The organism is Streptomyces sp. NPDC034086, from assembly GCF_055575515.1.
The window spans coordinates 349,821-399,617 of the sequence record NZ_JBVISM010000005.1 but is presented as its reverse complement, the minus strand read 5'-3'; the positions used below and the strand labels follow the sequence as shown (position 1 = coordinate 399,617).

Below are 49,797 nucleotides of genomic sequence, written 5' to 3'. Positions count from 1 at the left end.
CCGAATGTGATCTGCCTCCTGTGGGGCGCCTCACCGCCCCACCCCCCGAACCTCACCCCCCGCATCCACCCGCACCCCCTGCGATGCGTGACCCGGGTCACTTCCTGGCTCGGATCGGCGGTGTACGGGGCCCGGTCAGCCGTTCGGCCGCGTGGCGGCAGCCCCGCCGGAGGGGCGGGCCAGAGCGCTGACGACGGTCGCGGCGGCGCGTGCGACGAGCGCGTCGTCGTAAGCGGCGTCGGGGGTGGAGCGGCTGGAGAGGACGGCGATGACCACGGGGGCGGCCCCGGGCGGCCAGGCGACGGCGATGTCGTTGCGGGTTCCGTAGCGCCCTGCGCCGGTCTTGTCGCCGACCTCCCAGGTGGCGGGGACACCGGCGCGGATGAGTGCGCCGCCGGTGGTGTTGCGCTTGAGCCAATCGGTCAGCAGGGCCTTCCTCCCGGCGTCGAGGACGTCGCCGAGCACGTAGGCGCGCAGGTCGGCGGCGAGGGCACGGGGAGTGCTGGTGTCACGGACGTCACCCGGCACGGCTTCGTTGAGGTCGGTCTCGTAGCGGTCGGCCCGGGTGGTGGTGTCGCCCAGGGCGGCGAGTGCCGACTGGAGGCCCTCCGGTCCGCCGAGCTCGTCGAACAGGAGGTTGGCGGCGGTGTTGTCGCTGTAGCGGACGGCCGCGTCACACAGGGCGCGCAGGGACATCCCGGTGTCGACGTGCTGTTCGGTCACGGGTGAGTGGGCCACCAGGTCGGTGCGGCCGTAGCGGACGACGGCCTCGAGTTCTTCGAGGGTGCTCCGCTGGAGCACGGCGGCCGCCGAGAGCGCTTTGTGGGTCGAGCAGTAGGCGAACCGCTCGTCGGGCCGGTGCCGGACGGTCCGTCCGCTGCCGGTGTCGACCGCGTAGACCCCGAGGCGGGCGTCGAACTCCCGCTCCAGGGCGGCGAAGGCGCGGCCTGCGGGATCTCCGGCGGAGGCGGCGGGCGCCACCGCGCCGGGCGCGTCCGCGGCCCTGGCGGCCTGGGCAGCGCCGAGGAGCGGGGCGGCGGCGAGGGCGGCCATGGCGGTGAGTGAGGTACGGCGGGAAACGGCCACCACTGATCCTGTTCGTCGCTTTTGGAACGGCTCGTTCCCAGAGGCTACTTGCTCCACCCCGGCGACCGCCCGCACCGACCGCCCGCACCGGGCGGCCTCACCGGCCGACCCCTCCGGCCGATCGCGCCGCCCGCGCGCGATCCGGCGAGTCCCCGCCAGGTGGCATTCACGGCGCGCGGAGGCGGGGCCCGCGCATTCCGATATCCCGCCACCGCCTGACGTGAAAACGGCTCGCCCGGCTCCCGACCGGGCACCCATCCTTGACGGAGCGGGCCCTGGACGGCGCGGTATTCGTTCCGGGTCGCCTCTCCGTTCACCCCCGTCCTTTCTCCGGGGCAGCACCCCGGTCGCGATGCGTAAAAGGGGAACTCCTGTCATGCGCCGAATGATTTCGTCAGCCAGCGTCGGCCTCTCCCTCACCCTCGCCCTCGCCGTGGCCCCCGTGGCAGCGGCCAGCGAGAGCCAGCCCGCGGCATACACCTGCAACTCGGGCAATTTCTGCATCTACAGTGACTGGAACGGCGGCGGCGAACGCTGCGAGTGGTCCGACTCCCAGAGGGCGAACACGGCGGACAACTGCGGCTTCATCCAGCGCGGAATCAACGTCCGTTCCGTCTGGAACGGAAAGAACAACCGGGTCCAGTACTACACCCAGACCAATTACAACGCCCGCGTGGGTTCCACGTCGGCCGGTACCGGCGGAAATCTGATGGGCACTTATCAGATCCGCTCCTTCAAGAAGCAGTAGGAAGACCGGACCGCTCCGGGCCGCGGCCGTTCCGGAGGATTTTCCGTGCCGCCCGGGCCGTCCCGGGCTGCACGGGCGGCGAGTGCCGGCACACTGGCGGACATGAGGATCGCCATCATGACGGCGGGGTCCCGCGGGGACGTCGCACCGTACACGGGTCTGGGCGCGGGCCTGGTCCGGGCAGGGCACGAGGTCACCCTGGTGACCCACGGCGGGTTCGAGCCGCTGCTGGCCGGGTCGGGGGTGCGCTTCCGGCCCCTTCCGGGGGACCCCAGGGCCGAGTTGCACTCGACGCGCGGCCGGGGGCTGCACCGCAGCCGGACCGGGGCGGCGAAGCTGCTGCGGGCGGTCGCACTCGCGCGGAGCATCGCCCCGGAAATGACGCAGCCGCTGGTGCGCGCGGCGCGCGACGCGGACGTGGTTCTGGCCGCGGGGTCCATCGCGCCCCTCGCCTGCGCCATCGCCGAGGGCTGCTCCCGGCCCAGCATGGGGCTCTTCCTGCAACCGCTGCACGGCACCCGCCACTTCCCTCCGCCGATGCTGGGCACGCGGTCCCTGGGGCCGCTGGGCAACCGGATCGGCGGGCACGCGGTCACCGCGGCCGTGGACCACGTCTACACCCGGGCCGCGCGGACCCTGGCCACCGAGCACGGCCTGCCCCCGGTCCGGCTGTCCGGCGCCCGCCGCGTCCGTGAACGCCAGGGCTGGCCGGTGCTGCACGGCTTCAGCGAGCTGGTGGTTCCACGCCCCCGCGACTGGCGGCCGGGCCTCGACGTCTGCGGCTACTGGTGGCCCCACGACGCCGCGCGCCGGCTCCCGCCGGAACTGGAGGACTTCCTCGCCTCCGGCCCCGCCCCGGTCTACGTCGGCCTCGGAAGCGCCACCGCACCCGACCCGCGGCGCCTGAGCGCCCTCGTCGTCTCCGCCCTGCGCGCGGCAGGGCTGCGGGGCGTGATCCAGCACGGCTGGGCCGGACTGTCCGCCGCCGGGGACGACATGATCACCATCGGGGACGTACCGCACTCGCTGCTCTTCCCCCGGATGGCCGCCGTCGTCCACCACGCCGGGGCCGGCACCACCGGCGCGGCCCTGCGCGCCGGGGTGCCCTGCGTGCCCGTCCCGGTCCAGTTCGACGCCGCCTTCTGGGCATCGCGTCTCGTGCGGCTGGGCACCGCCCCCGGGGTGGTGCCGTTGCGCCGCCTCGACCCCGCCGACCTCGGCTCCGCGGTCCGGGAGGCCGTGACCGACCCCCGCTACCGCGACCGTGCCGGGCACATCGCCCGCCGGCTGGCGCAGGAGGACGGCGTCGCCCCCGTGGCCGCCGCTCTGGAACGGCTGGCGGCCGGCTGAGGGGGCGTCACCCGCCGGGAGCGGTCCCCCGGCGGCTCGTCGTCACCGGCTGAGCAGGGCGTCCAGCAGCCCGTCGAGGTGGGCGCTCTCCTCCTCGGCCCGCACCACCGCGTACGTCCGGCGCAGGAAGGCGGCCACGGCGTCGGCGTCCGCGAGGAGCACCGCCCGGTCCTGGCCGGCCTCGCCGGCTCCGTGCAGTTCGATGCGGAGCACCCGCCCGTCGGCGCCGTCCAGGGGCCGGAAGAGCACGTCCCCCTCGCCCACCGGCCGGCCGAGGCCGTCCGCGAGCATCTGCCGCTCGAAGTGCCAGCACGCCAGCCGCGTACCGGCGTGCAGGATGACCGCGCGCACGGCGAGCGGGTCCGTCGGGGCGTACGTGAGGCGCAGTTGCAGCGGCACGCCGGCGACGGTGGTCAGGCGGGCGCTGATCAGGGCGGACAGGCGGGACGTCACAGAAGGCCTCCACGGGAACGGGCACCGGACGGCGGGTGCGCGACGCGCGTGTACCCGGCGCGGACCGGACCACACCCCTCCGTCCGGGTGAAGGCCGCAGCGACGCGGAAGCGTCAGAACGCGTAGAGCGCGTTGCCGTTCAGGGTCGCGGACATCACGCACGCGTTGGGGAAGGTGTGCTTCCACGTGAGGCGGCCGCCGTGCCAGACCCCGTCCGCCGTGACGGTGACGGGGTCGTAGTTCCTCCGGCACGCGCGGTGCGGATCCGGGGCGGACAGCACGCGGTCGAGCCGGCCGCCGGTGGCGTTCAGGGCGTCGCAGGCGGCCCTGGGCGCGGGGTGCGTGCCCTCGGCGGTGTAGGCGCAGCTGAGTACGGCCGCCCGCAGGACGGTGCCCGTGGCGGGGTCGTCCCCCTGGGTGAGGGCGAGGACCACGGCGGAGGGGGCGTGCGGGCTCGCGGGCTGGGCCTCCGCCACGCCCGTGGTGCCGGCGAGGCAGAGGAGGGCGGCGGCGGAGACGGCTGCTGAACGGTGACGCACGACAATACTCACTTTCGATTCGAAGGGTGAAGGTGGCACTACGGCTGTCATGTAGCGCCCGGCTCGGGTCGACCCTCTCAGCTGTGAAGGGCCGACGCACATCGACGATCGAGTTACGGACAGATCGTCCGACTATCGGATGAGAGGCGGGAGTTGGGGCGGCTTTCGCCTGGTGACCGCGGGTCCGCTCCGCGCGGGGACGCCGGGCCCTGCCCCGCGGGGCGCGCTCCGCGCGGCGGCACCTCCTGGTGGCGGCCCCGACCGGTCCGCCGCGGGGCCGTCCAGGGTGACCGGATCGCGGCGGCGGCCGGGCGGGGCCACGGGGCGCAGGGCGGCCGGGCGCCAAGTGACGCATGCGTACCGCACGTCCGGCTGGTGACAAACGCGACTGTCGCCGGGTCCTGGCGGCGTGCCACCTTTGCTCACGTCACCGACCGAGGGAGCAGGTGTGAACAAGGGGCACGCGGCCTTCTGCGACGCCGACCGCTGGTTCTACGACGCCCCGTACCGGCGGGGCGGCGAGAGCTTCCCGCAGGCCCTCGCCCCCGTACCGGAGGGGTGGACCTCGCACCGCAGCGGTGACTGGCTCGCCCTGCGCCCCGTCGGGGTCCGGCTGCCCTCCCAGGGCTGGAAGATCCACGTCTCGGCCGGCCTCGACAACGCGGAGGCCGTCCTCGGCAAGGTGCACGCCTACTGCGTGGAGCGGCGCACCGCCTTCAAGTTCGTGCCGAGCCGGTACCTGCTGCACCTGCGCAACGCCAAGTACGCGGACCGCGCGGCGAGCGGCAAGTTCCTGACCGTCTACCCGGCCGACGCGGACGCCTGCCGGCGCACCGCCGAGGACCTGGACGCGCTGCTGGCCGGCGAGCCCGGCCCGTACATCCTCAGCGACCTGCGCTGGAACGAGGGCCCGGTCCACCTGCGCTACGGCAGTTTCACCCTGCGGCACTGCTACGACGGCGACGGCGAGCTGGTCCCGGCCGTCGAGACGCCCGACGGACGCCTGGTGCCGGACGCCCGCGGCCCGGTCTTCCAGCCGCCCGCCTGGGTCGAACTGCCCGATTTCCTGCGGCCCCACCTGGACCGGCGCTCGGCCGTCACCCTCGAGGGCATCCCCTACACCATCGAGGGGGCCCTGCACTTCTCCAACGGCGGCGGTGTCTACGCGGGCCGCGACACCCGCACCGGCGAGCCGGTCGTCCTCAAGGAGGGCCGTCCCCTCGCCGGGCTCGCCGCCGACGAGGCGGACGCCGTCACCCGGCTGCACCGGGAGCGCCGGGCTCTGGAACGGCTGGACGGGCTGGACTGCGTGCCCGCCGTCCGCGGCACCTTCACCGTCGGGGACCACCACTTCCTGGCGCTCCAGTACCTCGACGGGAAGCCCCTCAACACCTACTTCGCGCGCCGTCACCCCCTGATCGAGGCCGATCCCCCGCCCGAGGAGCTCGCCGCCTACACGGAGTGGGCGCTGAGGATCCACGCACGGGTGACGGAAGCCGTCGAGGCCGTCCACTCCCGCGGCATCGTCTTCAACGACCTCCACCTCTTCAACATCATGGTCGCCGAGGACCCCGTCACGGGTGAACCGTCCGTCGCCCTGCTCGACTTCGAGGCCGCCGCCCACGTCGACGAGGGCCTGCGCCAGACGGTCGCCAACCCGGCCTTCGTGGCGCCGCCGGACCGGCGCGGCTTCGCCGTCGACCGCTACGCGCTGGCCTGTCTGCGCCTCGCCCTGTTCCTGCCGCTGACCAGCCTGCTCGTCATGGACCGGGCGAAGGCGGCCCACCTCGCGGACATCGCCGCGGCGCAGTTCCCCGTGCCCCGGTCCTTCCTCGACGAGGCGGTGCGCGAGATCCTCGCCGGACCCGAGGCCGAAGCCGAGTCCGGGTTCTCGGGGTCCGGGTCCTCCGGGTCGGGGTCCGACGACGCCGCCGCACGGGTGCCCGCCCCGGACCGGCCGTACCTCCCGGCCGAGCCGGGTGACTGGCCGGCCGCCCGCGCCTCCATGACGGCCGCCCTGCACGCCACCGCCACGCCCGACCGGGAGGACAGGCTCTTCCCCGGCGATCCGGCCCAGTTCGCCACCGCCACCGGCGGCGCGACGTTCGGCCACGGCGCCGCCGGCGTGCTGTACGCGCTCGCCGAAACGGGCGCCGAGCCCTGGCCCGAAGCGGAGGAATGGCTGCTCGCCCGCACGAAGGAGCCGCCCTCCGGCACCCCGCTCGGTTTCTACGACGGCCTCGCCGGACTGGCCTGGACCCACCACCGGCTCGGGCACCGTGACCGCGCCCTCGCCCTGGTGGGCCGCCTCCTGGACGAGCCGTGGCCCTCCACGGGCCCCGACCTGCACGGAGGCCTCGCCGGGATCGGGCTCGCCCTGGACTCCCTCGGCACGGCCACCGGCGAGGGCGCGCTGCACAGCGCCGCCCTGCGCTGCGCCGAGCTGGCCTTCGAGGCGGCACCCGGACTGAAGCGCACGGGGCTGCTCCACGGGCACAGCGGGATCGCCCTGCTCCACCTGCGCCTCTACGAGCGCACGGGGGACCCGGAGCTGCTCCTGCGTGCGGCACGGTTCCTCCACCGGGACCTGGACCACTGCGTGACCAGCGCCTTCGGGACCCTCCAGGTGGACGAGGGCTGGCGCACCATGCCCTACTTGGGCGCGGGCAGCGTCGGTATCGGCATGGTGCTCGACGACTGGCTGGAACACGCCTCCGACGAGCGTTTCGAGGAGGCCCGGACCCAGATCGTCCAGGCGGCCCAGGCGACCTTCTACGCCCAGCCCGGCCTCTTCCGGGGCGCCGCCGGCATGATCCTGCACCTGTCCCGGACCACCACCCCGGGCCCCGGGACCCGAGCCCGTGACATCGCCCGGCAGATCGAGGCGCTGGCCCGCCACGCACTGCCGTACCAGGGACGACTCGCCTTCCCCGGCGAGCAGTTGATGCGCCTGTCCATGGACCTGTCCACCGGCACCGCCGGGGCGCTGCTCGCCCTGGGCAGCGCCGCCACGGGCGGGCGGGCGCACCTGCCGTTCCTCCCGCCGCCGCGTACCGCGGCGGCCCCAGAGCCGGTCCCCCACCGGGGGGCCGTGACCGGTCAGAACATCCCAGCGAAGGAAAGGAATCAGCCATGACCCTTCTCGATCTGCAGTCGATGGAGACCCCCAAGGAAGAGAACACCGAGGCCGCGCACCTCACCGGGGGCGGCAGCCGCGCCAGCCTGCTCCTGTGCGGCGACAGCAGCCTGAGCGTCACCACCTGTAACTGATAGGGACGCTTTCCGGGCCCGGGCGGAACCTCGCCCGGGCCCGCACCTCATCCCCGGGCAGCCCCGTCCCGGGCCCGCGGGCATCCGAGGAGCCGCCGCCCATGACCCCGACCGACGACCCCGGCGAGGCGGCCGCCGCCCGTACGGCCGACCGCGCATTGAAGGCGGCCGCACGGCACAGTGCCGGCCGCACCGCCGCCGTGTTCGGCTGCTCGTTCGCCGCCGCCTGCGCCGCCCTCGCCGAACCCGCCGTCCTCGGCCACTGCCTCGACCTGCTCCTGCGCGGCGACCCCTCCGGCACCCGGTGGGCCCTGTACTGTGCGGCACTGACCGCGGCCGAGGTCCTCCTGGACGCGGCGACGGCATGGCTCACCGGCGGCGTCGACGCCCGCTCCGCCGCCTGGCTGCGGCGACGGGGGCTCGCCGCCCTGCTCCGCACCGCGCCGCACCACGCGGCCGGGCACGCCCCCGGCGAGACCGCGGCCCGGCTCACGGCGCACGCCACCGCCGCCGCGACCGTTCCCGCGGCGGTCGCCACCGCCGCGACGGCCGTACTGCTCCCGCTCGGCGGGCTCGTCGCCCTGTTCCTCGTCGACGTCTGGACCGCCGTCGCCTTCCTGGCCGGAGTGCCCCTGCTGGTCCTGCTGCTGAGGGCCTTCACCCGCGCCTCGGGAGCCAGCGTCAGCCGGTACCAGCGGGTACAGCTCGCCATGGCGGGGCGGCTCGCCGAGGCCCTGGCCGGCGCGCGCACCATCGCCGCCGCCGGCACCGGGGAACGGGAAGCCGCGCGCGTCCTCGCCCAGCTGCCCGAACTGGGCCGTGAGGGACGGCGTACGTGGCGGATCTACGGCGCGACCGTCGCCCGTACCAGTGCCCTGATGCCGCTCCTGCTGTACGTCGTGCTCGGCGTCGGCGGCTTCCGGCTCGCGGCGGGGGCGCTCGGCGTCGGCGGCCTGCTGGCCGCCGTGCGGTACGCGGGCCTCGCGGCCGGCGCGGGAGCCGTCACGGGCCGGCTGGCCGCGGTGGTGCGGGGGAGGGCCGCCGCCCGCCGGACCGCGGCGCTCCTCGGCCTGCCGCCCCTCGCCGCGGGGGACCGCCGACACGCCGCCGACGGCCCCGGCACCCTGGAACTGCGCGGGGTCCGCGTCGAGCGTGCGGGCACGGTCGTCCTGCACGACGTCGACCTGCGGATCCCGGGCGGCGCCACCACGGCGGTCGTGGGCCGCACCGGCTCCGGCAAGACCGTGCTGGCCGCCGTCGCCGGACGCCTCACCGCCTGTGACGCGGGGCAGGTACTGCTGGACGGCACCCCGCTGGAGGAACTCACCACCGGAGCACTGCGGCGGGAGGTCGGCCACGCCTTCGACCGGCCCGCCCTGTTCGGGGAGAGCGTCGGCGCGGCCATCGCCTTCGGAGCGCCGCCGCGGCCCGGGCCCGACGCCGTGCGCGCCGCGGCCCGGGCGGCCGGAGCCGACCCGTTCGTACGCCGCCTGCCCGAGGGCTACCGCACCCCGCTCGCCGACGCCCCGATGTCCGGCGGCGAACTGCAACGCCTGGGCCTGGCGCGGGCGTTCTGCCACGCGGGCCGGCTGCTCGTCCTGGACGACGCCACCTCCAGCCTGGACACCGTCACCGCCCGCGCGGTGGAACACGCGCTGGTCACCGAGGTGCGGGCCGCCACCCGCCTCGTCATCACCCACCGCGTCTCGACGGCGGCCCGGGCCGACCTCGTCGTATGGCTGGAGGAGGGCCGGGTCCGCGCGACCGGGACGCACGCGGAGCTCTGGCGGGACCCCGCCTACCGCTCGGTGTTCGCCACCGGCAGGGAATCCGCCCCCGCGGGGCGTCCGGACGGCGAGCGGACCGCCCGTCACGGGGCGGTCCGGTGAGCGGGCGGGGCGCCTGGCGGCGGGTCGGCGCGGAGGGGCGCCGCTTCCTGCGCGGGCGGACCCGGACGCTCGGTGCCCTCGCCCTGTGGTCCCTGCTGGAGTCCGCGCACACCTTCCTCGGCGGCTACGCGGTGGCCCGCGCCCTCGACGACGGCTTCCTCGCCGGCCGGCCCGGCACCGGAACCGGCTGGCTCGCCCTGGCCGGGGCCGGGGCCCTCCTCGGCGGGCTGGCCCTGCGGGGCGTGTTCGGGGGGCTCGCGGACCTCGTCGAACCGCTGCGCGACGGTCTGGTCCGCCGGGCCGTGCGCCAGGGCCTGGAACGCGCGGTCGCCGACCCCGCGCGGGCCGAGCGCTCCGGGGCCGTCTCGCGGCTCACCCAGCAGACCGAGATGGCGCGCGACTCCTTCGCGGGGCTGGTCCTCGTCGCCCGCTCCTTCGTCTTCACCGCGCTCGGCGCCCTGGCCGGGATGGCCGCTCTGGCGCCGGTCCTGCTCGTGTTCGTCCTGCCGCCCCTGCTCCTGGGGACGGCGGGCTTCCTGCTCACACTGCGCCCCATGGCAGGGGTGCAGCGCCGGGCCCTCGACACCGACGAGGCCCTGGCGGGGCGGGCCGGCGAGCTCGCCGCGGGCCTGCGGGACGTGGTGGCTTGCGGAGGGGAGGCCGAGGCCGGGGGCCGCCTGGAGTGCCTGATCGCCGAACAGGAGCTGCTGAGCCGGCTGCTGGCGCGGTGGGCCGCCCTGCGTACGGTGATGCTCGGGGTGGCGGGCCGGCTGCCGGTCGTCGCGCTGCTCCTGGGCGCACCGTGGCTGCTCGCGCACGGGCTGAGCGCGGGCGCCCTGGCCGCCGCGCTCACCTACCTGGTCCAGTCCCTGCTGCCCGCGCTGGACGCCCTCATGGGCGCCCTCGGCTCCGCGGGCACCAGGCTGCTGGTGGTGCTGGAGCGCTTCTGTCCCCCGGGAACGGACACGGCGCGGTACGCGGAGCCGCAGCCGGCGGGCGCCGCGCAAACGCGGGATCCCGGGCCGTGGCGGCCGGAGCCCGGGCCGGGACCGGCGGCGGCGTCCGGGGCCGCGTCCGGGGGCGCGTCCGGGACCGCGTCCGGGGCCGCCCCGCTCGCGGCAGAGCTGCGTCAGGTGCGCTTCGCGTACGGTCCGCACGCCCAGCCGGTGATCGACGGCCTCGACCTGACCCTGCGCGAGGGGGAGCACCTCGCCGTGGTCGGTCCCAGCGGCATCGGCAAGTCCACGCTCACCGCGCTGCTGGCCGGGCTCCTCGTGCCCGGCCGGGGCACCGTACTGCTCGCGGGCGCCCCGGCCGGCCGCGGACCCGCCCGGGGTCCCGATCCCCGGCGGACCCTGCTGCCCCAGCAGGCGTACGTCTTCACGGGCTCCGTCCGCGAGAACCTGACCCACCTGTGCCCCGGGCCGGTGTCCGGGGCACGGCTGGAGCGGGCGGTGGCCGCCCTCGGCGTGGACGGCCTCGTGGACCGGCTGGGCGGCCCGGACGCTCCCGTGGACCCGGCCGGGCTGTCCCAGGGCGAGCGGCAGCAGCTGGCCCTCGCGGCCGCCTACCTCTCCCCCGCACCGCTGCTGCTGCTGGACGAGGCCACGTGCCATCTCGATCCGCGGGCGGAGGAGCACGCGGAGCGGGCGCTCGCCGAACGCCCCGGCACCCTCGTCGTGGTGGCCCACCGCATCTCGTCCGCGGCGCGGGCCGACCGGGTCCTCGTACTGGACGGCACCCGTGCGGTCTGCGGGACGCATGCGGACCTCCCGGCCAGGTCGCCCCTGTACCGGGAACTCGTGGGGGTGTGGAACGGGCGGACGTGAGCGGGGGGCCGGCGGTCACAGGGAGGGTTCGGGCCCTCAGACCCAGCCGGCCTGCCGGGAGATCCGGATGGCGTCCACCCGGTTGCGGGCTCCCGTCTTGCGGGTGACCGCGGCCATGTAGTTGCGCACGGTCCCGCTGGCGAGGTGCAGGGCCTGCGCGATCTCCGCGATGGAATCGCCCTCCGCCGCCCGGGCCAGCACGCTCAGTTCGCGGGGGCTCAGCGGCGCGGGGCCGGCGTCCAGGAGGGCGGTGGCCAGGGAGGCGTCGACGAACCGCTCCCCCGCCGCGACCTTGCGGATGGCCCGGACCAGCCGGCCCGGTGATCCGTCCTTGTCCACGTACCCGCGGGCCGCGGCCCGGACCCCGCGCTGGAGCGATCCGGGCGCTCCGGACGTGGCGAGCACCAGCAGGGACCCGGGCGGACCGGCGAGCGGGCGGGCGGCCCTCCCCTGGGCCCCCAGCGTGGCGGACGCGCCGGGACAGTCGAGGTCGACGACGGTCACGTCCGGCCGTAAGGACTCCGCCTGGCGCGCCGCGGACCGCCAGCAGGCGGAGGTGACGTCGAAGCCGCCCTCCGATCTCAGCAGAGCGGCGAGCGCCGACCCGACGAGGCTGACGCTGTGCAGGACGAGGACCTTGGTCATCGGGGGCTTCTCCTCGGGTGGTGATCAACGGGCACCAAGCGGTTGCCCGGCAACCACGGAGTAGGAACGTCCGCGTCCGCGGCGTCGGGGGGCGCGTGGCCGAAGTCCGGCCCCCGGCGGACCGGCCGCGCGGGCCGCCGCACCCGGGACACGCTCGGCGAGTACGGTTCCCGCTCCGGAGGACGCGTGCCGGCGGAAGGAAGCGGTAGGGCTGATTCCGGGCGCATGCGGGTACGGAACGCCCCCGCCGCGGCGCCGGATGCCGCTCGAACAGACGGCCGTCGCCGCCGGCGGGAACGGCGACCGGGCCCGCCGCCCGCACCGCGCACCGCCGGTGGCGGCCGGGCCGGCGCCGCCGCGCCGACGAGACCGACGGGGCGGCCAACTCCGTTTCCGTACAAGTGGGTTGGCGTACTGCCCCGGCGGCTGCGGCGCGGTCGCGGTCCGCTAGGCTGACGCCTCAGACGATCATGGAAGGGGGGCCGGTCCGGCATGGCGGTGAACGGAGCAGGGGGACGGCTGGGACGGCTCCACGCCGGGGACCCTCAGGAGATCGCGGGATACCGGCTGCTCGGCCGCATCGGTGAGGGCGGCATGGGCACCGTCTACCTCTCCCGCACCCGCGGCGGGCAGCCCGTCGCGCTGAAGGTGGTCCGGCGCGAGTACGGCGGCGACACCGGCTTCCGCCGCCGCTTCGAGCAGGAGGTCCGGGCGGCCTCCCGGGTCCAGGGCTACCACGTCGTCCCGCTCGTCGATCACGACGTCACGGCCGAACAGCCCTGGCTGGCCACGGCGTTCGTTCCCGGCCTGTCCCTGCGGGAGGCCCTCGCCGCGTACGGCCCGCTGCCGCTGCCTGCCGTCCTGCAGCTCGTCGGCTGCACCGCGCGGGCCCTGACCGCGATCCACACCGCCGGCGTCGTGCACCGCGACCTCAAGCCCAGCAACGTCCTGCTGAGCGACGAGGGACCGTACGTCATCGACTTCGGCATCGCCCGCGCCGCGGACGGCCTCCAGCTCACCGCGTCCGGCGGCGTCGTCGGCACCCCGCAGTTCATGTCCCCGGAGCAGGCACTGGGCCGGCCCGCAGGACCGGCCGCCGACGTCTTCGCGCTCGGGCTGGTAGCCGCCGTCGCCGCCACCGGCCGCCACCCTTACGGGGACGGCGGCGCCCTCACCGTCGCCGCGCAGATCGCCAACACCGCCGCGCACCCGCCCCGCCTCGACCTGTACGACGAAGCGCTGCGCCCCCTGCTCGGCCGCTGCCTGTCCCCCGACCCGGCGGCCCGCGTCGGCCCGGAGGAACTGGCCCGGCTGTGCGAGGAGGCCTCGGGCCGTCCCCTGAACGATTTCACCGGCTGGCTGCCGGGCCCGCTGGGTGACGAGCTGACCGCCCGCAGGCGCGCCGCGGCCCTGGCACCGGAGCCCGAACCGACGGTCACCGACGGCGCGGTCCACGACCCGCCGTCCCGTGGGCCGCACGGCCCCGCCTTCGCCGCCGCCCCGACCGTGGCACCGCCGCCCCCGCGCCCGCCGCACGCGCCGGAGGGACCCGCCGCGACGCGGCGTACGCCGACCGGTGTCCTCGCCGCCGGCGCCGCCGTGGCCGTCGCCCTGGCGGTGGTCCTGACCTGGACGGTGGCCCGCTCCGGCAGCACCCCGGACGGCACGCGGCAAGGGGCCGACGGGAAGGGGCCGGACCGGCCGGCCGCCGTCACGGACCCGGGTCCGGCGCCCGCCGCCTCGGCCTCGGCCTCCGCTTCCGCTTCCGCCTCCGCCTCGGCCTCGGCCTCGGCCTCCGACGACGCCGGGTACACGGCCGTCTTCCGGGACCGCCCCCTCACCCTGCGTTCACCGGGCGGTGCCAACATCGTCCGGGCCGACCTCGACGTCCCCCAGGTCGTACAGGACACCCCCGGCCGGGAGATCATGCTGAGTGAGATCTCCGGCGGCAGGTGGGAGTTCTACACACCGATGGGCAAGAGCACCGGAAAGACCCCCCGGGAATGCCTGCGGGGCGCCCAGAGCGAGGTCCTGCCCACCGAGATCCGGGCCAAGGACCTGCCCACCGTCCTCCCCGTCGGGACCCTGATGTGCACGGTCACCAGCGACAAGAGGCTGGCCATGCTGGAGGTCACCGGCATCACCGGCGGCCAGGGCAACCTGCCCGACTACACCACCCGGCTCACCCTCTGGCAGAGGCGGTAGCCGCGGGAGGCCCGGCCGGCGGCCCCGCCGCCCCTCCCCCGTACGCCACCGGCGGCACGGGGCACCGGCCGCGGGTCACCATCCGCCGAGGGCCGGCGCGTCGGGCCCGCGCCGCCGCCAGGCCGCGTCGAGACGGGCGAGCCGGTCCGGGGCGGCGATGCCGCGCAGGAACGCCACCCTGCCGTCGCAGAGTTCGAACGCCACCACCCCCGCGACCCGGTCACCCACCACGGCGAGGACGGCCGGGGAACCGTTGAGCACCGCGAGGTGGAACACCACGGAGCCGCCCGCCAGCCGCCGCTTCGCCGCCGTGGGCCTGAACCCGGCCCGTACGTACGAGGCCACGCGCTCGCGCGTCGTGAACCGCAGCAGCCGCCTGGCCAGGCCGGCACCGTCCGAGACGACGGTCACGTCGGCGGTGAGCAGCTCCACCAGGCGGTCGGTGCGCCCCGAGGTGGCGGCGGCGAGGAACTCCTCGACGATCCGGCGCGCGGTCGCGGCGTCCGCCCCGTCACCGGTGCGGCGCTCGTCGGCGACCCGGCGCCGGGCCCGGTGGACGTACTGCTGGCTCGCGGACTCGGAGATGTCGAGGATCCCGGCGATCTCGGCGTGCGGATAGCAGAAGACCTCCCGCAGGACGTAGGCCGCCCGCTCGGCCGGCGAGAGGCGCTCCATCAGGGTCAGTACGGCCAGGGACACCGATTCGCGCTGCTCGAAGGTGTCGGCGGGCCCGAGCATCGGGTCGCCCTCGAGGAGCGGTTCGGGCAGCCAGTCCCCGGCGGCGCGTTCGTGGCGCGCCTGCGCCGAGCGGAGCCGGTCGAGGCAGATGCGGGTGACGACCGTGGTCAGCCACGCCTCCGGCACCGCGATGCGGTCCCGGTCCGCGGCCTGCCAGCGCAGGAACGCGTCCTGTACGGCGTCCTCCGCGTCGGCCGCCGAGCCCAGCAGGCGGTACGCGAGCGAGGCCAGCCGGCCCCGGCCGGCCTCGAACCGGTCGACGGCTGCGCGGTCCATGCGGCGCAGCCTACGCGGTGGCCCGCACGCCGGCCCCGTCAGGTGCGGCGGTCAGACGGCGCGGGCGCTTCGGCATGCCGAAGGCGGGGTGGCCGATGCTCCACGCGGCCCCCTTGAGCACACCCGACTTGAGCCGCGCGGCGGTCCGGCCGCCCAGGTACCAGGACATGGAGCGGGCATCCGCGTCGACCATCTGGAAGATGGCGTCCCGCCGCCCGAGGCTGATGTGGTTGCCGTAGTACCTCATCGCGCCGGCCGGGACCCCGCCGCCGGTCAGCCGGGCGATGATCGCGGCTGTCGCCCGCATGCCGGTCAGGCCGGCCGAGGCGCAGGACATCGGCAGCGGGCGCCCGTTCGCGCCGATCGCGTGGGCGCAGTCGCCCGCGGCGTAGACGTCCGGGTGCGAGACCGAGCGCATGGCGGCGTCCACGACGATCCGGCCGGTGCCGGTGACCTCCAGGCCGCTCGCGGCCGCGATGGGGTGCACCGCGAATCCCGCCGACCACACCGTCACCTCCGCCGGGAGGGACGCACCGCCCGCGGCGATCACCCGTCCGGACTCGACGGCTTCGATGCGGGTGTGCTCGTGCACGGTGACGCCGAGCCGGTCGAAGGCCCGGCGCAGGTGGCGGCGGGCCTTCGGGGAGAGCCACGCGCCCGGCTCGCCGCGGGCGGCGAGCGCGACCGACAGGTCGGGCCGGGACTCGGCGAGCTCGGTGGCGGTCTCGATGCCGGTCAGCCCCTCCCCGACGACGAGCACGGCGGCGCCCCCGCCCAGACCGGCCAGGCGCTCGCGCAGGCGCAGCGCCGAGGACCGTCCGGCCACGTCGAAGGCGTGCTCGGCGACACCGGGGACCCCGTGGTGGGCCCCGGCGCTGCCGAGCGCGTACAGCAGGGTGTCGTAGGCGAGTTCGCCGTCACCCTCCTCGCCGCTCACGGCGACGGTCCCGCGCTCCGCGTCGACCCCGGTGACGCGCGCCACGCACAGCCGTACCCCGGTGCCGGCGAAGACGTCGGCGAGCGCGCGGACCGCGAGGTCCTGGCCGGCCGCGAGCTGGTGCAGGCGCATCCGCTCGACGAAGTCCGGCTCGGCGTTGACGACGGTGATCTCGATGTCGGCGGAGGAGAGCCGACGGGCCAGGTTCCCGGCGGCAAAGGCGCCGGCGTATCCGGCGCCGAGGACGACGATGCGGTGCTTCATGGCGTGCTCCTGTCTCTGTGCGCGTGCCCCTTGGACGAGACGGGACCCCGATCCCTGACAGGAGGCGGCTGTGACGCCGCTCACACGACCGATACCGGCGGAACGCCCACTGCCGTCGGCCCGGGGGGCGTCCGTTGGGGCGGACGTCCCCTCGCCGATGCCGCTTGACCAGCCCGGCGCCCTGCCCGGCCGGGTCCTAGCAGTAGCCGTCCACCCTGGCGCCGGCTGGAGCGAGGTCGGGCCAGGGACGTCCCGCCCTGTCGGAGGCCGCGGACCGTAGGAGATCAAGAAGCGTGCACCCCGGGTAGCCCCGAAAACTCGCGTGATTGCCCCGGTAGTAGCAGCTCCAGTAGCTCACGACCCGCCGTTGGGTGCGCGCGAAGAAAGCAGGGTTGTCCACGATGAACTGCCCGTAGGCGCCGTGGCCGCGGGTGCCGGGCGTGGCGAGATCACCCTGCCAGTCGGCGGCTCGTCGTTGTAGCTGCGCCCGGGGATCAAAACCTGACGGCCCTCGACACCTGACGGCCCTCGACGGCGACCGAGAACGAGGCATGGGGCCGGAGCCCGGCAACGGGCATCACCGCCAGGACGGCCACGGCATCGCGAGCAAGCTGGGCCGGGAACGCCGTGATCGTACGGATGAACAACGCTGTCGGCGTGCCACAGGCGTTGGCTACTTCTGGTTCGAGGGAGGCTCTTCCCCGAGTTCGAGCCTGAGCTTGCACACCTTGAGGCCGGCTGCGCGTCCTCGCATGGCCTGTCCGGTGTCGTAGGTGATCAGGGTGACTGGGCTGCCCGCCAATGTCTGAGCTGCCACAGCTCTGTCGACGATTTCGTCATCAGTGATGGGAAGCCTTTGATGGCCGGGGGGATCGAAGAGACTCGACCGTCACGGGCCTCGCGGCGTCGGAATGCGGCCCGTGGGGTCTGTGACCTTGTCGTCTTGGGCCTTCAGGAGTCCCGGCTGTGATGGGGTCCTCGCTGAGGATGCGGTCCAGTACGGCGAGGGTGTAGCCGGCTCTGTATCGCACAAGCGGTTAGCTGGCTTGCGGCAGGCCGCCCTCCATCTCGAGGACGTAAGCGAAGCGCCAGTGGGACGTTAGAGGAGAGGGCGAGGATATCCACGTCGGGTGGCAGGGGGGTTGGTTCTTCCCGCTCCCCGACATGACCACGGCACTCGGCAAAGGAATATGGACATGCGCGGATTCAAGAGTGCCCTCGCGACAGTCGCGGCTTTGGCCGCTTTCGCGGGGGTGGGGGTCGCGGCGTCGCCGGCACAGGCGGCGACCTACTGCTCGACCAAGGGGCAGACGTACATCTGTGAGTACGGCGTCTCGACCATGAGATTCGCCAACGGGACGAAGGAGGAGTTCGTCGTCGGTGCCGATCACGCGGTGTGGACGAACTGGACCAGGTCCGACGGATCCTGGAACGGCTGGATGTCCATGGGCGGGTGGGTCCAGAGCCGCATCTACGCGACCCCTGAGCAGGAGAACAGCACTTCGCTCCTCTACATCATCGCCACCGGCTCGGACGGCAACGACTGGGCCCGTGTGCGCCACTCCAACGGCTACTGGACCAGCTGGCAGCCCCGCTGCTTCGCCATCCCGGAGGGCCATAACTGCGCGTAACCGGCGGGGCGAGCGGTACTCGCCCCGACCACCGCACGCGGTCCACGGGGTGTCACTGGCGGCGGACCGCACACCGGCGCGGCGCGTAGCACGGATCATCGAGGAGCCTTTCGAGGAATGCGGCGCGGAAGTGGCCTGGCAGGGTCGAAGCTGCGCATCTGGTCGCGGCCGGTGATCGGCTCGGCCGCCCGGCTCCCGCGGCCTGCAACGGCAACTTGGGGTGCCGGTCCGCAGAGCGGGAACAGCAGTGCCGGGGCCTGCAGGTGGCCGCGGTCCCACCTTCTGGCTCCGCGACTTGCCCCCGCCCTCCCCGCAGGCGGAATCGGCCGGGAGGCGGCCGGTGCCCGGCGTGGCGGCACTGCCCGGGGCCGCCCAGTCCGTGGGGCGGGAGGCGCAGCCTGGTTGTGCGCCGCATCCTCCCGCCCCACGGCGTCCTCGGCGGCCGGGGGCCCGAGGCGGCTGTGGGCGGGCGTAGATGGGGTGGCACCTGTTGCCCGAGCGACCCGTATGGAGCCGATGACGTGAGCTCCCGCACCGCCCCGAACCTGCCCGATGAGGGCCTGGCCATCGGCTTCCAGCCGTATTTGCCCGTGGAGATGCGCTGGGAAAGGGCGGTCGCGGACGGCCTTCCCCTCGACGTTTCCCACGCCTTCGGCATCTTCGACAGGACGCTGTGCGGAGTCCAGCAAGTCGGCATGTCGCCGTCTGATTACGGATGGCTGCCGCAGCTGGGGAATGCCTGTCGCGCTTGCCGGGAAGCGGGGGGTGTCATTGATGACCGCTGGCCGCAGGCTATGAGGGGCGAGGACGCGCGGGTCAGTGTGGCCCGGCGGCTATGAGTCCTTCCAGTTCGGAGTCGACTCTCGTGTGAGCCTGCGGCTCATCAGGTCGATCATCGCGAGGCGGATCATGGCTTCGGAGCGGTGCGGGTGGGTTTCGTAGTCGCGGGCGAGGCGGCGGTGATTCATAAGCCAGCCGAACGTCCGCTCGACGACCCAGCGCCGCGGGATGACCTTGAAGCCCTTCTGGCCCGGGTCGCGGCGGGTGACCTCGACGTCGATGCCCAGGGTGGCGCCGTGGTCGATGGCCTTGGTTCGATAACCGCTGTCGGCCCATGCCTTGGTGATTCTGGGGTGGGCCTTGGCGATGTGCGAGAGCAGATGGATACCGCCGGCGTTGTCGGAGACGCTGGCCGCGGTGACCCAGACCGCGATAAGAAGGCCGAGGGTGTCGACGCCGATATGGCGCTTGCGGCCCGCGATCTTCTTACCCGCGTCGATGCCCTGGCCAGTGGCCGGGACGTTGGCGGACGTCTTGATGCTCTGGGCGTCCAGGACGCATGCGCTCGGTTCGGCGTCCCGGCCTCCAGCCTCCCGGACAAGTCGGCGGAGCAGGCCGTTGAGCTGGTCGAACACGCCGTCCTTCTGCCAGGCGGCGAAGTATCCATAGACGGTTTCCCACGGAGCGAAGTCGTGGGGAAGGTAGCGCCAGGGGATCCCGGTCCGGTCCACATACAACACCGCGTCCATGATCCGGCGCAGGTCGTGCTCGGGCGGCCGCCCGATATCCAGGCCCTTCCCTCGCCGGTCGGCCCGCCAGGCCGACACAATGGGCTCGAGCAGTTCCCATCGGGCATTGGACAGGTCACTCGGGCGCTGTCGAGACATGTTTCGATAGTTCCGCCGAGCGACATCCCGCCGGAATGAGTGGGGGCGTCTTGGGATCAGACAGGAGCGAAAGGGAGGAAACGTGCCCGGTAATGGCGTCAGCCGCCCCTCACGTCACGGATAGCGACCCTGACCTCGGCAGTCCCAGCCCGGCCTGCTACCCAAAAGACCGCCAAACACCCTGGACGGGATAAAACGCTTTTTAAGACGTCGTTTCGCTGCCGCCACGTGCAGCCCGAGGTCGCCACGGAGATGATCGCGGCCAACGCTTCGCGGCCAGCCGCTCGACGCCGGCCACCACCCTGCGGACGTATGACCTCGTCGGCGGCACCACCCTCCGGAACAGTACCCGGCACCAGCCGCCCAGCCAGATCCGCCATGCACGGTTCAACGAACGATCACACCAGAAGAACGATGCTTGGCATGGGCCCGGTGACTGTCTGCCTGTTGATACTCGGGATCATCCTGTCCTGACGGCGTGTCACGATGCCCCCACGTTCACCGAGCGAGGAGCTTGAGACGATGCTGACGGAGACATCGGGCCGCACAGCCCAAGACCTGGCCGCCGAGCTGGAGGGCCTGCGCGGCCTGGACTGGGCATCGGTATGGGCGGGTCCGCCACAGGGCGGGTCGGTGCAGTGCCGCGAGTGGTGCGAACGCTACGGCTGGGAGGCGCAGACGGTCGAGCGCAACCTCGTCGTGCACAGTCGTGCCGGAGGCAGGTGGACCTTCGAGTCGAACGGCAACTGGGATCCGGTCTATCGCCTGACTCATTGGGCTTGGCACCTCAAGGCCGACGACGCGTCCGAGAATCCCGGACTTCTGACCCGCGCCGCCGACGAGTGGCCTGCGTTCGTCAAGGCAGCCGAGGGCGTGCTGGGGCCGGCGGCCTGGAACGGGCCCTGGGATGCGCCGGACTTCCCCGAACCGCCGGAGCCGGCGTTGTGGGAGGACCACGACTACCGCCTTGAGACCCGCACCCCTTACCGGATGGCGTATTGGAAGCCCATCGGCGAACACCCCGGCCAGGCACTGATCGTGCTGGTGCAGTCGGTTTCGTTCGCAGCGTGGACCGACACCACACCGGGCGGCTCACGGATCAGGCTGGCTGTGCACGCCCCTGAGGGCTCACGGAGGCACGTGTGAGGCCCGAGGCGCCCCCTACGCCTGCGGAAATATCCCGGGCCTTCGTCCTCCAACAGGCCCAGGCCGACGCGGAACCTGCAACCATGCAGGAGGGCGCCAGGCTGGCGCGCAAGATCTACCAGGACTATCTGGAAACGGTCGCACCCGACACGGACGGACCGTGCCTTCTGGCGTTCATCGCGCATCTTGCAGAGGAGCGCTCGGTCACCCATGCGGACCGGGGCCCCGACCGCGCGTTCTGGTCCTATGTTTCCGAGCTCGCTCGAGGGCACTGACAAGCCAGTGCCCAACCGCTTCCTGGCCAAGGCGTGCGGAGAGTCACGCAACCTCCAAGTGCTGGAGGACACTCCGGCGGGGCACCAGTTGAATTCGTACTGCCTCGGCAACGCGAACGTCCTGGCTGCCCTCACCCAGCACTTCGACTTCGACGAAGTCGAACTGGACACCGTCCATGGCGAGGCCTGGGACACCCTGTCGAAGCGGTACGCCAAAGAGACCGAAGGAATGGCGGTCGGCTTCGCCGCAGATATCACGAAGGGCTCGGTACTCGGCAGGATCGAGATTCCGGAACTGCTGGGGAACCCCAGCGTCGGCAAGGAGGGGATCAAGTTCGTGACACCGCTGCCCGTGAACGAGAACCTGCCCGCCGAGATGCATGCGTTCATGGCCAACGACCCCGTCCGTTGCCAACTACGCCTGGAGGACTACAACGACACCGGGAAGGCCCCTGAAGAATTCGCCATGAAGCTGCACGCCATCGGTGTCCCCGAGGACCAGAAGGAGGCGCACAAGCACATCGTGGACCGGTTGTCGACGGCCAACAGCTACAAGGAGCTGAACCCGGCGACCCCCGAGGCGAAGGGGCAGGGTGTGCGGACCAATCCCTTCCTTCCCGGCGTGAACCTGAGCCACGTCATCGTCCCCGCGCCCCGCAGCGCTCTCACCGGCCACGGAGCGATCGACGCGGTGGCCCCGCGCATCGCGCTGAAGCCCCCCGGGATCGAGCGCTGAGCGCCAGGTCTGCCACGATGCGGACGCGCGCATCCATGTACCGAGCAAGAGCACAGGAGGATGCTGGCCGAGACGACCTGCCGCACCGCCCAGGACCTCACCGCCGAGCTGGAGGGTCTTCTGCGGGCTGGACTGGGGCTCGAGTGTGGGCGGGGCCACCGCAGGGCGGTTGTCCGGAGTTCCGGGAATGTGGCTGCTTGTTCGTGATGCCCGCCTGCTCCGCCGTGCCCGTGGTCGTCACCGCTGCCGAGCGCCACCGGCCGAAGAAGACGCCTTACGGCCACAAGACCCCGCACCAGACCCGACAACGCGCCACCATCGAGCTGCCGGCCTCAGGCGGCCGGAATGCCCGGATCGCCGCCGGGACCGGCCTGCATGTGCACACCGCGCGCCGCCCGGCCCGGCGCAGGCCGGCGGTCAGACCGCTAGCGAGATGCGCGGCGGGCCGTGAGTTCGCCCTGTACGAAGGCGTCGGCCTCCGTCGTGTAGGGGCCTCCGTGGTCGAAGAGCGAGTCGGTGATCCGCTGCCATTCCGCCACCTCGGCGCGCGTCGCCCCGTCCGCCGCCGCGAGGTCGCCCGCCGCTTTCCTGGCCGCGTCCAGGGCCTCGGCGGCCCGGTGGTGCGTCATGCCCTCGGCGCGGCGCCGTACTCGGTCGCGGGCAGCGCGTTCCGCGGGTGTCGGCTCGTGCGGCTCGTCCGGCGGCGTGGGGTCGTCCTGGGTCATGGCGGGTACGCCTTTCCGTGAGTGGGTGCTGCCCGGCCCGCCCGCGAATACCCCGCGCCGGCCCCGCTCATGCCGGCATTCCGGGGGGAGAGTCCGCGGGCCCGCTCGGAGCGGGCCCGCGGACTCTCCGTCAGCCGGCGCCGGGCCGGGGTCGCGGGCAGCGGCGCTGCCCTCCCCCGCCCTCAGGACCGCGCCGCGCCGTGGGGGCCGTCGGGCCGCGCGTCTCCGGTTTCCCGTGCGCCCGGGGCGAGTTCGGCGATGATCCCGGTGCCCAGTGCGTACGCCGGCACGCCCGCCGTGATGAGCGCGGTCTCGGCGACCCCGATGAGGTCGGTGATGGCCGCCCCGGCGTGGAGCGCGCCCCGGGCGTGGATCCGGGCGGGGTGTTCCCGGCCGAGGGCCAGCAGCTGTCCGAAGTGGACGAGCTGCTGCACCCGGCTTCCCAGGGGGCTGTCCGTCAGCACGATGTGCCGCAGCGCCGCGATGGCCTCCTCGGTGGGGAGCCGCCCGAAGTCGCCGGCGAGGCGCAGCCGCTCCTGCACTCCCTCCGGGACGGCTCCCAGCGTGGAGCGGTAGCGGTCCCGTACCGCCTCCGTGCGGGAGGCGGGCGTGTCGTCCGTCATGACGCCCTCTTCGTGATCGCGGCACGTACGGCCTCCTGGGCGCCCGGGGGGAAGTCCACGGCTCCGCCGATCGCCGCTGCCGCGATCTCCGCCTCGGCGCTCTCCTCGATGGCCACCAGCAGGTGGGCGGTGGCCAGGGGGTCCGGTCCGAACACCAGCAGTCCGTGGTTGGCCAGCAGGACGGCGGCGGTCGTGGGGCGCCGCTCCAGGACGTCGGCGATGCCGCGCACCGACACGTCCGACCCCCGAGGGCCCCAGGGGACCACCGGCACCTCCTCCGCCTGGCCGAAGCGCAGCATGGGTTCGGTGCGGCAGGGCAACGGCCGGTTCGCCACCGCGAAGGCGGTCGCGGCGGGCGAGTGCGTGTGGATGATGGCGCCCACGTGGGGGCGTGCCGCATAGACGACGCTGTGCATGGCGATGATCTCGGCGCTGACGGACTGCAGTTCGCCCTCGAGGACCTTTCCGTCGAATCCGACGGTCGCCAGGTCCTCGGGCCGCACCCCGCGGACGAAGCCCGGGGTCAGCAGGAGGCGTTCGCCGTCGAGCCGCGCGCTGAGGTTGGCGTGCCCGGAGTGGGACATCACCCCCGCCGCGAACAGCCCCTCGGCGGCCTTCACCAGGGCGTGCGCCCGCTCGTGTGTTCCACGTGTTCCCGTCATGCGTGTCTCCCGGAATCTGCCGGCGGCGGCCGCTCGTCGGCCGCCGTCCACGTGGGAACCACTCTTCAACTTGAACTAAGGTTCAAGTCAAATGCCCGGGTGAGACCCGACGGGAGCCAGGAGGACCGGACGTGCGCATGACGATCGGCCAACTCGCCGAGATCACCGGAGTGCCCGCCTCGGCGATCCGGTACTGGGAGCGGCACGGCCTGCTCCCCCCTCCGGAACGCCAGAGCGGCCAACGGCGCTATCCACCGGAGGCGGCCGAGCGGATCACGGTGCTCCGCACGTGCCAGCAGGCCGGACTGACACTGGCGGAGATCCGGGAGTTCCAGCGTGAACAGCCGCGCAGGCAGGCGATGATCCGTGCCAAGATCACGGAGATCGAGCAGCGCATGGTCGATCTCGACCACGCCCACCAGCTCATGACGCACGCCGTGCAGTGCGGCGAGGAGGACATCGTCAGGTGTCCGAAGTTCCGCGAGCAGATGGCGGCGTGGCGGGCACCGGACCCGACGCCCTGACCCGTCCGGCCGCGCGCGGACCTCGTACGGGCCTCAGCGGCCGGTGAAACGGCCGGCCGCCTCACCGCGCAGGCGCCCGGGCGGCAGGCGGCGGCCGAAGGCGAGCAGGAGGAGGTCCTGGGCGGCCCCGTACACCGGGGTGCCGGTCCCGTACGACCAGTCCGTGTCCTCGGCGCTCAGCCGCACTCCGGTGAGGTCGACGCCGAAGAACCGCAGGCCGCTGGGCCTGATGTCGTCGAGCAGGATGCGCAGCCGGTCCCCGGGGACCCGCCGGTCGTGCCCCAGGGCGGTCGTGACGTCCAGCCCGTGGACCACGTCGTGCCCGAGGGCCGCGCGGAACCCGCCGACCGGCGGCGTCCAGGGGTGGTGGGCGTTGTCCCGGAGGAAGGCACTGAGCTCCGCGGCCGAGTGGGCGGCGGCGTCGCGGCGCGCGACGCGGTCGGTCATGCGGTGGAGGCCGCCCCGTGCCCTGACCAGTTCGCCCAGGATCGCCGGCAGGGAGAGCCGGAAGCCCATCGACATGTGGGCGACGACCTCACGGACCGTCCACCGCTCGCACAGGCTGGGCGCGTTCCACTCGGCGGCCCCCAGGCCGTCGAACAGGTCCGCCAGATCGCGGCGTTCCGCGGCTATGGCGGCCTTGACGCCCGCCTGCCGGTCCTTGGGTTCCGTCTCGCTCCGCATGGGGACAAGCCTGCTCGGGGTCGGCGCGCAGGGCCAATAGAGGGTTCTTCTGCCCTCCAGCACCAGCCGTTATGGACGTCGGCCGTTCCGGCGGGGACGGGCCGCCCCCGGGGCGGGGGCGCACGCGTACAGCCGGCGGCGGGACGGGACGGATCGGCCGATCGGATGACGGGCGCGTCGGCCGGGCGGGTGGCCGGGAAGGGACGGCGGGGCGACCGTCCGCCGGGGCGGCCGGGCCCACGATGGAGACATGAACCCGCACGACCGATCACTCCTCGATGCCGCCAAGGCCGGTGACGCCGACGCGGTGCGCGCCGCCCTCCTGGCCGGCGCCGCTCCGGAGGCCCGGGACGAGGACCTGCGCACACCGCTGCTGCTCGCCGTACTCGGCGGCCACGTCCGCGTGGCCGAGGTCCTGGTGGCCGCCGGAGCCGACCCCGACGCACCCGACTCCCGCGCGGACAGCCCCTGGCTGGTGACCGGGGTCACCGGCAGCGTCCGCATGATGCGGGTCCTCCTCGCGGCGGGGCCCGACCTGACGCGCCCCAACCGGTTCGGCGGGATCTCCCTCATCGCGGCCGCCGAACGGGGCCACGTCGGATACGTCCGGGCCGTGCTGGCGGAGACGGACATCGACGTCGACCACGTCAACCGGCTCGGCTGGACCGCGCTGCTGGAGGCGGTCATCCTCGGCGACGGCGGCCCCCGCCACGAGGAGGTCGTCCGGCTGCTGCTCGCCGCCGGAGCGGACCCGTGGCTCGCCGACTCCGAGGGCGTGACCGCGTACGAGCACGCGGTGCGGCGCGGCTTCGACGGGCCGGCCCGGATCCTGGGCGCGGCACAGAACGGGTCCGGCGCCGGCGGCCGGCCCGGCCGGAGCCCGCGATGAGCCGCCGGGCCCGCACCCGGTCGGTGCTCGTCGTCGTGCCGGCCCTCCTCGCGCTGCTGGGCGGGTGCGTCACGGCCGGCGCCGGGGGCGGGGCGGCCGCGGCGCCCGCGACGGGCGGAACCCCGCTGCCCGCCGGCCGCCCCACCCCCGAGGGGACCCTCCTCGTCGCCGACTTCGGTGCCGACACCGTCACCTTCGTCGATCCGGAGCGCGGCCCGGTCGGTTCCGTCACCGTCGGCACCGCCCCGTACGGACTGGCCGTCGGTCCGGACGGCACCGCCTGGGTCGCCACCGCCGAGGGCGTCGCCGTGGTCGACACCCGCACCCGCGCCCGGGTGACCCGGATCCCGTACACGACGGACACGGGCCCCGCCGGCACCGGCGAGTACCGGGGAGGCGGCATGGGCATCGCCCTGGCGCCGGACGGCTCGCGCGCCTACGTCGGGGTCAACGTGCCCGGCGGCCGGGGCGTCCTCGAGGTGATCGACACCACGGCGCGCCAGGTCACCGCGACCGTGCCGGTGGGCCGCCGCCCCTTCGACGTGGACGTCGCCCGCGACGGCGGCGAGGTGTACGTGACCGGCCACGACTCCTTCGACGTCACGGTGGTCGCGGCCGGCACCCTCGCGCCCCGCCGCGTCGAGGTCGCCCCGTACGGCACCGGGGGCGGCCTCGGCTCCTGGCTGAAGCCGCACTACGCTGCCGTCCGACCCCGAGACGGCCGGCTGCTGCTGCCGTTCGAGGGCGAGCGGCTGGCCGTGGTGGACCCCCGGAGCGGCACGGTCACGGTGGAGCCGATGACGGCCGACACCCACCAGCACGGCACCGCGGTCACCGCCGACGGCCGGCTCCTCGTGGTCGGCACCGGCGCCGTGGAGGAGGGCGAGGGCCCCTCGCTCACCGTCAGGTCACCCGGCGGCGACGAGCGCGTGTACCCGCTGGACGGCCCGCACGAGGACGTCGCGGTGTCCCGTGACGGCCGGACGGCGTACGTCACCGGCGGCTACACCCGTGACGGCTCCTGGAACGGGCTGAGCGTCGTCGACCTCTCCGACGGCACCGTCCGCCGCCTCCCCGCCGGCACCCGCCCCCTGGGCGTCGCGGTCCTCTGAGGGACGTCCCGTCGGCCCGCCCGCCGGGGCATCGGTCCGGTCCGTCCGCACGCGCCCCGCACGAGGTCTCCGTGTCCGCCGGACGGCCCCGGCCGCGCGCGTCGCGGGCGCGGGACGCCCGCCCGGGGTGTTAGGCCCTGTCCTGCGAAGTCCCACCGACACCGGGAGACACACGTGCCCACCCGCGCCTCCGCCCGCCGGCTCCGCGCCGCACTGTCGGCCGCCGCCCTCACCGCCGCCGCGCTCGGGGCGCTCCTGCCGCCCGCGCAGGCGGCCGGCACGGGCCCCGAGCCCGCCGGCGGCACCCCGTACGGCGACGAGCGCCTCCAGCGGCAGCTCGAACGGCTCGTCGCCCGGGACGACGGCCCGCCCGGGGTGATCGCCGCGCTCACCCGGGACGGCCGCACCAGGGTGTACACCGCCGGCGTCGGAAACCTCGCCACCGGGCGCCCGCCGCACCTCGACGACCACATGCGCGTCGCCAGCATCGCGAAGGCGTACAGCGGGGCCGTCGCGCTCCGGCTCGTCGACCGGGGTCTGCTCTCCCTCGACGACACCATCGGCGAACGGCTGCCCTCCCAGCCCGCCGCCTGGCACCCGGTGACCCTGCGCCAGCTCCTCCAGCACACCAGCGGTCTGCCCGACTTCTCGGCCGACCCCGCGTTCCTGGGGATCCTCCGGTCCGACCCCCGCCACGTCTTCGACCCGCGCGCGCTCCTCGGCTTCGTCGCGGACGAGCCGCTCCTCTTCCGGCCGGGCACCCTGTACGCGTACTCCAACTCCGACAACATCGCCGTCGCCCTGATGGCCGAAGCCGCCACCGGGCGCCGCTACGAGGACCTCCTCGCGGAGCTCGTGTACCGCCCGCTCGGGCTGCGCCGGACCAGCCTGCCCCTGGGCCACCGCCTTCCGCGCCCGTTCCTGCACGGCTACGACGTCACCCCGCCCGCGGCGCGCGAGGACGTCAGCGAGGCCATCGGCACCTCCGGGGTCTGGGCCTCCGGCGGAATCGTCTCGACGCCCGGGGAACTGGGCACTTTCATCCGCGCGTACGGCGGTCCCGCGCTGCTGTCGGAGAAGACCCGCAAGGAGCAGCTCGCGTTCCGTCCCGCCGGATCCTCCGTGCCGGCCGGCCCCGGCACCAACGCCGCCGGACTCGCGGTCTTCCGGTACACGACCCGCTGCGGGGTGCTCCACGGCCACACCGGCAACTTCCCCGGCTACACCCAGCTCGCCGCCACCACCCCCGACGGCACGCGTTCCCTCACGTTCTCCGTCAACACCCAGACCAGCGAGCGCGAGAAGCCCGGCCTGCTCGCCCTGCTCCGCACGGTCCAGGAGGACTTCGCCTGCGCGCTCCTCGACGGCCGTCACTGACGCCGCCGGACCGCTCGCCGAAGGCCGGTTGTCAGTGGCGGGTGCGAGGATCGGAGCATCACGTCGGAAAGAGGGGGAGCGGTCATGACCGGAATCCAGAATTACATCAACCACGTTGCTCTCGTGCTGGATGCCAGTTCGTCCATGTCACACCTGAGTCAGAAAGTCGTCGACGTCGCGGATCAGCAGATCGCCTATCTGGCCCGCCGTTCGAAGGAATTGGACCAGGAAACCCGCGTCACGGTGTACGTGTTCTCGAACCAGGTCGAGTGCGTCATCTACGACAAGGACGTGCTGCGCATGCCGTCCCTGAAGCAGATGTACCGTGCCGGTGGAATGACGGCCCTGCTGGCCGCCACGCTGCAGTCGCAGCGGGAGCTGGCGCAGACCGCCCAACTCTACGGCGACCACAGCTTCCTGACGTTCGTACTGACCGACGGGCAGGAGAACGCCAGCCACCGCTGCCCCGGCGCCCCGGGCCGCGACCCCCGTCAACTGGTCCGGGCCGTGGGCGAGATGATCGAGACGCAGGACGACAACTGGACGCTCGCCGTCCTGGTGCCGGACCAGATGGGCAAGCGCGAGGCCATGCAGTGCGGCTTCCCGAAGGACAACATCGCCATCTGGGACGCCACGAGCACCCAGGGTCTCGAGGACGCCGGACAGGTGATCCAGGAGGCCACCGAGAAATTCATGGTGGGCCGCACCAAGGGAATCCGGGGATCGCGCGCCGTTTTCTCCACGGGCGGTGAGGCCGTGAACAAGAAGGCCATCGAGGCGGCCGGCCTCACCCCGGTGGATCCGTCGCAATACCAGCTGATTCCGGTGGCCCGTGACGCGGCGATCCGCGAATGGGTGGTCGAGAACGGCCACACGTACCGCACCGGTTGCGCTTTCTACCAGCTGAGCAAGTCGGAAAAGGTGCAGGCGCGCAAGCAGATAGCGGTGCTGGAGAAGAAGACGGACCGCGTGTACACGGGACCGGAGGCCCGCGCCCTGCTCGGCCTGCCCGACGCGGAGGTCCGCGTCAAGCCCGACCACAACGACGACTTCACGATCTTCGTGCAGAGCACCAGTGTCAACCGGAAGCTGGTACCGCAGACGCGGCTGCTGCTCATGGTCTGAGGCCGGGCACCCGGCCGTCCCCCGGGCCGCCGTAGGGGGTGGCGGGCGGCCCCGGCCGCCGTCACCCTGTCGGCGCAAGCGGCGGCGGCCCGCTACCGCTAATGGTCCAGGATCGGGACACCCGGCGGGCCGTCGCGGGGTGGCGTGCCTAACGTCGCTGGCGAGCACATCGTTCGCAGACCTTGTGGAGACGCCATGTCCCGTAGAGGCCGCTGGATGGCCGGCGCCTGCCTCAGCACGGCCGCCGTCGTGCTGCTCGCCACCGGGGGCGCCCCCGCCCCCGCCCCGCACCAGGGCGCCGGCGGCGGCGCCGACAAGGGGATCGCGGTGGGCGCGTACCTCCACTACGGCTCTCCCGGCGTCGACAGGATGCGGGGGCTCTCGCGCTGGCTCGGCGGGGCCGACCTGCGCGCCGGGCACACCTACCTGCCCGGCGACACCTGGGCGAACATCGAGGGCCTGCCCAATTCCCTCGACGCCTGGGCGCGGTGGCGCAAGCAGAGGGCCGACCGGTTGTTCGTCCTCAACGTGCCGATGCTGGACCGGAACGAGGCCGGGGTCCCCGAAGACCGGATCGCCGAGCTGCTCGGCTCCGGCGCGGACGGCGCGTACGACCACCACTTCCGGCGGCTGGCCGAGCGCCTGGTCTCGCTCGGGCTGCGGGACACCGTGATCGTGCTCGGCTGGGAGATGAACGGTTTCAACTACACCCACCGGTGCAGCCCGGAGCCGGAGGCCTGGAAGCAGTACTGGCGCAACATCGTGGGCGCCATGCGCTCCGTGAAGGGGCAGCGGTTCCGCTTCGACTTCGCTCCCAACCGGGGCATCGACGCGATCCCCTGGACCGAGTGCTATCCCGGGGACGACGTGGTCGACATCATCGGCATGGACTCCTACGACCAGCCTCCCGGGAACACCTTCCACGAGCAGATCAGCCAGCCGTACGGCCTCCAGCACCAGGTCGACTTCGCGAGGGAGCACGGCAAGCGGATCTCGTACCCCGAGTGGGGGCTGTTCCGCAACGGCGACAACCCCGACTACATGCGGCGGATGCTGACGTGGATCGCCAAGCAGAAGCCGCTCTACCACAGCATCAGCGACTACTGCCCGCACGGCGTGTGGCAGTGCGGGAAGAACCCGCGTTCCTCCCGGGTGTTCCGCGAGTCGCTGTCGGCCGGCCGGGGCCGGCGGCCGGCGGCCGGGCCGCCGCACTCGGGCGCTCTCCCCGGTACGGCTGTCGGGGCCGGCGCAGGGGCCCCCGGGCGTGCCGGTGGCGAGGCGGTGGGGTCCGGTACCGCCGGGGGCGACTCCGCCGGTTCCGGCGGGAGCCCGGCGCTCCTTCCGCGCGAGCCGCTGGGCGCCCTCCCCCGCGGTGAGGTCCACCCGTTCTCCCACGGCGTGCCGCCCCGGCCCGGGCCGCGGCCCGGCGAGGGGCCGCGCCGGGGGCCCCGGTGCTGACCGGGGAGGATGGAGGGATGACGGACACCTTCACCACACGGACGATCGACGTCACCACCGGCTCCGCGGAGACCGTCCACGATCTGACCGCGGCCTGCTCCGGCTTCCTGCGCGACGTCGCGCGCGGGCGCGACGGGCTCCTCAACGTGTTCACCCCGCACGCGACGGCCGGGCTCGCCGTCATCGAGACGGGTGCGGGCAGCGACGACGACCTGCTGGACGCCCTGCGGACACTGCTGCCCGCCGACGACCGCTGGCGGCACCGGCACGGCTCCCCCGGCCACGGCCGCGACCACGTGCTCCCGGCGTTCGTACCGCCGCACGCCACCCTGCCGGTGGTCGGCGGTGAACTGGCGCTGGGCACCTGGCAGTCGGTCGTCCTGGTGGACACCAACCGCGACAACCCCCGCCGTACCGTACGGCTGTCGTTCCTCGGCTGAGCCCACCCGTTCGGCCCCCGTGGCGGTTTGGGGTGCCCGGCGGCGGGCAACAGCGCGTGCATGACTGAGCTCGGGGGTCGCGTCGGAAGTCGGGATACGGGGACGGTCACCACACGGGTGCCCGCGCGGCTGGACCGCCTGCCCTGGTCACGGTGGCACTGGATGATCGTGGTCGGGCTGGGCACCGTGTGGATCCTCGACGGCCTCGAGGTCACGATCGTCGGCAACATCGCCGGACGCCTCTCCGAGGACGGGAGCGGCCTGTCCGTCACCGACGCCCAGGTCACCGGCGTCGCCGCGGCGCTCTACGTCGCCGGGGCGTGTGCGGGAGCGCTGGTGTTCGGGCGGCTGACCGATCTCTTCGGCCGCAAGAAGCTCTTCCTGGTCACCCTCGCCCTCTACCTCGCCGCGACCGCCCTCACCGCCCTCTCCTTCTCCTCCTGGTGGTTCTTCCTCTTCCGCTTCCTCACCGGGTTCGGCATCGGCGGCGAGTACGCCGCCATCAACTCCGCGATCGACGAGCTGATCCCGAGCAAGTACCGGGGACGGGTCGATCTGATCATCAACGGCAGCTTCTGGCTCGGCGCCGTCGCGGGCGCGCTGCTGTCCGTGGTCGCACTCGACACGGACGTGTTCCCGGCCTGGCTGGGCTGGCGGCTCACCTTCGCGCTCGGCGTGGTCCTGGGGCTGGTCATCCTGCTCGTCCGGCGCCACGTGCCGGAGAGCCCCCGCTGGATGTTCATGCACGGCAGGGCCCGGGAGGCCGAGGAACTCGTCGGCGAGGTCGAACGGCAGGTGGAGGCCGAGAAGGGGGTGCCGCTGCCGGAGGCGGACGAGGCGATCACCGTCACCCCGCACCGGAGCATCGGCTTCGGACGGATCGCCCGCACCGTCTTCCGGTCCTACCCGCGGCGCGCCGTCCTCGGTCTGTCGCTGTTCGTCGGACAGGCGTTCCTCTACAACGCCATCACCTTCGGCTTCGGCACCATCCTGATCCGCTTCTTCGACGTCTCCAGCGGCGTCACCGGCTACTACTTCGCCGTCATCGCCTTCGGCAACTTCCTCGGGCCGCTCGTCCTCGGCAGGTTCTTCGACACCGTCGGCCGCCGTCCGATGATCGCGGGCACGTACGTGCTGTCGGGGCTGCTGCTGTTCGCCACGGCATGGCTGTTCGGCGCCGACCGCCTCACCGCGGTGACGATGACGGCGTGCTGGTGCGCGGTGCTCTTCTTCGCCTCGGCCGGGGCGAGTTCGGCGTACCTGACCGTGAGCGAGATCTTCCCGATGGAGACGCGGGCGATGGCGATCGCGTTCTTCTACGCGATCGGCACCGCGGCCGGCGGCATCTCCGGGCCGCTGGTCTTCGCCGACCTCACCTCGAGCGGCGTCCGCGCCGACACCGTCGTGGCGTTCTGCGTCGGGGCGGCGTTGATGGTCGCCGCGGGGGTGGTCGCCGCGTTCTTCGCGGTGGCGGCCGAGGGGCGCTCGCTGGAGCGGATCGCCGCCCCGCTCTCCGCGCGGTCCGACACCGCCTGAGCCCCCCCCGGCCGTACGTCAGTCGACCTGGACGCCGATCACGCAGGTGTCGTCGTCGGTGTCGGACCAGCTCTCGGTGAGCAGCCCGTCGAGGCGGCCGTCCAGGTCGTCGGCCCCCGAGGCGACCGTCCCCAGCAGGTGGGCCAGGGAGTCCTGTACCGAGGCGTCCCGGCGCTCGACCAGGCCGTCCGTGAACATCAGCAGGGTGTCCTGCGGTTCGAGCCGGACCTCCTGCTCGGCGTACGTGACGTCGGGCAGCGCGCCCAGCAGCAGTCCGTCGATGAGGGGCAGGGCGCCGGCCTCGCCCTTCCTGACCAGTACGGGCGGCAGGTGCCCGGCACGCGCCCAGCGCATGACGCGGGTCCGCGGATCGTAGAGGCCGCAGACGGCGGTGGCGGTGACCTGCTTGGTCAGGTGGTGGGTGACCGTGTTGAGCCAGGACATCAGCTGCGCGGGGCCGGCTCCGGTCACGGCCAGGCCGCGCAGGGCGTTGCGCAGGACGACCATCCCGGTGGCCGCCTCGATGCCGTGGCCCGCGACGTCGCCGACCGACAGCATGATGAGGCCCGAGGGCAGGACGAGCGTGTCGTACCAGTCCCCGCCGACCAGCGACTCGGTCTCCGCGGGCCGGTAGCGTACGGCGACCCTCAGCCCCGGCGCCTCGATGTGGTGGTGCGGGGGCATGATGGCGTGCTGGAGCTGGAGGGCGAGCCGGTTGCGTTCGGCGGACTCCGCCTCCGTCAGGGCCAGCTGGTCGCGCGTGGCGGCGAGGGCCACCTCGGTCCAGTGCTGCGCGGAGATGTCCTGGTAGGCGCCGCGGACGGCGTGCAGGCGCTGACCCGAGTCGAGCACGGGCTCGGCGACGACCCGGATGTGACGGAGGATGCCGTCCGAGCGTCGCAGGCGCAGGTTGACGGAGGCGGGACGGCGGTAGCGCATCACGGCGCGCAGGAACCGGCCGAGGGCCGCGGCGTCGTCGGGGTGGGCGTAGTCGGGCAGGTTCCGCAGCGGGACGGGCGAGGCGGTGCTCGGCAGCCCGTGGAGGGCGTAGAGCTCGGAGTTCCAGCTGATCTCTCCGGTGCCGAAGTTCTCCTCGAATCCGCCGATGCGGCCCAGGCGCTGGGCGTGCTGAAGCAGGTTCGCCAGCCGGGCGGTCTCGTCCTCGATGCGCCAGATCAGCAGGACCGCGGCGCCGTGACGGCTGACGCTGATGTCCGCGACCGAGGTCAGCGGGATCTGGTCGACGAGCGCCGTCAGGCTCACGCGCTCGGCGCGGAACGGTTCACCGGTGGCGTGTACCCGTTCGATGCTCTCGAAGAGGCCGTTCTCCCCCGCGGCCATCGGGTAGGCCTCCAGCAGCAGCGCACCGTTGACGTCACCGCTCGTCCGGCCCACGGGGTCGACGAAGCGGGTGTTCACGTGGCGGATGCGGAAGTCGGCCAGGCGGCCGTCCGGATCGAGTACCGGGGTCAGGATGATGGTGGGGTCGTGCAGCCCCTCGGCGAGGGCGATCAGCTCCGAGACGTCGGGGAGGAAGCCGTGCGGCGCCTCGGCCTCGGGCGCGACCGCCGTGTCCAGGGTGTGGGCGCACAGCTCGGCCAGCGCCTCGACCTGGCGCTGGATCTGCGGCGGCTGCGGCGGCAGCGGGTCGGGCCAGCACACTTCGAGTACGCCGTGCACGCGTCCGCCGGTCCCGGCCGGGACGGCCATCCGGCCGCCGTCGGGCCACTGCGGGCGCCCGATCGAGGGAATGCCCTCGCCCCGCAGGTCGGCGAGGGTGACCGTGGCGCGTTCGCGCAGGGCGAGGCGGGGCACGGTCGCCACTCCCGGGGGCACGTGACGCCAGCGGGAGGCCTCCTCGGCGGGGAACCCGGCGTGGCCCGCGAGGGTCAGTGAGCCGTCGGGGGCCGCGGCCCACACCGCCACGGCGACCGCACCCAGCGGGGTCAGCGCGTTGGCCAGCAGTGATTCCGCGACGGCCTGGGTGTCGGCGGAGGCGAGGACGCCGCTCTCGGCGGTGCGCAGGCGTACCGCGACGTCGGAGGTGCGCGGGGCCGGCCCGGCGGTCGCGGCCCGTTCGACGAACTCGGCGGCGACCTCGGTGACGTGGTCGCGGGCCGCCTGGTTGACGATGTCGGCGGCGAGTTCGAGGGGCGAGAGCCCGGCCTCCCGGCACAGCTCTTCGAGCTGGTGGGCCGCGGCGGCGGGGGTGCAGTCCAGGCGCCCCATCAGGATTCCCTTGGCCAGTTCGACCAGGGCCCGGCCGTCGGCGGCCGCGTGCGCCTCGCGCACCTCCCGGCGCAGGCGTTCGACCGTGGCGACGAGCCGCCCCAGGGGCGTGGCGGTCTGCCTGGGCAGGGCGGGCGGCGGGCGGTTCCCGGCGGGCGTCCCGGGCGATCGTTCCGCGGGGGAATGGGAGGTCTCGGAAGGGATCACCGTACTGCCGCTCCCTCGTCCTGGCGGCCCGGCGCCGTCAGCCAGTGCCGGACCCGGCCGATGAGGTCGTCGGCATCCACGGGCTTGGTCACGTAGTCGCTGGCCCCGGCCGCGAGGCTCTTCTCCCGGTCACCGGGCATGGCCTTGGCGGTGACGGCGATGATGGGCAGGTCGGCGTGCGCGGGCATGCGGCGGATCTCCGCGGTCGCGGCGTATCCGTCCAGCTCGGGCATCATCACGTCCATCAGGATGAGGTCCACCTCGGGGTTGCGGGTGAGCGTCTCGATGCCCTTGCGGCCGTTCTCGGCGTGGAGGACCTGCATGCCGTGGAGTTCGAGGATGCCGCTGAGGGCGAACAGGTTGCGCGCGTCGTCGTCGACGACGAGGACGGTGCGTCCCGCGAGGTCCCCGTCGGGGAGCGGGTGGGCGGGCTCGGCCTCCGCCGTCCCGTTGACGAGCGCCGGCAGCTCGCCGGGCCGCTCGGTGGACAGGTGCAGGACGATGCGTTCGCGGAGCTCGTCCAGGCTGGTCAGCAGTTCCAGCCGGCGGGACGCCGCCCGCTGCCGCAGGGCCTTCTCCTGGCCGTTGTCCAGGCGCGGGTTGTTGTGGGCGAGGACCGGCAGGGAGCTGAGCGCCGGGTCCCCGTCCAGGGCGTCGAGGAAGCGCAGGGCTTCGCCGTCGGGCATGCCGAGTTCGAGGACGACGCAGTGGAACGGCTCGGAGGCCAGTGCCGCGGCGGCTTCGCGCGAGCTGGTGGCGCCGACGACCTGGATGCCCGGCTGCGCGCCGTTCCCGCCGTGGCGCGGTACGAGGTCGCGCTCGGCGCTCTCCGCGACGAGGGAGAGCAGGCCGCTCGGGCGTTCCTCGATGACGAGGAGGCGGCGGCCCTGGCGCTGGCGCGCGGGCCTGCTCGGGCCGTCGCTGCCGTGCCGCGGGGCGGGGAGTTCCTTGACGGGGCCGCTGGGCGCGGGCTCCGGGGTGGCGGTGAGGGCCGCCGGGCTCCCCTCGGGGTCCGTGTGGGTGACCGGGAGGTACAGGGTGAAGGTGCTGCCCTGGCCGGGGGTGCTCTCGGCCGCCACGGCCCCGCCCAGCAGCTGGGCGATCTCGCGGGTGATGGAGAGGCCGAGCCCGGTGCCCCCGTACTTGCGGCTCGTGGTGCCGTCGGCCTGCTGGAAGGCGCCGAACACGGATTCCAGCTGCTGCTCGGGGATGCCGATGCCCGTGTCGCGCACGCGGAAGGCCATCATGCCGCCGTGCCGGACCAGTCCGGTGGGGATCTCCGCCTCGGAGGCCCGTTCGATGCGGAGTTCGACCCTGCCGCGCTCGGTGAACTTGACGGCGTTCGAGAGCAGGTTGCGCAGGATCTGGCGCAGCCTGGCGTCGTCGGTGAGCAGGTCGGCGGGGGTGTCGGGGGCGGTGGTGACGGTGAAGTCGAGGCTCTTCTGCGTGGTCATCGGCCGGAAGGTGGCTTCGACGTAGTCGAGCAGGTGCGGCAGGTGGACCTTTTCGAGGTGGATGTCCATCTTGCCGGCCTCGACCTTGGAGAGGTCGAGGATGTCGTTGATCAGCTGGAGCAGGTCGGAACCGGCGGAGTGGATGATGCCCGCGTACTCGACCTGCTTCGGGGTGAGGTTGCGGGTCGGGTTCTGGGCCAGGAGCTGCGCGAGGATGAGCAGGCTGTTGAGCGGGGTGCGCAGCTCGTGGCTCATGTTCGCCAGGAACTCCGACTTGTACTTGGAGGCGAGCGACAGCTGCTGGGCGCGGTCCTCGAGTTCCTGCCGGGCCTGTTCGATCTGCAGGTTCTTGGCCTCGATGTCACTGTTCTGGCTCGCCAGCAGGGCGGCCTTCTCTTCCAGTTCCGCGTTCGAGCGCTGCAACTCCTCCTGCTGGTCCTGCAGTTCGGCGGAGCGGGCCTGGAGCTCGGCGGTCAGGCGCTGGGACTCCTCGAGGAGTTCGTCGGTGCGGGCGTTGGCGACGATGGTGTTGACGTTGACGCCGATGGTCTCCATCAACTGGCTGAGGAAGTCGCGGTGGACCGGGGTGAAAGCGGAGAACGAGGCGAGTTCGATGACCCCGAGGACCTGGTCGTCGACGACGATCGGCAGGATCATCAGGCTGCCGGGCGTGGTGTGCCCGAGCCCGGACGAGACGATGTAGTCGGCGGGGACCTCGTCGGTCGCGATGGTCCGGCGGCTGCGGGCCGCCTGGCCGACGAGCGAGTCACCGAGCGCGAAGCGGACGGCCACTCCGTCGGACGCGGAGCGTCCGTACGAGCCGACGAGGGACAGCATCGTGCCCTGGGGGGTGTCCTCGGCCAGGTAGAAGGCGCCGTACTGGGCGGCCACCAGCGGGGTCAGTTCGTCCATGACCAGTTCGGCGACGGCCCCGAGGTCCCGGTGGCCCTGCATCAGACCGGAGATCCGCGCCAGGTTGGACTTGAGCCAGTCCTGCTCCTGGTTGGCGCGGGTGGTCTCCCGCAGGGAGCCCACCATGGAGTTGATGTTGTCCTTGAGGTCCCCGACCTCGCCCGGCGCGTCCACGGTGATCGAACGCGTGAGGTCGCCCTCGGCGACGGCGCTGGTGACGGCGGCGATCGCCCGTACCTGGCGGGTGAGGTTCCCGGCGAGTTCGTTGACGTTCTCGGTGAGCCGCTTCCAGGTGCCGGAGACGCCCTCGACCTCGGCCTGGCCGCCGAGTCTGCCCTCGCTGCCGACCTCGCGGGCCACGCGCGTGACCTCGGCGGCAAAGGACGAGAGCTGGTCGACCATCGTGTTGATGGTGGTCTTCAGCTCCAGGATCTCGCCGCGGGCGTCCACGTCGATCTTCTTCGACAGGTCGCCGTTGGCGACGGCCGTCGTGACGAGCGCGATGTTGCGGACCTGGCCGGTGAGGTTGTTGGCCATGGAGTTGACGTTGTCGGTGAGGTCCTTCCAGGTGCCCGCCACGTTCGGGACCCGGGCCTGGCCGCCGAGGCGTCCCTCGGTGCCGACCTCACGGGCCACGCGCGTCACCTCGTCGGCGAACGCGGACAGCGTGTCGACCATCGTGTTGATGACGCCGGCCAGCGCGGCGACCTCGCCCTTCGCCTCCACCGTGATCTTCTGCGACAGGTCGCCGCGGGCGACGGCGGTGGCGACCTGGGCGATGGAGCGCACCTGGCCCGTCAGGTTGGACGCCATGACGTTGACGTTGTCGGTGAGGTCCTTCCACGTCCCGGAGACGCCCCGGACCGTCGCCTGGCCGCCGAGGTTGCCCTCGGTGCCGACCTCGCGGGCCACGCGCGTCACCTCGTCGGCGAACGCGGACAGTTGGTCGACCATCGTGTTGATGGTGGTCTTCAGCTCCAGGATCTCCCCGCGCGCGGTGACGGTGATGCGCTGGGAGAGGTCGCCCTTGGCGACGGCCGTCGCGACGTGGGCGATGTTGCGGACCTGGTCAGTGAGGTTTCCGGCCATGAAATTGACCGAATCCGTGAGGTCCAGCCAGGCGCCGCTGACCCCGGGGACCTCGGCCTGGCCGCCCAGCGACCCCTCGGTGCCAACCTCGCGGGCGACCCTCGTCACCTCGGACGTGAACAGCGAGAGCTGGTTGACCATCCCGTTGAAGACGGTGGCGATCTCCCCGAGCAGGCCTTCCGCGGCGTCGGGCAGCCGGGTGCGGAAATCCCCGTCCCGTACGGCCGTCAGGCCCGCCAGCAGCAGCCGCAGCTCCGACTCCGTGATACCGCCCTCACCCGGTACCACTGGCGCTCCGCCCGGTACCGCGCCAGTCCGCTCAGCCATCGCCAACCTCACTCTCGCCGTCACTGCCGGTTGAAGGCTAACCCCGCGCCAGGAGTCCACCGGCCTCACGAGGCAAGGGCGCCCTCCAGATCGGAGTGGAGCGAGAGGACCGTATCGGCCCCGGTCAGGGCGAACAGGCGACGCAGCTGGTCGCCCGGACAGGCGATCCGGAGCCCGGTCCTGCGGTGCACCCGCAGGAGCAGGTTGAGGAAGGAGGAGTCGCCGAATGTGACGGAACTCGCGTCCAGGACCACCACCCGATGCCGGTCCGCCGCGGCGGTCAGCGCCTCCTCGAGCGAGGCCAGGGTGTCCTGGTCCAATTCCCCGCGCGCCGCTACGACCCAGCCCTGTCCCGCCGGGTAACTGGCCTCGACCACGCCGTCGCCCCGCGTTTCCTCTGCCCCGGTCATGTCCGCCTCCCCGGATTTCACATGCACTGGTTCCGCAAGGGAGTATGCATCCTCGATCCCCCGGGGACGACGCCGCCGCCGCGCGGCAGGTCCCGCGGAGGAAAACTCTTCGCCGGGACCGTGTAGGACGCGGATCTCGGGGCAGGGGGGCAGCGGCAGCCATCGACAACAGGGAGGGAACGGCCACCATGCTTCGTTCGGCCGAATTCACACGCCCCGCTCGTGCGACGGATCACACGGCTCCGGCATGCGCCCCCGCAACGGGCGCCGAGCCTCCGTCGGACACCCTGCTCCCCCTCGTGGAGCAGCCCCGGGAGGTCGCGCCCGGGGACGCCAGGGAGCTGTCCAGGCTGTTCTTCGGGAGGCTGCGTTCCCTGGAGGAGGGGACGCGGGAGTACCAGTACGCGCGCAACACCCTGATTGAGATGAATCTCTCCCTCGTGCAGTTCGCCGCCCGCCGTTTCCGGGCACGGGCGGCCGGCGGGGGGCTGGACATGGACGACATCGTCCAGGTCGGCACGATCGGCCTGATCAAGGCCATCGACCGTTACGACCCCGAGCGCGAGGTGGAGTTCTCCACGCTGGCGCTGCCGTACATCACGGGCGAGATCAAGCGGCACTTCCGCGACACCACGTGGGCCGTCCACGTCCCGCGCCGGCTCCAGGAGCTGCGCTCCGAGCTGGCCAAGGCGCAGGAGGCGCTCACCGACACCCTGGGCCGGGCTCCGACGGTCAAGGAGGTCGCCCACCACCTCGGGCTGTCCGAGGAAGAGGTGATAGACGGCCTGGTCGCCGCCAACGGCTACACCAGCGGCTCCCTCGACGCGGGCGAGACGGAGGAGGCCCAGGGCACCGGCCGCCCCGCCCGCGCGCTGGCGGAGAAGCTCGGTGAACTCGATCCCGCCATGGAGCTGTTCGAGGACTTCCACACCCTGGCTCCGCTGCTGCGGGAACTCTCGCCCCGCGACCGGCTGATCCTGAGCATGCGGTTCGGCCAGGACAAGACCCAGGCCGAGATCGGCGCCGAGCTCGGCATCTCCCAGATGCAGGTCTCGCGGCTGCTCTCGCGGACCCTGGCCCGGCTGCGCGCCGGGATGCTCACCCCGTAGGAGTCATGGTGGCCTTGACAGCCGTACCTCTCGGAGACCGGGCCGGCGCGCGCCTCAGCGGCAGCGGGGACCTGGACTCCCGGCGTGCGCTGGGTGCGGCGCTGGCCTCGGTGAGCATGATGCCGGGGCGGGTCGTCCATCTGGACCTGGGGGCGGTCAGCTTCCTCGACGCGGCCGCCGTGGCCGCCCTGGTACGGACGTCGGCCGCCTTCCGCGGGCAGGGCCGTTGCCTGCTGCTCCACGACCCCCCGTACTCGCTCCGCAAGGTGGTGGAGATGTTCCCGGACGAATGCGCCGCGCTGGAGGTCGCAGCATGATCACCGTTTCCGCGGCCGACGCCCCCGGGGGCTTCCACCATCCCGCGCTCTTCTACCAGGGGCCCGACGAGTACCTGGCCGGGGTGGGTGGCTTCGTGCGTACCGCGCTCGAAGCGGACGAGCCGGTCCTGGTCGCCGTACCCGGTCCCCGGCTCGGTCCGCTGCGGGAGGGCCTCGGCGGCGCCGCGTCGGGCGTCGAGTACGTGGACATGACGCGCCTGGGCCGCAACCCCGGCCGCATCCTCGCCGCGTTGCGGGACTTCGCCGAACGGCACGCCGGCCGGCCCGCCCGCATCGTCGGCGAACCCATCTGGCCCGGCCGGACGGAGGCCGAGGTGCTGGAGGCCACGCGCCACGAGGCGCTCATCAACACCGCCTTCGCCGGCCACGACGCCTCGGTGCTGTGCCCGTACGACGTGGCGGGCCTGTCCGCGGCGGTGGTGGCCGACGCCCGGCGTACGCATCCCACGATCGTCGAGAAGGGCCGCGAGCTGGTGAGCCCGGCCTACACCGACGCCTCGGTCGTCAGCGGCGACTGCGACGTTCCGCTCCCGGAGCCCGGTCCGGGAGCGGTCAGCCTCGACTACGTGCGTGGAGACCTCGCCCGGGTACGGGAGTTCACCGAGGCGTGGGCCCTCGGGACCCCTCTCGCTCCGGCCCGCCGGGGTGACCTGGTCCTCGCCGTCAGCGAGGCCGCGGCCAACTCCCTCGCCCACGGCGGCGGCCACGGCACCCTGCGCCTGTGGACCGCCCCGGAGCTGGGCGTGGTGGCGGAGGTCCGCGACGGCGGCCGCCTGGCCGATCCCCTGGCGGGCCGCCGTCGCCCCGCACTCGCGTCGGCCAACGGCGGGCGGGGCCTGTGGATGATCCACCAGCTGTGCGACCTCGTCGAGATCCGTGCCACGTGCTCCGGTCTCACCCTGAGAATGCGCGTGGCCGACTTCTGAAGGCCCGGCCCCCGTAAACTGTCCCGGCACTCGAAGTCGCCGGGGGAAGGAACCCGCCGGGTGTCACCGGCCGGCCCAGGGGGCATACGTACCGTCCGGAAACCGATGGAACCGACGGAAACAGCCGGGAGCGGCCCGAGCGGTCGCCACGAGAAGACAGCCGTGTCCCACGGCGGGGGTGAGACCACAGTGAAGAGCAGCGGATCGGAGACCGGCCATCCGCCCCGGCCCGTGGCGGCGGGCCAGCGCCGCGGCCTGGCGCTGGCCGGAGTCCCGGGCCAGGTCGCGAAGGCGCGCGACTTCACGCGGCTGGCGCTGCGCGACTGGGAGTGGAACGGGACCGACACGTCGGAGGACACCCTCCTCGTCGTCTCCGAGCTGGTGACCAACGCCGGTCTGCACGCCGGCGGCTGCGTGGAGTTCGTCCTGACCCGGGGTGACGTCCTGCGCATCGAGGTGTTCGACGGCTCCACGGCCATGCCGCGGCCCCAGGAGTCCCCCCGGCGCGGTGCCCCGGGCGGCCACGGGCTCCACATCATCGGCCGTCTCTGCGACCGCTGGGGTGCCGAGGCCCATGCGCACGGCAAGGTCGTGTGGGCGGAGATCGACGCCTCCCGGCTGCTCTCCGGCAACGCCGTACGGCGGTGAACGGGCCCCTCGAACGTCGAGCGGGCCCCTCCGGCTGTTGAGCGGGCCCCTCCGGCTGTGTCGAGCGGGCCCCCTCCGTTTCAGCGCACCTCGATGACGACCAGGCAGGTGTCGTCCGCGAAGTCCTCCCGCCCGTAGAGGTCCATCAGGGTGTCGAGGACCCGCTGGGCGCCGCGGCCCGAGCAGGTCGCGAGGCGCCGGCCCAGCGTGGTGATGCTCTCCCCCAGGTCCTCGTCCCTGCGTTCGACGAGGCCGTCGGTGTAGAGGAGCAGCACGTCTCCCGGCAGCAGATCGACCGTGGCCGTGGCGTAGCCGTCCCCGGGCAGCAGGCCCAGCAGGGGGCCCCGGTGCGAGGAGTCCAGGGCCGTCGCGCGGCTTCCGCGGAGCAGGAGCGGCGGCGGGTGGCCGGCGCAGGCCCAGGTGAGGCGCCGGTCGGTGTCGATGTGGCCGATCACGGCGGTGGCGGTTTCGCCGGAGGGGTCCGCGCAGATCAGTTCGTTCAGCCAGGTGGTGAGGTCTCCGGCGTCGGTTCCCGGGGCGTGGGCGAGACCGGCCAGCGCATGCCGCTGCTGGGCCATCCGGGCGACCGCCCCGAGGCCGTGACCGCAGGCGTCCCCCACCGCGAGCAGGATCCGGCCGTCCGGCAGGACCCGGCACTTGTACCAGTCCCCTCCCACGGCCGCGTGCGGCTCCGCCGGCAGGTAGGCCGCCGCGACGGCGTACCCGAGCTCGGCGATCTGCGACGAGTGGGTGGGCAGGAGCGCCTCGCGCAGCGCCGCGGCGACCCTCCTCTCGGCCGCCGCCTCCTCGCGGAGCCTCTCGGTCTGCTGCCGGCTGGCGGCGAGCCGCTGCCTGCTGCGGACCTGCGGGGTCAGGTCCCGGACGATGAGGTGGATCGCCCAGGGCAGGCCGTGGGTGTCGATCACCGGCCGGCCGACCACGTGCAGGGTGCGGGCGTCGCCGTGGACGCTGAAGCGGATGTCGGTGCCGGGCGGCTCCTCGCCGTCGAAGAGTTCCCTGAGGAGCCGGCCGAACCGGGCCACGTCCTCCACCAGCACCGCGTCGCACAGGTCCGTGAGGGTCATCCGGTCCTCCGGCCCCGTACGGAAGATCGCGCACAGGCCGTCGGACCAGGTGGTGGTACCGGCCAGCAGGTCGTAGTGGGCCCATCCCATGGAGGCGATGTACTGCGCTTCGAGGGACATCAGCTCGGTGTGCGCGTGCGCCGGCCGCCAGGTCGCCAGTACCTGGCCGCCGCAGGACGCCGCGTCGTACAGCAGTGTGGTGCGGTGCAGCCGGCCGCCCCGCCATTCGGTGTAGTCCACCGGGTGCGCCTTGAGGGCCCGGCCGGTGCGCAGGACGTCCGTCAGAGCGGCGAGCAGACCGCCGGCCTCGGCACCGGGCCGGGCCGCGAGCAGCCTGCTGCCGACCTGCCGGTCGGGCGGGTCGAGCCATTCCGCGGACCGGACGTGGTTGCCGGCCCGGACGACGAAGTCGGCGGTACGGCCGCTGTCGTCCTCGACGGGGGCGAGGAGCGCGGCCGAGACCGGGATGGCGGGCAGGGTGGCGCACACGCAGCCCCAGGGGTCGTGGTCCTGGGCGGCGTCGCCGCAGCTGTGGCCCCGGTCCTCGCTGCCGCCGCAGGGGCAGGCCCGCGCGGCGGGCTCCTCGCCCGGCGCGGGCTGGGGGGCGGCGGCGGGGTCCTCGCGCCGGACCCCGGCGCTGCGGCCGGCGGCGGCCCGCAGCGCGGCGACCTCGCGGGCGATGAGCAGTTTGAGTCCCTCGGGGTCCTCTGGAACGGCGGGACTCATGACGGGCCTGCCTTCGCGGTGGGGTGTCCGGACGGCGCGGCGGTGCCCCGTCGTCCGGCGGGGTGCACAGGCCATGGTGCTGGCAGCGGCCCGCCGGCGCACGTCGGAATCGGCGGCGAGTGGGGGGTTTGGGAGCGCGGGGACGGGACACACGCGGGATGTCGGTGCGTAGCCCCTTTGAGCGGTGTGGCGACGCCCGAGAGCGGTGGCCGCACTCCGTCCTCCTTCCCCCCGGAACGGTGTGCGGCCACCGTCTGCCGTCCACGCGTACGCCCCGGCCGGCCCGTTCAGCGGGCGCCGGGGCGTACGACCGCGCTCCCCGGTGCCTCGGCGGCACCGGGGAGCGCGGTCGTACCCGTCACCGGCGGCGGTCGCGGGCGGCCGTACGGCGCTGGGCGTCGGTGTTGGGGGTGAGGGCGTCTCCCGCCTCACCGTCCTGGCTGCCCGGTACGACGGCCTCCTCGGCTTCCTTCCGGGCCTCCTGGTCACCGCTCTCCCCCGGGGCCTGCGAGGGCGGGGTCGTCGTCCGGTGGTGCTTCTTGTGCTCGCTCATGTCTGGTGCTCCTCGTGCCGGTTCAGAGGGGACGGCCCCCGAAGGCGCCGCCGGACCGGTAGTAGGCCGCCAGTTCGTCGTGGTAGCCGCTGTCCCCGAGGTGCTTCTCCCGGTGGAACTCGGGAGCGTTCTTGATCTGCTCCTTCGTCCGGTCCACGTAGATCCTCTCCTCGTCCACGTCGATCCGCGAGACAGTGCCGGCCGGCAGGAGGACTTCCTTGCCGAAGATCCACGGACCGGTGTCGACCACGATGTAGGCGGAGCCGGCCTCGTCCGAATGCTTGTCGACCTTGCCGATGGCGCCGTCGACCGCCTCGACCTTGAATCCGCTCAGGTCGACGCCCTGAAGGCGGCCGGACGTCTCGTGGTAGCCCCACACGTTCTCGGTCATGAAGAGTGGTCCTTTCCGATCGGCTGGTCATGGTTGCCTTGCGTGACGTCCCGCCTGCCCCGCATGCCGGGTCTCACACGGTGCCGTGGCACGGCTGCTTCGTTTTCCGACCGTCCGCGGCCGGACCTTTCGCGCAGCGGCTTTCGCCGCGGGCCCCGGGTCGCTGAAGTAGGTGCATGCCATCCACACCGGCCGTACCGACCGCCGAGCCGCCCGGGGAGGGGCACGACGAGCACCGTGAGCGGGTCCGGCTCGTCCTGGCCCGGGCCGGTTTCGACACGTCCGCCCGGGAGGGGGACGGCCTGCGCGTGTGGACGGCCCCCGAAGGGGTCCTGGTGGGGTGGGTCGCCCGTGAGGTGCTGCGGCCGACGGTCCAGGTGCACGGCCACGAGGAGGACCTCTCCCGGTTCACCTCCTTGGCCGGCCTGCACAAGGCGCTCCGGACGGCCCTCGTGGTGATCCTGCGGGAGGCCGGGCTGCAGGTCGTGGAGCGGGGTGAGCACCTCCTCGTCGTCCGGCCGGGAACGGCGCCCGCGGACGGAGGGGGCGGGGCCCGGAACCGCTCAGGAGCCGGCGAGGGTGTGCCGGGGGGTGACTCCGTAGGCCTCCCGGTAGGCGGCGGAGAAGCGCCCCTGGTGGTGGAAGCCCCACCGGTGCGCGATGGCCGTGACCGTGTCCCGCGAGGGGTCCGCCGCGACCAGGTCGGCGTGCGCCAGGGCGAGGCGTACACGGCGCAGGTAGGCGGTCGGGGTCGTGCCGAGGTGGCGCCGGAAGGCGTACTGGAGGGCCCGGGCGGTGACGCCGGCGGCGGCGGCCATCGCGGCCGGGCCGATCTCGGAAGCCGGCTGTGACTCGATGAAGGCGACGGCCCTGCGGACGGTCTCCGGCGTCGCGTCGCGGGTGTCCGCCAGGACGGGGTCGGGCCGGCCGTCGGTGGGGAAGGCGGCCAGGACGGTCGCGGCCAGCATCCTGGCGGCGGCGTCGACCAGCAGCGGCTGGCTGCCCGTGTGCAGTGCCGGGACGCTCGCCTGGACGTAGTCGACGGTCCGCTTCCACTGGCGGGCCATGACGTCCGAGACGGGGGTGAAGCGGGTGAAGCGCAGCGGGCGGGCGGCCTTGCCCGGCGGGCGGCCCGCGAGTTCCTCCAGCAGGGCGAGCGGCACCGTCACGGCACGCAGATCGGCGGAGAACACCCGTCCCGCGTACGGGAGGTGGGGCTGGGCGATCACCATGACATCGCCGGGCCCGGCCCGGGTGACCTCGCCCGCGCACTCCCCGGCCATGCGGCCGCCGGCCACGTGCGTGACGGCCACCGCGCCGAGGGGGCCCGTGGCGTAGGCGTACTCGGTGGCCAGGGACAGGGTGCTCAGCCCGACGGGACCGGCGTGCGTGCGGGTGTACCGGAAGGCGCTGTCGTGGGCCGGGGTCTTCATGCGCAGGCTCGTCCCGTAGGCCGCCTTCAGCCAGTCCCGGGCGACGTCCACGTCGGTGGTCCGGAAACCCGGCCCGTCGTGCGGGCCGGAGTTCGACGGCTGGTGCATGCTGGGCTTCCTCTTCCGCGGGGGCGCGGCAGGGGGAGCGGCGCGGCCTCAGCGTACGTCGGGAAGCGCGTGGGCGGGGCGCGTTCGCGGGGTGCGGGCGGTCCGGCGCGCGGCCGTCCGGCACGGGTCCTCCCCCCGTACGCGCCGTCCCGGCCGGCCGCGTGCGGCGCTCCGCCGGACGGGGAACCCCGGCGCGGAGAGCGGTGCGGCGCCGGGTCCGCCCGGAGCGGGCTCCGTACGGCGTCTGTGCCTGCCGGTCGTCGACGGTCCCAGCATGCGCTCCTCGTAGCGGGCGAGCCCGAGGACGGCACACATCATCAGCGGCGGTACGAGCAGTGCCAAGAACAACACGGTGGGGATCCTTTGACGTGGTCTCGTGCGGCCGGAGCCGTCACCGCTCCCGGCCGCCGGGACGGGCTCACCTGTGCCGGGCGAGGCTGACCCAGAGGACGAGCACGGCGAAGGCCATCACCAGCAGGTGCAGCCAGGCGTGTCCGGTGTCCGCGGCCCACAGCGAGGCCGCCGTTGTGTTCGATGTCATACGGACGCGGGTGCCCCCGAACGGAGAGGTGACACCCCCGGATGCGGGTCCGGGGACCGGGGGATGCGGTTGTCGCGTGCCGCGGGTTTGGCCCCAACGGATCGGCGCAGGCGGGTTTCTGACGCGCCCGTGCCGGGAGCGGACGGTGCCGGGCCGTTTGGCGGCGGCTCGGACGGACATACGCGCCAGGAGGAATTCATGGCCAACGCATCCGACGGAGAAGAGAAGAAGGCGGGCGGGGGGGCACGACCCCTGAGGGCCGCTTCGGTGATCAGGGCCGCGATCGAGCAGCTGTCGGAGCTGTTGTCGCAGCCCGCCGAGGGGGTCAGCCGCTGCGAACGCGGCGAGGACGGCGTCTGGCACCTCGCGGTCGAGGTCCTCGAACTGGCCCGCGTTCCGGACACGATGAGCCTGCTGGCCTCCTACGACGTCGAGGTCGACGCCGAGGGCGAGCTCGTCGGGTACCGGCGTACCAGCCGGTACGAGCGGGGCCGCGCGGATCGCCGCTGAGCCGGCGCGGTTCGCGCCGCGTCAACGCCGCCCCTGTCCCGTCCCCGTCCCCGTCCCCACGTGACGAAAGGGAACCGGAAATCATGACTGTCGTTCCTGCCCAGCCCGCTCCCGCCGCCTCGGGCGGCGGCTCCAGCGGCCTGTACGACGTACTCGAACTCGTTCTGGACCGCGGCCTGGTGATCGACGCGTTCGTACGCGTCTCCCTGGTCGGCATCGAGATCCTCAAGATCGACGTCCGTGTCGTGGTGGCGAGCGTGGACACCTATCTGCGTTTCGCGGAGGCGTGCAACCGCCTCGACCTGGAGGCCGGGCCGCGCAAGAGCCCGGGCCTGCCCGACCTCGTCGGCGAGATCACGGAGTCCGGGGCCCGCGGAAAGACGAAGGGGGCGTTGAGCGGGGCCGCGCAGACGATCTCGGACGCGTTCCACCAGGCCCGCGAGGACGCCTCGGAGGAGAAGACCGAAAGCCGGCCCCGTAGCCGGCGCACCACCGCCCGCCGGGAGGAGAAGGAATGAGCACGTACGTCTACGGCATAGCCCGGGCCGGTCAGGACCTGCCCGACACCCTGGAGGGCGTGGGGGAACCGCCACTGCCCGTGCGCACGGTGCGCGCCGGGAAGCTGGTCGCCCTGGTCAGTGACGCGCCGGCCGAGCTGAGGGCCAAGCGGCGCGATCTGCTCGCCCACCAGCGGGTGGTGATCCAGGCGGGCGGCAGGGGGCCGGTGCTGCCGCTGCGCTTCGGCGGGGTCTCCCCCGACGACGACACCGTCACCTCCGTCCTCGAGCGGCGTCAGGAGCGCTACCTGGAGCGGCTCGCGGAGCTGGAGGGCAAGGACGAGTTCAACGTGAAGGCCTCGCACGAGGAGGAGGCGGTGCTCTTCGACGTGGTCGGCGCCGATCCGGAGCTGCGTGCCCTGCACCAGGCCAACCGGGAGGCGGGCGGGGGCACCCACGAACAGAAGCTGGCCTTCGGGGAGCGCGTCGCCCGGGCCGTCTCCGCGCAGGAGCGCGCCGACGCCGCCCTGGTCGAGCGGACGCTCAGGCCGTACGCGGCCGCCCTGCGGCACGGCCCGGAGGGCACGGGGTGGCTGGCGAACCTGTCGTTCCTGGTGGCCCGCGAGCGGCGGGAGGAGTTCCTGGGGGCGGTGCGCCACCTGCACGAGGAGCACGAGCGGCTGCGCGTGCAGGTGACGGGGCCGCTGCCCTCCTACAGCTTCGCGGACGCGGACTGACCATGGGTCTGCTCACGGAGGTACTGCTGCTGCCCGCCGCCCCCCTCCGCGGGACGGTCTGGGTGCTGCGGCAGGTGGTCGAGGAAGCCGAGCGCCAGTACTACGACCCGGCCGTGGTCCACCGGGAGCTGGCCCGGCTCGTCGAGGCGCTGGAAGCGGGCGAAGTGGACGAGGCCGAGTTCGACCGCCGGGAGGACGAACTCCTGGCACGACTGGAAGGGGGGGCGCGGACGCGATGAACGACCGTGTGACGATGGGCCTGGCCGTGGGCGCCGGCTACCTGCTCGGGCGGACCAAGAAGGCGAAGCTCGCCTTCACCGTGGGAACCCTGGTCATGGGCAGGAAACTCAAACCGGACGCCGAGGTCCTCGCCTCACTCCTCGCGAACCACCTGAAGGAGCACCCGCGGTTCAGGGAGTTGGGAGAGCAACTGCGCGAGGACCTGCGCGGGGTCGGGTCCGCGGCCGCGGGGTTGCTGGTGGACCGGCAGCTGGAGGCCGTCGCCGACCGGCTGCACGACCGGACCCGGGACGTGCGGGAGCGGCTGGCCGCCATGGGGCCCGCCCCGGCCGACGGCGACGACGGCGGGGACGGCTCGGGCCGGGGCCGTCCCGCGCGCCGGACGGCCACCCCGAAGAAGGCGTCCCGCTCGGCGCCCGCCCGGAAGGCGGGCGGCGGGCCGGCGTCCGGGGGCGGGTCCGGCCGGCGCCGTCCGGCCAAGCGGGCGG

General features: G+C 73.6%; 48 protein-coding genes (1 of these 48 cut by a window edge). 29 read left to right on the top strand and 19 right to left on the bottom strand.

Annotated features, from left to right (window positions below; genetic code table 11):
• Positions 1-135: 135 nt before the first annotated feature.
• Positions 136-1,053 carry a class A beta-lactamase gene (gene bla / locus ACZ514_RS16460; protein ID WP_469125022.1) on the bottom strand — a complete coding sequence of 306 codons (918 nt, stop codon included), beginning with the start codon at positions 1,051-1,053 and terminating at the stop codon, positions 136-138.
• Positions 1,054-1,462: 409 nt separating this feature from the next.
• On the opposite strand from bla, the gene ACZ514_RS16455 reads away from it, so the two are divergent.
• Complete coding sequence (locus tag ACZ514_RS16455) at positions 1,463-1,834, top strand: peptidase inhibitor family I36 protein (RefSeq protein ID WP_468164824.1); 372 nt, start codon at positions 1,463-1,465, stop codon at positions 1,832-1,834.
• Positions 1,835-1,936: 102 nt separating this feature from the next.
• On the top strand, positions 1,937-3,184 hold the full coding sequence (locus ACZ514_RS16450; protein ID WP_469125017.1) for a glycosyltransferase: 1,248 nt from the start codon (positions 1,937-1,939) through the stop codon (positions 3,182-3,184).
• A gap of 42 nt (positions 3,185-3,226) precedes the next feature.
• Here ACZ514_RS16450 and ACZ514_RS16445 read toward each other — a convergent pair whose 3' ends face one another.
• Positions 3,227-3,637 carry an SsgA family sporulation/cell division regulator gene (locus ACZ514_RS16445; protein WP_468164828.1) on the bottom strand — a complete coding sequence of 137 codons (411 nt, stop codon included), beginning with the start codon at positions 3,635-3,637 and terminating at the stop codon, positions 3,227-3,229.
• A gap of 113 nt (positions 3,638-3,750) precedes the next feature.
• Positions 3,751-4,176: a subtilase-type protease inhibitor gene (locus tag ACZ514_RS16440; protein WP_468164830.1), complete on the bottom strand. Its 426-nt coding sequence runs from the start codon at positions 4,174-4,176 to the stop codon at positions 3,751-3,753.
• 448 nt (positions 4,177-4,624) lie between these two features.
• Between ACZ514_RS16440 and lanKC the strand changes: the two genes are divergently transcribed.
• From lanKC to ACZ514_RS16420, 4 genes are all read left to right on the top strand, one after another.
• Complete coding sequence (gene lanKC, locus ACZ514_RS16435; RefSeq protein ID WP_469125016.1) at positions 4,625-7,312, top strand: class III lanthionine synthetase LanKC; 2,688 nt, start codon at positions 4,625-4,627, stop codon at positions 7,310-7,312.
• Entirely contained in the window at positions 7,309-7,446 is a 138-nt protein-coding gene (locus ACZ514_RS16430; RefSeq protein WP_388938101.1) for a SapB/AmfS family lanthipeptide, read from the top strand. Before lanKC ends, ACZ514_RS16430 begins: the two co-directional genes overlap by 4 nt.
• A gap of 101 nt (positions 7,447-7,547) precedes the next feature.
• The gene (locus ACZ514_RS16425; RefSeq protein WP_469125015.1) at positions 7,548-9,335 is read left to right on the top strand and encodes an ATP-binding cassette domain-containing protein; all 1,788 of its coding nucleotides are present in this window, start codon (positions 7,548-7,550) and stop codon (positions 9,333-9,335) included.
• Positions 9,332-11,164, top strand: a complete 1,833-nt coding sequence (locus ACZ514_RS16420) for an ATP-binding cassette domain-containing protein (protein WP_469125014.1) — start codon at positions 9,332-9,334, stop codon at positions 11,162-11,164. Before ACZ514_RS16425 ends, ACZ514_RS16420 begins: the two co-directional genes overlap by 4 nt.
• Before the next feature lie 36 nt (positions 11,165-11,200).
• Here ACZ514_RS16420 and ACZ514_RS16415 read toward each other — a convergent pair whose 3' ends face one another.
• Complete coding sequence (locus ACZ514_RS16415; RefSeq protein WP_468164838.1) at positions 11,201-11,809, bottom strand: response regulator transcription factor; 609 nt, start codon at positions 11,807-11,809, stop codon at positions 11,201-11,203.
• A 492-nt stretch (positions 11,810-12,301) separates the two neighbouring features.
• On the opposite strand from ACZ514_RS16415, the gene ACZ514_RS16410 reads away from it, so the two are divergent.
• Positions 12,302-14,014, top strand: a complete 1,713-nt coding sequence (locus ACZ514_RS16410) for a serine/threonine-protein kinase (RefSeq protein WP_469125013.1) — start codon at positions 12,302-12,304, stop codon at positions 14,012-14,014.
• Positions 14,015-14,089: 75 nt separating this feature from the next.
• Here ACZ514_RS16410 and ACZ514_RS16405 read toward each other — a convergent pair whose 3' ends face one another.
• Both ACZ514_RS16405 and ACZ514_RS16400 read right to left on the bottom strand, forming a co-directional pair.
• Entirely contained in the window at positions 14,090-15,028 is a 939-nt protein-coding gene (locus tag ACZ514_RS16405; RefSeq protein ID WP_468164842.1) for a sigma-70 family RNA polymerase sigma factor, read from the bottom strand.
• Positions 15,029-15,038: 10 nt separating this feature from the next.
• Positions 15,039-16,229: an NAD(P)/FAD-dependent oxidoreductase gene (locus ACZ514_RS16400; protein ID WP_469125012.1), complete on the bottom strand. Its 1,191-nt coding sequence runs from the start codon at positions 16,227-16,229 to the stop codon at positions 15,039-15,041.
• Positions 16,230-17,464: 1,235 nt separating this feature from the next.
• Here ACZ514_RS16400 and ACZ514_RS16395 point away from each other — a divergent pair.
• Both ACZ514_RS16395 and ACZ514_RS16390 read left to right on the top strand, forming a co-directional pair.
• Complete coding sequence (locus tag ACZ514_RS16395) at positions 17,465-17,860, top strand: DUF8189 domain-containing protein (protein ID WP_468164848.1); 396 nt, start codon at positions 17,465-17,467, stop codon at positions 17,858-17,860.
• Positions 17,861-18,381: 521 nt separating this feature from the next.
• Positions 18,382-18,699, top strand: a complete 318-nt coding sequence (locus ACZ514_RS16390) for a hypothetical protein (protein ID WP_469125011.1) — start codon at positions 18,382-18,384, stop codon at positions 18,697-18,699.
• Here ACZ514_RS16390 and ACZ514_RS16385 read toward each other — a convergent pair.
• Complete coding sequence (locus ACZ514_RS16385) at positions 18,694-19,527, bottom strand: IS5 family transposase (RefSeq protein WP_469125010.1); 834 nt, start codon at positions 19,525-19,527, stop codon at positions 18,694-18,696. The two genes, ACZ514_RS16390 and ACZ514_RS16385, sit on opposite strands and share 6 nt — an antisense overlap.
• 522 nt (positions 19,528-20,049) lie before the next feature.
• On the opposite strand from ACZ514_RS16385, the gene ACZ514_RS16380 reads away from it, so the two are divergent.
• The 3 genes from ACZ514_RS16380 to ACZ514_RS16370 all read left to right on the top strand — a co-directional run bounded on the left by ACZ514_RS16380 (position 20,050) and on the right by ACZ514_RS16370 (position 21,684).
• Positions 20,050-20,673, top strand: a complete 624-nt coding sequence (locus ACZ514_RS16380) for a hypothetical protein (protein ID WP_469125009.1) — start codon at positions 20,050-20,052, stop codon at positions 20,671-20,673.
• Positions 20,674-20,756: 83 nt separating this feature from the next.
• Positions 20,757-20,948, top strand: coding sequence for a hypothetical protein (locus ACZ514_RS16375; protein WP_468164852.1), 192 nt, complete (start codon positions 20,757-20,759; stop codon positions 20,946-20,948).
• Positions 20,949-21,006: 58 nt separating this feature from the next.
• Positions 21,007-21,684, top strand: coding sequence for a hypothetical protein (locus tag ACZ514_RS16370; protein ID WP_469125008.1), 678 nt, complete (start codon positions 21,007-21,009; stop codon positions 21,682-21,684).
• A 425-nt stretch (positions 21,685-22,109) separates the two neighbouring features.
• On the opposite strand, the gene ACZ514_RS16365 is transcribed toward ACZ514_RS16370, so the two are convergent.
• From ACZ514_RS16365 to ACZ514_RS16355, 3 genes are all read right to left on the bottom strand, one after another.
• Positions 22,110-22,409, bottom strand: a complete 300-nt coding sequence (locus tag ACZ514_RS16365) for a hypothetical protein (protein WP_468699309.1) — start codon at positions 22,407-22,409, stop codon at positions 22,110-22,112.
• 182 nt (positions 22,410-22,591) lie between these two features.
• On the bottom strand, positions 22,592-23,032 hold the full coding sequence (locus ACZ514_RS16360; RefSeq protein WP_468164858.1) for a carboxymuconolactone decarboxylase family protein: 441 nt from the start codon (positions 23,030-23,032) through the stop codon (positions 22,592-22,594).
• Positions 23,029-23,694, bottom strand: a complete 666-nt coding sequence (locus tag ACZ514_RS16355) for a class II aldolase/adducin family protein (protein WP_469125007.1) — start codon at positions 23,692-23,694, stop codon at positions 23,029-23,031. Before ACZ514_RS16355 ends, ACZ514_RS16360 begins: the two co-directional genes overlap by 4 nt.
• A 137-nt stretch (positions 23,695-23,831) precedes the next feature.
• Here ACZ514_RS16355 and ACZ514_RS16350 point away from each other — a divergent pair, with 137 nt between their 5' ends.
• Positions 23,832-24,218 carry a MerR family transcriptional regulator gene (locus ACZ514_RS16350; protein ID WP_468164862.1) on the top strand — a complete coding sequence of 129 codons (387 nt, stop codon included), beginning with the start codon at positions 23,832-23,834 and terminating at the stop codon, positions 24,216-24,218.
• A gap of 33 nt (positions 24,219-24,251) precedes the next feature.
• On the opposite strand, the gene ACZ514_RS16345 is transcribed toward ACZ514_RS16350, so the two are convergent.
• Complete coding sequence (locus tag ACZ514_RS16345) at positions 24,252-24,902, bottom strand: maleylpyruvate isomerase family mycothiol-dependent enzyme (protein WP_469125006.1); 651 nt, start codon at positions 24,900-24,902, stop codon at positions 24,252-24,254.
• 250 nt (positions 24,903-25,152) lie between these two features.
• Here ACZ514_RS16345 and ACZ514_RS16340 point away from each other — a divergent pair, with 250 nt between their 5' ends.
• From ACZ514_RS16340 to ACZ514_RS16310, 7 genes are all read left to right on the top strand, one after another.
• The gene (locus tag ACZ514_RS16340; RefSeq protein ID WP_469125005.1) at positions 25,153-25,791 is read left to right on the top strand and encodes an ankyrin repeat domain-containing protein; all 639 of its coding nucleotides are present in this window, start codon (positions 25,153-25,155) and stop codon (positions 25,789-25,791) included.
• A complete protein-coding gene (locus ACZ514_RS16335) occupies positions 25,788-26,903 on the top strand; it encodes a YncE family protein (RefSeq protein WP_469125004.1) in 1,116 nt (371 codons plus the stop codon). Before ACZ514_RS16340 ends, ACZ514_RS16335 begins: the two co-directional genes overlap by 4 nt.
• A gap of 174 nt (positions 26,904-27,077) precedes the next feature.
• Entirely contained in the window at positions 27,078-28,280 is a 1,203-nt protein-coding gene (locus ACZ514_RS16330) for a serine hydrolase domain-containing protein (RefSeq protein ID WP_469125003.1), read from the top strand.
• Positions 28,281-28,364: 84 nt separating this feature from the next.
• Entirely contained in the window at positions 28,365-29,405 is a 1,041-nt protein-coding gene (locus ACZ514_RS16325) for a vWA domain-containing protein (protein WP_468164872.1), read from the top strand.
• Positions 29,406-29,600: 195 nt separating this feature from the next.
• Positions 29,601-30,863 carry a glycoside hydrolase family 26 protein gene (locus tag ACZ514_RS16320; RefSeq protein WP_469125002.1) on the top strand — a complete coding sequence of 421 codons (1,263 nt, stop codon included), beginning with the start codon at positions 29,601-29,603 and terminating at the stop codon, positions 30,861-30,863.
• A gap of 17 nt (positions 30,864-30,880) precedes the next feature.
• Complete coding sequence (locus tag ACZ514_RS16315; RefSeq protein ID WP_468164876.1) at positions 30,881-31,303, top strand: YjbQ family protein; 423 nt, start codon at positions 30,881-30,883, stop codon at positions 31,301-31,303.
• Positions 31,304-31,363: 60 nt separating this feature from the next.
• Positions 31,364-32,839: an MFS transporter gene (locus ACZ514_RS16310; RefSeq protein ID WP_469125001.1), complete on the top strand. Its 1,476-nt coding sequence runs from the start codon at positions 31,364-31,366 to the stop codon at positions 32,837-32,839.
• Positions 32,840-32,857: 18 nt separating this feature from the next.
• Here ACZ514_RS16310 and ACZ514_RS16305 read toward each other — a convergent pair whose 3' ends face one another.
• The 3 genes from ACZ514_RS16305 to ACZ514_RS16295 all read right to left on the bottom strand — a co-directional run bounded on the left by ACZ514_RS16305 (position 32,858) and on the right by ACZ514_RS16295 (position 39,467).
• Positions 32,858-35,275, bottom strand: a complete 2,418-nt coding sequence (locus tag ACZ514_RS16305) for a SpoIIE family protein phosphatase (protein ID WP_468164880.1) — start codon at positions 35,273-35,275, stop codon at positions 32,858-32,860.
• Complete coding sequence (locus ACZ514_RS16300) at positions 35,272-39,057, bottom strand: HAMP domain-containing protein (protein ID WP_469125000.1); 3,786 nt, start codon at positions 39,055-39,057, stop codon at positions 35,272-35,274. The genes ACZ514_RS16305 and ACZ514_RS16300 overlap by 4 nt, the downstream gene beginning before the upstream one ends.
• A gap of 65 nt (positions 39,058-39,122) precedes the next feature.
• Positions 39,123-39,467, bottom strand: coding sequence for an STAS domain-containing protein (locus tag ACZ514_RS16295; protein WP_468164882.1), 345 nt, complete (start codon positions 39,465-39,467; stop codon positions 39,123-39,125).
• A 188-nt stretch (positions 39,468-39,655) separates the two neighbouring features.
• Between ACZ514_RS16295 and ACZ514_RS16290 the strand changes: the two genes are divergently transcribed.
• The 4 genes from ACZ514_RS16290 to ACZ514_RS16275 all read left to right on the top strand — a co-directional run bounded on the left by ACZ514_RS16290 (position 39,656) and on the right by ACZ514_RS16275 (position 42,488).
• Positions 39,656-40,576, top strand: a complete 921-nt coding sequence (locus tag ACZ514_RS16290; protein WP_468164883.1) for a SigB/SigF/SigG family RNA polymerase sigma factor — start codon at positions 39,656-39,658, stop codon at positions 40,574-40,576.
• A 14-nt stretch (positions 40,577-40,590) separates the two neighbouring features.
• Positions 40,591-40,893, top strand: a complete 303-nt coding sequence (locus ACZ514_RS16285) for an STAS domain-containing protein (RefSeq protein ID WP_468164884.1) — start codon at positions 40,591-40,593, stop codon at positions 40,891-40,893.
• Entirely contained in the window at positions 40,890-41,840 is a 951-nt protein-coding gene (locus ACZ514_RS16280) for an anti-sigma factor RsbA family regulatory protein (protein ID WP_468164885.1), read from the top strand. Before ACZ514_RS16285 ends, ACZ514_RS16280 begins: the two co-directional genes overlap by 4 nt.
• 189 nt (positions 41,841-42,029) lie before the next feature.
• Positions 42,030-42,488: an ATP-binding protein gene (locus ACZ514_RS16275; RefSeq protein WP_468164887.1), complete on the top strand. Its 459-nt coding sequence runs from the start codon at positions 42,030-42,032 to the stop codon at positions 42,486-42,488.
• 80 nt (positions 42,489-42,568) lie between these two features.
• On the opposite strand, the gene ACZ514_RS16270 is transcribed toward ACZ514_RS16275, so the two are convergent.
• The 5 genes from ACZ514_RS16270 to ACZ514_RS16250 all read right to left on the bottom strand — a co-directional run bounded on the left by ACZ514_RS16270 (position 42,569) and on the right by ACZ514_RS16250 (position 47,325).
• Positions 42,569-44,299 (bottom strand): SpoIIE family protein phosphatase, encoded by a 1,731-nt coding sequence (locus ACZ514_RS16270; RefSeq protein WP_468164889.1) that lies wholly within the window; start codon positions 44,297-44,299, stop codon positions 42,569-42,571.
• Positions 44,300-44,657: 358 nt separating this feature from the next.
• Entirely contained in the window at positions 44,658-44,852 is a 195-nt protein-coding gene (locus ACZ514_RS16265; RefSeq protein ID WP_468164891.1) for a hypothetical protein, read from the bottom strand.
• A gap of 22 nt (positions 44,853-44,874) precedes the next feature.
• Complete coding sequence (locus tag ACZ514_RS16260; protein WP_388938054.1) at positions 44,875-45,243, bottom strand: PRC-barrel domain-containing protein; 369 nt, start codon at positions 45,241-45,243, stop codon at positions 44,875-44,877.
• Positions 45,244-45,806: 563 nt separating this feature from the next.
• Complete coding sequence (locus ACZ514_RS16255) at positions 45,807-46,784, bottom strand: AraC family transcriptional regulator (RefSeq protein ID WP_468164893.1); 978 nt, start codon at positions 46,782-46,784, stop codon at positions 45,807-45,809.
• Between the two features lie 418 nt (positions 46,785-47,202).
• Complete coding sequence (locus ACZ514_RS16250) at positions 47,203-47,325, bottom strand: hypothetical protein (RefSeq protein WP_468164895.1); 123 nt, start codon at positions 47,323-47,325, stop codon at positions 47,203-47,205.
• A 198-nt stretch (positions 47,326-47,523) separates the two neighbouring features.
• Here ACZ514_RS16250 and ACZ514_RS16245 point away from each other — a divergent pair, with 198 nt between their 5' ends.
• The 5 genes from ACZ514_RS16245 to ACZ514_RS16225 form a co-directional block, all read left to right on the top strand.
• Complete coding sequence (locus ACZ514_RS16245; protein ID WP_468164897.1) at positions 47,524-47,835, top strand: gas vesicle protein GvpO; 312 nt, start codon at positions 47,524-47,526, stop codon at positions 47,833-47,835.
• Positions 47,836-47,918: 83 nt separating this feature from the next.
• Positions 47,919-48,353, top strand: coding sequence for a gas vesicle structural protein GvpA (locus ACZ514_RS16240; RefSeq protein WP_468164899.1), 435 nt, complete (start codon positions 47,919-47,921; stop codon positions 48,351-48,353).
• Entirely contained in the window at positions 48,350-49,069 is a 720-nt protein-coding gene (locus ACZ514_RS16235; RefSeq protein ID WP_468164901.1) for a GvpL/GvpF family gas vesicle protein, read from the top strand. The genes ACZ514_RS16240 and ACZ514_RS16235 overlap by 4 nt, the downstream gene beginning before the upstream one ends.
• Before the next feature lie 2 nt (positions 49,070-49,071).
• Positions 49,072-49,308: a gas vesicle protein GvpG gene (locus ACZ514_RS16230; protein ID WP_468164903.1), complete on the top strand. Its 237-nt coding sequence runs from the start codon at positions 49,072-49,074 to the stop codon at positions 49,306-49,308.
• On the top strand, positions 49,305-49,797 hold the 5' portion of the coding sequence (locus ACZ514_RS16225; RefSeq protein WP_469124999.1) for a DNA primase. Its footprint extends 32 nt past the window's final position; 493 of the gene's 525 nt are visible here — the first part of the coding sequence; the start codon lies at positions 49,305-49,307; its stop codon lies beyond the right edge, outside the window. Before ACZ514_RS16230 ends, ACZ514_RS16225 begins: the two co-directional genes overlap by 4 nt.

Bases quoted from the DNA above. Each gene is read 5' to 3' on its own strand.
- ACZ514_RS16360 (WP_468164858.1), bottom strand. From the start codon at position 23,032: ATGACGGACGACACGCCCGCCTCCCGCACGGAGGCGGTACGGGACCGC.
- ACZ514_RS16245 (WP_468164897.1), top strand. From the start codon at position 47,524: ATGGCCAACGCATCCGACGGAGAAGAGAAGAAGGCGGGCGGGGGGGCA.
- ACZ514_RS16250 (WP_468164895.1), bottom strand. From the start codon at position 47,325: ATGACATCGAACACAACGGCGGCCTCGCTGTGGGCCGCGGACACCGGA.
- ACZ514_RS16425 (WP_469125015.1), top strand. From the start codon at position 7,548: ATGACCCCGACCGACGACCCCGGCGAGGCGGCCGCCGCCCGTACGGCC.
- ACZ514_RS16300 (WP_469125000.1), bottom strand. From the start codon at position 39,057: ATGGCTGAGCGGACTGGCGCGGTACCGGGCGGAGCGCCAGTGGTACCG.
- ACZ514_RS16310 (WP_469125001.1), top strand. From the start codon at position 31,364: ATGACTGAGCTCGGGGGTCGCGTCGGAAGTCGGGATACGGGGACGGTC.
- ACZ514_RS16455 (WP_468164824.1), top strand. From the start codon at position 1,463: ATGCGCCGAATGATTTCGTCAGCCAGCGTCGGCCTCTCCCTCACCCTC.
- ACZ514_RS16355 (WP_469125007.1), bottom strand. From the start codon at position 23,694: ATGACGGGAACACGTGGAACACACGAGCGGGCGCACGCCCTGGTGAAG.
- ACZ514_RS16365 (WP_468699309.1), bottom strand. From the start codon at position 22,409: ATGACCCAGGACGACCCCACGCCGCCGGACGAGCCGCACGAGCCGACA.
- ACZ514_RS16345 (WP_469125006.1), bottom strand. From the start codon at position 24,902: ATGCGGAGCGAGACGGAACCCAAGGACCGGCAGGCGGGCGTCAAGGCC.
- ACZ514_RS16325 (WP_468164872.1), top strand. From the start codon at position 28,365: ATGACCGGAATCCAGAATTACATCAACCACGTTGCTCTCGTGCTGGAT.
- ACZ514_RS16340 (WP_469125005.1), top strand. From the start codon at position 25,153: ATGAACCCGCACGACCGATCACTCCTCGATGCCGCCAAGGCCGGTGAC.
- ACZ514_RS16400 (WP_469125012.1), bottom strand. From the start codon at position 16,229: ATGAAGCACCGCATCGTCGTCCTCGGCGCCGGATACGCCGGCGCCTTT.
- ACZ514_RS16255 (WP_468164893.1), bottom strand. From the start codon at position 46,784: ATGCACCAGCCGTCGAACTCCGGCCCGCACGACGGGCCGGGTTTCCGG.
- ACZ514_RS16230 (WP_468164903.1), top strand. From the start codon at position 49,072: ATGGGTCTGCTCACGGAGGTACTGCTGCTGCCCGCCGCCCCCCTCCGC.
- ACZ514_RS16290 (WP_468164883.1), top strand. From the start codon at position 39,656: ATGCTTCGTTCGGCCGAATTCACACGCCCCGCTCGTGCGACGGATCAC.
- ACZ514_RS16265 (WP_468164891.1), bottom strand. From the start codon at position 44,852: ATGAGCGAGCACAAGAAGCACCACCGGACGACGACCCCGCCCTCGCAG.
- ACZ514_RS16350 (WP_468164862.1), top strand. From the start codon at position 23,832: ATGACGATCGGCCAACTCGCCGAGATCACCGGAGTGCCCGCCTCGGCG.
- ACZ514_RS16380 (WP_469125009.1), top strand. From the start codon at position 20,050: ATGCTGACGGAGACATCGGGCCGCACAGCCCAAGACCTGGCCGCCGAG.
- ACZ514_RS16295 (WP_468164882.1), bottom strand. From the start codon at position 39,467: ATGACCGGGGCAGAGGAAACGCGGGGCGACGGCGTGGTCGAGGCCAGT.
- ACZ514_RS16405 (WP_468164842.1), bottom strand. From the start codon at position 15,028: ATGGACCGCGCAGCCGTCGACCGGTTCGAGGCCGGCCGGGGCCGGCTG.
- ACZ514_RS16240 (WP_468164899.1), top strand. From the start codon at position 47,919: ATGACTGTCGTTCCTGCCCAGCCCGCTCCCGCCGCCTCGGGCGGCGGC.
- ACZ514_RS16450 (WP_469125017.1), top strand. From the start codon at position 1,937: ATGAGGATCGCCATCATGACGGCGGGGTCCCGCGGGGACGTCGCACCG.
- ACZ514_RS16260 (WP_388938054.1), bottom strand. From the start codon at position 45,243: ATGACCGAGAACGTGTGGGGCTACCACGAGACGTCCGGCCGCCTTCAG.
- ACZ514_RS16315 (WP_468164876.1), top strand. From the start codon at position 30,881: ATGACGGACACCTTCACCACACGGACGATCGACGTCACCACCGGCTCC.
- ACZ514_RS16270 (WP_468164889.1), bottom strand. From the start codon at position 44,299: ATGAGTCCCGCCGTTCCAGAGGACCCCGAGGGACTCAAACTGCTCATC.
- ACZ514_RS16280 (WP_468164885.1), top strand. From the start codon at position 40,890: ATGATCACCGTTTCCGCGGCCGACGCCCCCGGGGGCTTCCACCATCCC.
- bla (WP_469125022.1), bottom strand. From the start codon at position 1,053: ATGGCCGCCCTCGCCGCCGCCCCGCTCCTCGGCGCTGCCCAGGCCGCC.
- ACZ514_RS16430 (WP_388938101.1), top strand. From the start codon at position 7,309: ATGACCCTTCTCGATCTGCAGTCGATGGAGACCCCCAAGGAAGAGAAC.
- ACZ514_RS16375 (WP_468164852.1), top strand. From the start codon at position 20,757: ATGCAGGAGGGCGCCAGGCTGGCGCGCAAGATCTACCAGGACTATCTG.
- ACZ514_RS16320 (WP_469125002.1), top strand. From the start codon at position 29,601: ATGTCCCGTAGAGGCCGCTGGATGGCCGGCGCCTGCCTCAGCACGGCC.
- ACZ514_RS16415 (WP_468164838.1), bottom strand. From the start codon at position 11,809: ATGACCAAGGTCCTCGTCCTGCACAGCGTCAGCCTCGTCGGGTCGGCG.
- ACZ514_RS16410 (WP_469125013.1), top strand. From the start codon at position 12,302: ATGGCGGTGAACGGAGCAGGGGGACGGCTGGGACGGCTCCACGCCGGG.
- ACZ514_RS16385 (WP_469125010.1), bottom strand. From the start codon at position 19,527: ATGTCTCGACAGCGCCCGAGTGACCTGTCCAATGCCCGATGGGAACTG.
- ACZ514_RS16235 (WP_468164901.1), top strand. From the start codon at position 48,350: ATGAGCACGTACGTCTACGGCATAGCCCGGGCCGGTCAGGACCTGCCC.
- ACZ514_RS16335 (WP_469125004.1), top strand. From the start codon at position 25,788: ATGAGCCGCCGGGCCCGCACCCGGTCGGTGCTCGTCGTCGTGCCGGCC.